51 protein-coding genes (1 of these 51 only partly in view) are annotated in these 57,219 nt (G+C 63.9%); 21 read left to right on the top strand and 30 right to left on the bottom strand.

Annotated elements, in window-relative coordinates:
* Window positions 1-150 precede the first annotated feature (150 nt).
* Window positions 151-840: a UPF0149 family protein gene (locus tag RTQ46_RS13845; protein WP_312437365.1), complete on the top strand. Its 690-nt coding sequence runs from the start codon at window positions 151-153 to the stop codon at window positions 838-840.
* Window positions 841-852: 12 nt separating this feature from the next.
* Window positions 853-2,544, top strand: coding sequence for a hypothetical protein (locus tag RTQ46_RS13850; protein WP_312437367.1), 1,692 nt, complete (start codon window positions 853-855; stop codon window positions 2,542-2,544).
* Window positions 2,545-2,620: 76 nt separating this feature from the next.
* Here RTQ46_RS13850 and RTQ46_RS13855 read toward each other — a convergent pair whose 3' ends face one another.
* A complete protein-coding gene (locus RTQ46_RS13855) occupies window positions 2,621-4,888 on the bottom strand; it encodes an OPT family oligopeptide transporter (protein ID WP_312437368.1) in 2,268 nt (755 codons plus the stop codon).
* 236 nt (window positions 4,889-5,124) lie between these two features.
* Between RTQ46_RS13855 and RTQ46_RS13860 the strand changes: the two genes are divergently transcribed.
* Window positions 5,125-7,404, top strand: a complete 2,280-nt coding sequence (locus RTQ46_RS13860) for a PBP1A family penicillin-binding protein (RefSeq protein WP_312437369.1) — start codon at window positions 5,125-5,127, stop codon at window positions 7,402-7,404.
* A gap of 124 nt (window positions 7,405-7,528) precedes the next feature.
* Here the strand turns inward: RTQ46_RS13860 and RTQ46_RS13865 are convergent, their stop codons facing one another.
* Window positions 7,529-8,242, bottom strand: a complete 714-nt coding sequence (locus tag RTQ46_RS13865) for a TetR family transcriptional regulator (RefSeq protein WP_312437371.1) — start codon at window positions 8,240-8,242, stop codon at window positions 7,529-7,531.
* A gap of 315 nt (window positions 8,243-8,557) precedes the next feature.
* On the opposite strand from RTQ46_RS13865, the gene RTQ46_RS13870 reads away from it, so the two are divergent.
* The 3 genes from RTQ46_RS13870 (at window position 8,558) to RTQ46_RS13880 (ending at window position 11,259) form a co-directional block, all read left to right on the top strand.
* The gene (locus tag RTQ46_RS13870) at window positions 8,558-9,472 is read left to right on the top strand and encodes a triacylglycerol lipase (RefSeq protein WP_312437373.1); all 915 of its coding nucleotides are present in this window, start codon (window positions 8,558-8,560) and stop codon (window positions 9,470-9,472) included.
* A gap of 10 nt (window positions 9,473-9,482) precedes the next feature.
* Complete coding sequence (locus tag RTQ46_RS13875) at window positions 9,483-10,394, top strand: lipase secretion chaperone (RefSeq protein WP_312437375.1); 912 nt, start codon at window positions 9,483-9,485, stop codon at window positions 10,392-10,394.
* 121 nt (window positions 10,395-10,515) lie between these two features.
* Window positions 10,516-11,259 carry an SDR family oxidoreductase gene (locus RTQ46_RS13880; RefSeq protein ID WP_312437488.1) on the top strand — a complete coding sequence of 248 codons (744 nt, stop codon included), beginning with the start codon at window positions 10,516-10,518 and terminating at the stop codon, window positions 11,257-11,259.
* A gap of 4 nt (window positions 11,260-11,263) precedes the next feature.
* Here RTQ46_RS13880 and RTQ46_RS13885 read toward each other — a convergent pair whose 3' ends face one another.
* Window positions 11,264-12,259, bottom strand: coding sequence for a GlxA family transcriptional regulator (locus tag RTQ46_RS13885; RefSeq protein ID WP_312437377.1), 996 nt, complete (start codon window positions 12,257-12,259; stop codon window positions 11,264-11,266).
* Window positions 12,260-12,380: 121 nt separating this feature from the next.
* A complete protein-coding gene (locus RTQ46_RS13890; RefSeq protein WP_312437379.1) occupies window positions 12,381-14,111 on the bottom strand; it encodes a methyl-accepting chemotaxis protein in 1,731 nt (576 codons plus the stop codon).
* A gap of 223 nt (window positions 14,112-14,334) precedes the next feature.
* On the opposite strand from RTQ46_RS13890, the gene RTQ46_RS13895 reads away from it, so the two are divergent.
* The 8 genes from RTQ46_RS13895 (at window position 14,335) to RTQ46_RS13930 (ending at window position 24,410) form a co-directional block, all read left to right on the top strand.
* Window positions 14,335-15,990 (top strand): hypothetical protein, encoded by a 1,656-nt coding sequence (locus RTQ46_RS13895; protein WP_312437381.1) that lies wholly within the window; start codon window positions 14,335-14,337, stop codon window positions 15,988-15,990.
* A gap of 88 nt (window positions 15,991-16,078) precedes the next feature.
* Entirely contained in the window at window positions 16,079-17,023 is a 945-nt protein-coding gene (locus RTQ46_RS13900; protein ID WP_312437383.1) for a 5'-nucleotidase, read from the top strand.
* An 87-nt stretch (window positions 17,024-17,110) separates the two neighbouring features.
* On the top strand, window positions 17,111-20,554 hold the full coding sequence (gene mfd, locus RTQ46_RS13905) for a transcription-repair coupling factor (protein ID WP_312437385.1): 3,444 nt from the start codon (window positions 17,111-17,113) through the stop codon (window positions 20,552-20,554).
* A gap of 44 nt (window positions 20,555-20,598) precedes the next feature.
* The gene (gene serB / locus RTQ46_RS13910; protein ID WP_312437489.1) at window positions 20,599-21,441 is read left to right on the top strand and encodes a phosphoserine phosphatase SerB; all 843 of its coding nucleotides are present in this window, start codon (window positions 20,599-20,601) and stop codon (window positions 21,439-21,441) included.
* Between the two features lie 225 nt (window positions 21,442-21,666).
* Window positions 21,667-22,395 (top strand): nucleotidyltransferase domain-containing protein, encoded by a 729-nt coding sequence (locus RTQ46_RS13915; protein WP_312437387.1) that lies wholly within the window; start codon window positions 21,667-21,669, stop codon window positions 22,393-22,395.
* Window positions 22,392-23,321, top strand: coding sequence for a TIGR04222 domain-containing membrane protein (locus tag RTQ46_RS13920; protein ID WP_312437388.1), 930 nt, complete (start codon window positions 22,392-22,394; stop codon window positions 23,319-23,321). The genes RTQ46_RS13915 and RTQ46_RS13920 overlap by 4 nt, the downstream gene beginning before the upstream one ends.
* Window positions 23,311-24,150: a DUF692 family multinuclear iron-containing protein gene (locus RTQ46_RS13925; RefSeq protein WP_312437390.1), complete on the top strand. Its 840-nt coding sequence runs from the start codon at window positions 23,311-23,313 to the stop codon at window positions 24,148-24,150. Before RTQ46_RS13920 ends, RTQ46_RS13925 begins: the two co-directional genes overlap by 11 nt.
* Window positions 24,147-24,410, top strand: a complete 264-nt coding sequence (locus tag RTQ46_RS13930) for a hypothetical protein (protein ID WP_312437392.1) — start codon at window positions 24,147-24,149, stop codon at window positions 24,408-24,410. The genes RTQ46_RS13925 and RTQ46_RS13930 overlap by 4 nt, the downstream gene beginning before the upstream one ends.
* Here the strand turns inward: RTQ46_RS13930 and RTQ46_RS13935 are convergent.
* On the bottom strand, window positions 24,405-26,255 hold the full coding sequence (locus RTQ46_RS13935; RefSeq protein ID WP_312437394.1) for a serine hydrolase domain-containing protein: 1,851 nt from the start codon (window positions 26,253-26,255) through the stop codon (window positions 24,405-24,407). The two genes, RTQ46_RS13930 and RTQ46_RS13935, sit on opposite strands and share 6 nt — an antisense overlap.
* 87 nt (window positions 26,256-26,342) lie before the next feature.
* Between RTQ46_RS13935 and RTQ46_RS13940 the strand changes: the two genes are divergently transcribed.
* Window positions 26,343-26,702 carry a hypothetical protein gene (locus RTQ46_RS13940; RefSeq protein WP_312437396.1) on the top strand — a complete coding sequence of 120 codons (360 nt, stop codon included), beginning with the start codon at window positions 26,343-26,345 and terminating at the stop codon, window positions 26,700-26,702.
* Between the two features lie 39 nt (window positions 26,703-26,741).
* On the opposite strand, the gene RTQ46_RS13945 is transcribed toward RTQ46_RS13940, so the two are convergent.
* From RTQ46_RS13945 to phaC, 4 genes are all read right to left on the bottom strand, one after another.
* Window positions 26,742-27,908: a cystathionine beta-lyase gene (locus RTQ46_RS13945; RefSeq protein ID WP_312437398.1), complete on the bottom strand. Its 1,167-nt coding sequence runs from the start codon at window positions 27,906-27,908 to the stop codon at window positions 26,742-26,744.
* Window positions 27,909-28,085: 177 nt separating this feature from the next.
* Window positions 28,086-29,441: a 30S ribosomal protein S12 methylthiotransferase RimO gene (gene rimO / locus RTQ46_RS13950; RefSeq protein WP_312437491.1), complete on the bottom strand. Its 1,356-nt coding sequence runs from the start codon at window positions 29,439-29,441 to the stop codon at window positions 28,086-28,088.
* 204 nt (window positions 29,442-29,645) lie between these two features.
* Window positions 29,646-30,212, bottom strand: a complete 567-nt coding sequence (gene phaR / locus RTQ46_RS13955; RefSeq protein ID WP_312437400.1) for a polyhydroxyalkanoate synthesis repressor PhaR — start codon at window positions 30,210-30,212, stop codon at window positions 29,646-29,648.
* A gap of 189 nt (window positions 30,213-30,401) precedes the next feature.
* Window positions 30,402-32,138: a class I poly(R)-hydroxyalkanoic acid synthase gene (gene phaC, locus RTQ46_RS13960; RefSeq protein ID WP_312437401.1), complete on the bottom strand. Its 1,737-nt coding sequence runs from the start codon at window positions 32,136-32,138 to the stop codon at window positions 30,402-30,404.
* Between the two features lie 91 nt (window positions 32,139-32,229).
* Between phaC and RTQ46_RS13965 the strand changes: the two genes are divergently transcribed.
* A complete protein-coding gene (locus RTQ46_RS13965; protein WP_312437403.1) occupies window positions 32,230-32,472 on the top strand; it encodes a hypothetical protein in 243 nt (80 codons plus the stop codon).
* Between the two features lie 26 nt (window positions 32,473-32,498).
* Here the strand turns inward: RTQ46_RS13965 and pgeF are convergent, their stop codons facing one another.
* Window positions 32,499-33,281 (bottom strand): peptidoglycan editing factor PgeF, encoded by a 783-nt coding sequence (gene pgeF / locus RTQ46_RS13970; RefSeq protein ID WP_312437405.1) that lies wholly within the window; start codon window positions 33,279-33,281, stop codon window positions 32,499-32,501.
* A complete protein-coding gene (locus RTQ46_RS13975) occupies window positions 33,281-34,291 on the bottom strand; it encodes an RluA family pseudouridine synthase (RefSeq protein WP_409518336.1) in 1,011 nt (336 codons plus the stop codon). Before RTQ46_RS13975 ends, pgeF begins: the two co-directional genes overlap by 1 nt.
* 104 nt (window positions 34,292-34,395) lie before the next feature.
* Here RTQ46_RS13975 and RTQ46_RS13980 point away from each other — a divergent pair, with 104 nt between their 5' ends.
* Window positions 34,396-35,199 (top strand): outer membrane protein assembly factor BamD, encoded by an 804-nt coding sequence (locus RTQ46_RS13980; RefSeq protein ID WP_312437407.1) that lies wholly within the window; start codon window positions 34,396-34,398, stop codon window positions 35,197-35,199.
* A 96-nt stretch (window positions 35,200-35,295) separates the two neighbouring features.
* On the opposite strand, the gene yaaA is transcribed toward RTQ46_RS13980, so the two are convergent.
* Entirely contained in the window at window positions 35,296-36,066 is a 771-nt protein-coding gene (gene yaaA, locus RTQ46_RS13985) for a peroxide stress protein YaaA (protein ID WP_312437408.1), read from the bottom strand.
* A 29-nt stretch (window positions 36,067-36,095) separates the two neighbouring features.
* Here yaaA and RTQ46_RS13990 point away from each other — a divergent pair, with 29 nt between their 5' ends.
* Window positions 36,096-36,554, top strand: coding sequence for a putative toxin-antitoxin system toxin component, PIN family (locus tag RTQ46_RS13990; RefSeq protein ID WP_312437410.1), 459 nt, complete (start codon window positions 36,096-36,098; stop codon window positions 36,552-36,554).
* Window positions 36,555-36,584: 30 nt separating this feature from the next.
* Window positions 36,585-37,763, top strand: a complete 1,179-nt coding sequence (locus RTQ46_RS13995; RefSeq protein ID WP_312437412.1) for a pyridoxal phosphate-dependent aminotransferase — start codon at window positions 36,585-36,587, stop codon at window positions 37,761-37,763.
* A 46-nt stretch (window positions 37,764-37,809) separates the two neighbouring features.
* Here the strand turns inward: RTQ46_RS13995 and RTQ46_RS14000 are convergent, their stop codons facing one another.
* The 18 genes from RTQ46_RS14000 to RTQ46_RS14085 all read right to left on the bottom strand — a co-directional run bounded on the left by RTQ46_RS14000 (window position 37,810) and on the right by RTQ46_RS14085 (window position 55,745).
* Window positions 37,810-38,079, bottom strand: a complete 270-nt coding sequence (locus RTQ46_RS14000) for a hypothetical protein (RefSeq protein WP_312437414.1) — start codon at window positions 38,077-38,079, stop codon at window positions 37,810-37,812.
* Between the two features lie 90 nt (window positions 38,080-38,169).
* Window positions 38,170-38,508 (bottom strand): hypothetical protein, encoded by a 339-nt coding sequence (locus tag RTQ46_RS14005; RefSeq protein ID WP_312437415.1) that lies wholly within the window; start codon window positions 38,506-38,508, stop codon window positions 38,170-38,172.
* Between the two features lie 7 nt (window positions 38,509-38,515).
* Window positions 38,516-39,610, bottom strand: coding sequence for a tetratricopeptide repeat protein (locus RTQ46_RS14010; protein ID WP_312437417.1), 1,095 nt, complete (start codon window positions 39,608-39,610; stop codon window positions 38,516-38,518).
* Between the two features lie 19 nt (window positions 39,611-39,629).
* Window positions 39,630-40,541, bottom strand: coding sequence for an AAA family ATPase (locus RTQ46_RS14015; protein WP_312437419.1), 912 nt, complete (start codon window positions 40,539-40,541; stop codon window positions 39,630-39,632).
* Window positions 40,542-42,323 (bottom strand): pilus (MSHA type) biogenesis protein MshL, encoded by a 1,782-nt coding sequence (gene mshL / locus RTQ46_RS14020; protein ID WP_312437420.1) that lies wholly within the window; start codon window positions 42,321-42,323, stop codon window positions 40,542-40,544. It lies immediately after the preceding gene.
* Window positions 42,324-42,354: 31 nt separating this feature from the next.
* Window positions 42,355-42,720 carry an MSHA biogenesis protein MshK gene (locus RTQ46_RS14025; RefSeq protein WP_312437422.1) on the bottom strand — a complete coding sequence of 122 codons (366 nt, stop codon included), beginning with the start codon at window positions 42,718-42,720 and terminating at the stop codon, window positions 42,355-42,357.
* On the bottom strand, window positions 42,705-43,439 hold the full coding sequence (locus tag RTQ46_RS14030) for an MSHA biogenesis protein MshJ (RefSeq protein WP_312437424.1): 735 nt from the start codon (window positions 43,437-43,439) through the stop codon (window positions 42,705-42,707). Before RTQ46_RS14030 ends, RTQ46_RS14025 begins: the two co-directional genes overlap by 16 nt.
* Window positions 43,436-44,125, bottom strand: a complete 690-nt coding sequence (locus RTQ46_RS14035) for an MSHA biogenesis protein MshA (RefSeq protein ID WP_312437426.1) — start codon at window positions 44,123-44,125, stop codon at window positions 43,436-43,438. Before RTQ46_RS14035 ends, RTQ46_RS14030 begins: the two co-directional genes overlap by 4 nt.
* Window positions 44,122-45,060, bottom strand: coding sequence for an agglutinin biogenesis protein MshI (gene pilM / locus RTQ46_RS14040; protein WP_312437428.1), 939 nt, complete (start codon window positions 45,058-45,060; stop codon window positions 44,122-44,124). The genes RTQ46_RS14035 and pilM overlap by 4 nt, the downstream gene beginning before the upstream one ends.
* 167 nt (window positions 45,061-45,227) lie before the next feature.
* Window positions 45,228-49,013, bottom strand: a complete 3,786-nt coding sequence (locus RTQ46_RS14045) for a LamG domain-containing protein (RefSeq protein WP_312437430.1) — start codon at window positions 49,011-49,013, stop codon at window positions 45,228-45,230.
* A gap of 30 nt (window positions 49,014-49,043) precedes the next feature.
* Entirely contained in the window at window positions 49,044-49,481 is a 438-nt protein-coding gene (locus tag RTQ46_RS14050) for an agglutinin biogenesis protein MshP (RefSeq protein ID WP_312437432.1), read from the bottom strand.
* Complete coding sequence (locus tag RTQ46_RS14055) at window positions 49,478-50,371, bottom strand: prepilin-type N-terminal cleavage/methylation domain-containing protein (RefSeq protein WP_312437434.1); 894 nt, start codon at window positions 50,369-50,371, stop codon at window positions 49,478-49,480. The genes RTQ46_RS14050 and RTQ46_RS14055 overlap by 4 nt, the downstream gene beginning before the upstream one ends.
* Window positions 50,368-50,985 carry a prepilin-type N-terminal cleavage/methylation domain-containing protein gene (locus tag RTQ46_RS14060; protein WP_312437436.1) on the bottom strand — a complete coding sequence of 206 codons (618 nt, stop codon included), beginning with the start codon at window positions 50,983-50,985 and terminating at the stop codon, window positions 50,368-50,370. Before RTQ46_RS14060 ends, RTQ46_RS14055 begins: the two co-directional genes overlap by 4 nt.
* A complete protein-coding gene (locus RTQ46_RS14065) occupies window positions 50,972-51,553 on the bottom strand; it encodes a prepilin-type N-terminal cleavage/methylation domain-containing protein (RefSeq protein ID WP_409518337.1) in 582 nt (193 codons plus the stop codon). Before RTQ46_RS14065 ends, RTQ46_RS14060 begins: the two co-directional genes overlap by 14 nt.
* 167 nt (window positions 51,554-51,720) lie before the next feature.
* Window positions 51,721-52,218, bottom strand: a complete 498-nt coding sequence (locus RTQ46_RS14070; RefSeq protein WP_312437439.1) for a type II secretion system protein — start codon at window positions 52,216-52,218, stop codon at window positions 51,721-51,723.
* Between the two features lie 50 nt (window positions 52,219-52,268).
* Window positions 52,269-52,811: a type II secretion system protein gene (locus tag RTQ46_RS14075; protein ID WP_312437441.1), complete on the bottom strand. Its 543-nt coding sequence runs from the start codon at window positions 52,809-52,811 to the stop codon at window positions 52,269-52,271.
* Window positions 52,808-54,040, bottom strand: a complete 1,233-nt coding sequence (locus tag RTQ46_RS14080; RefSeq protein WP_312437443.1) for a type II secretion system F family protein — start codon at window positions 54,038-54,040, stop codon at window positions 52,808-52,810. Before RTQ46_RS14080 ends, RTQ46_RS14075 begins: the two co-directional genes overlap by 4 nt.
* 1 nt (window position 54,041) lies before the next feature.
* Window positions 54,042-55,745 carry a GspE/PulE family protein gene (locus RTQ46_RS14085; RefSeq protein WP_312437444.1) on the bottom strand — a complete coding sequence of 568 codons (1,704 nt, stop codon included), beginning with the start codon at window positions 55,743-55,745 and terminating at the stop codon, window positions 54,042-54,044.
* A gap of 207 nt (window positions 55,746-55,952) precedes the next feature.
* On the opposite strand from RTQ46_RS14085, the gene RTQ46_RS14090 reads away from it, so the two are divergent.
* Together RTQ46_RS14090 and RTQ46_RS14095 are read left to right on the top strand one after the other, a co-directional pair.
* A complete protein-coding gene (locus RTQ46_RS14090; RefSeq protein ID WP_312437445.1) occupies window positions 55,953-56,681 on the top strand; it encodes an ABC transporter ATP-binding protein in 729 nt (242 codons plus the stop codon).
* Window positions 56,678-57,219, top strand: partial view of an AAA family ATPase gene (locus RTQ46_RS14095; RefSeq protein ID WP_312437446.1) — the 5' portion only. The gene runs 376 nt beyond the window's last position; the window shows 542 of its 918 coding nt (coding positions 1-542); it begins with the start codon at window positions 56,678-56,680; its stop codon lies beyond the right edge, outside the window. Before RTQ46_RS14090 ends, RTQ46_RS14095 begins: the two co-directional genes overlap by 4 nt.

Genomic DNA, 57,219 nt, shown 5'->3' on the forward strand with positions numbered 1-57,219 from the left:
CTTGACGCCAGGAGAATTATCTCGCCACAAAGCTTGCTCAAGGCCACCATGGGAAGCTTTCCACACCTGACGGTGACATAGCCTTTTTTTATGGGCGGTTACAATACCGGCTACGGCTCATGCCCTGTCCAACCATCCAGATTGAAACCTATGTCCAGCATCTCCACCACCTCGCCCCTCTCCGACGACGAATACGCCGAACTCGATATCCTGCTGGCCAAGCCAGAACTTGCAGGACGCGCGATGGACGTGTCGATGCTGGAAGGCCTGATCACTGCCGTGGCGCTCAGTCCGAACCAGCTGGCCAGCACCGCCTGGCTGCCGTGGGTCTGGGACAAGGCGGCCGGCAGCGCCGCCTCCACGCTCGATGCAGGCGATACCGCGCGCGCCGAGGCGCTGGCCCAGCGCCATTTCGAGTATATGGTCGAATGGCTGGCGAAAGACCCCAGCAGCTTCGAGCCGATCTACGCGTGCGGCCCGGAATGGAGCGTGCCTGGCTGGTGTGCCGGTTTCGTGCTCGGCACGTCGCTCGACAAGCCGCAGTGGGCAGCACTCGCTGTCAGCCACCCCGAATACGTGGCGCCGTTCAAGCACCTGGCAACGGCCGCCGAACTCGATGACGAGGCGGCGGAAGACGCGATGGATGCGGTGATACCGTCCGTGATCGCCGTCAACGAAGCGTGGGCGCGCCAGCGCCACCTGAAAAGCCAGGCGCAAACACAGGCCGGCAGCACGGTGCTGCGCGAACTGCCGAAGACGGGCCGCAACGACCCGTGCCACTGCGGCAGCGGCAAGAAGTACAAGAAGTGCTGCGCCGATGCCGACAGCGCGGCCAACTAGCACGCGACCGCCTTGCGCCAGTTGCTGACGACGGTTTTCCGCTTCCTGCTGCGCCATGCGCTGCAGTTCGTGCTGTTTGTCGTCATCCTGCTGGCCGGGCGCTACCTGCTGGCCGAGTGGCGCGCTTTTACTGCCACCAGCGCCTCGGTCGGCATCCTGCGCGAGGTGGCCAGCGCCGGAGATCGTCATGGCGCCACGCTGGCGCAGGCGACCAGCGCGCGGCTCGCGGCGCTGCAAGATGCGTCGCTGGCCACCGTCGATACGCGCCTGGATCGCGTGCAGGAACAACTGCGCCAGCTGCGCGCAGCATCATCCCCCTCGCTGTTTGCCCTGCCCCTGCCCGACGCCAATGCGCTGGCCGCACGCGCGCAGCAGGAAGCCGCGCGCCGCGTCGAGATCGAGGTGCTGGCGCAGGAAGCGCGCTACCTGGGCGTGCTGCAGGCGGCACTGCGCGGGGACGATGCGCGCCAGGCGCTGGCGCGGCGCCACCAGGAGCACGTGCAGGCGTATGCGGCGCTGCAGGCCAACCTGGAACAGCAGCGCCGGCTCGAACTGACGCACCCGCTGGCGTCCCACCTGCCCGGCAGTCCCGCGCACGGCCAGCTGGCGGCGCTGGAAACCCAGGAAGCGCGCCTGCGGCTGGCCAATCTGGCGGCCTACCAGCAGTATCTGCTGCAAAACGCACGCACTGTCCGTGCCGAACGCCCGGCCCCATTCGCCATCGACAATGCCGCGCTGGCCGATGCGCTGGCCCCGCTGCAGCAGGCCGTCAGAGCCAGCGAAACGCAGCTGGCGCGCAACTGGATCGCCCGCTGGCGCGCGCCCGTGCTGGACGTGATTCCCGTGGCCGCGCTGCTGGTACTGTCGGCCATCCTGACGCCGCTCGCCATCAAGGCCTTTTTCTATTTTGTACTGGCGCCGCTGGCATCGCGCCTGGAACTGCTGTCGATTGCGCGCGAACTGCGGCTCGATGGCGTGCAAGCGTCACTGCCGCTGGCGGATCGGTCGCGCATCTCGGGCGTGTCGCAAGCGCTGCTTCTGGCACCGGGCGACACCATGCTGATCCACCCGGCCTACCTGCAGTCTTCGCCGGTCGGCACGCGCAAGCGCACGCAGTGGCTGCTGGACTGGTCGTATCCGTTCACCAGCCTGGCGGCCGGCATGGCAGCCCTCACGCGCATCACCAGCACGCACAGCGCATCGGTCACGCTGTCGGCCAGCGACGACCCGCTGATGGAAGTGGCGGTGCTGTACTTGCCGCCAGGCGCAGCGATGGTGTTCCAGCCGCGCGGGCTGGTGGGATTGATCTTTCATGGTGCGCAAAAACCTGCCATCAGCAGCCACTGGCGCCTGGCCAGCCTGCATGCCTGGCTGACCCTGCAGCTGCGCTTTATCGTGTTTCGCGGCCCCGTCACCCTGATCGTGCGCGGCACGCGCGGTGTGCGCATGGAGGCCGCCAGCCAGGGACGCTCGATCAGCCAGGCCGCCACCCTGGGCTTTTCCACCGGCGTGCTGTACTCCACCACGCGCAGCGAAACCTTTGTCCCCTACCTGCGCGGCCAGCAGGCGCTGCTCAACGACCGCTTCGACGGCGACGGCGTCTACCTGTATGAAGAAACCCCGCGCCACGGCAAGCAGCCGGGCAAGGTGGGCAGCTGGTTCGAGGGCTTCACGGACGCGGTGCTGAAAGTCTTTGGCATCTAGCGCCGTTCCAGTGACGGTCGGCGCAGGGTCGGGTTAGCGCGGCGCGCGTAACCCGACACCACCACAGAACAAGACATCAATCCTGCACGCCATTCTTTTTCTTCTCGCGCGCCACCACATACAGCAGCACGATCATCACCGCATACGGCAGCAGCGACAGCGCGTCCGAGCTGGTACCGGCATAGAACGGATTGCCATGCTCGGCCCAGTCGGCCATCATCTGGTCGAAGTGCGTCAGCACGCCTGCGGTAATGGCGATAATAATGCCGGCCAGCGCGCCGCCGGCGATATAGCCGGAAGCGAGCAGCACGCCCGAGCTGCGGTCTCCCGCCAGCTGTCGCTCTTCTTCGTTCAGTTTCGCGTTGTGTTCCAGCTTGTTGTTGCGGCGGTCGGCCAGCCAGCGGATCACGCCGCCGACCATGATCGGCAGGGTCGACGACAGCGGCAGGTACACGCCCACCGAGAACGCCAGCGAAGCGATGCCGGCCATCTCCAGCACCACCGCGATCATCACGCCGAACAGCACCAGGGTCCAGGGCAGCTGCTGGTCGAGGATGCCCTTGATGATGTAGGACATCAGCACGGCTTTCGGCGCATCGTATTTCTTCACTTCCGAGCCGTCCGGGCGCTTGTTGTAGGCACCGTTGATGCCCGGGTCGACCAGGTAGGCCAGCTGGCCGTCGTCCTTGACAAAGTATTTGCCGGCCGGGCCGCCGACCGTATCGGTCTTCTGCCAGACTTTATACGTATTATGGTCGGTTTCCGCCTGCGGGCCATGCAGCTCGCCCGTCACGGTCAGTTTCGACGCATCGACCGTGAGGCCAGGCGCCACCTGCGCGGCCGGCACATACACGGTGCTGGCCTCGTTCAGTTTCAGCAGGATCGGCCCCAGGATCAGCGCCGACGACAGCGCGCCCGCGAGGATCGCATACTGCTGCAGGCGCGGAGTGGCGCCGATCAGGTAGCCGGTTTTGAGGTCCTGCGAGGTGGTGCCGGCATTGCTGGCGGCGATGCAGACGATGGCGCCCACCGACAGGGCGGTAACGTAGTAGCGTCCGCCCGTCCAGCCCATCAGCAGGAAGATCAGGCAGGTAAACAGCAAGGTCGCCACGGCCATGCCCGAGATCGGGTTCGACGACGAGCCGATCTCGCCGGTCAGGCGCGACGACACGGTGGCGAACAGAAAGCCGAACACCAGGATCAGCAGCGCACCCAATACGTTCATGTGCAGCGGCGTGGCAAACGTAATCACGGCGATAATCGCCAGGCAGCCGATGACCACCCATTTCAAAGGGATGTCCTGCTCCGTGCGCAAGGTCGAATTGGCCTTGCTGCCCTTGCCGATGCCGGCCAGGCCGGCCGACAGGCTGCGCCAGATCATCGGCATGGCGCGCACCAGCGAAATGAGGCCGCCGGCAGCCACGGCGCCCGCGCCGATATACAGCACATAGGCGCTGCGGATATCGTCGGCGCCCATGGCGCTGATCAATTTGGTACCGGGCGAGAGCACGGTAGTGAGATTGTCGCCGAAAAACTTGATCATCGGGATCAACAGCAGGTACGACAGCACGCCGCCCGCCGCCATGGTGGCGGCGATGCGCGGGCCGATGATATAGCCGACACCGAGCAGCTCGGGCGAGATCTCGGCGCCGATCGAGCCGGCTTTTAACGGTGCGCCGAATTCGACGCCCGGCGTATCCTTCCAGCCCTTGAACGAGATATTGAACACTTTATACAGGAGGCCAACGGCAAAGCCGCCGAAGATGATCTTGGCGCGGCGCTTGGCGTCTTTCGCCGCGGCCGAATCGGACTCGATGCTTTCGCCGGCGGCGATGCGCGATTCATCGGTGGCGGCCGCCTTGAGCACCTCGGCGCAGGCCGTGCCTTCCGGGAATTTGAGTTCCTTGTGCTGGTCGACGATCATGGTGCGGCGCATCGGGATCATCATCAAAATGCCCAGCAGGCCACCCAACACGCCGACCAGCATCACGCGCGAGATTTCCAGGTCGAAGCCGAGGATCAGGATGGCCGGCATCGTCACCCCCAGGCCGAAGGCCAGCGATTCGCCGGCCGAACCGGCCGTCTGCGTGATGCTGTTTTCCAGGATCGAGGAATCCTTGCCGCCCACCTTCTTGGCCAGGCCGAACAGGGTGATGGCGATCACCGCGACGGGAATCGAGGCGCTGACGGTCAGACCCACTTTCAGTACCAGGTACAGCGACGAGGCGCCAAACACCATGCCGAGGATGACGCCCATCAGCAAGGCACGGAAGGTCATCTCGGGCAGTTGCGCATCGGCCGGTATATACGGTTTCACGGTCGCCGGTATTGCATCTTTTGCCATGGACATTCCTTATCTGTATAAATCAAAACAGCCCGGATTGGCGCCCGGGCTATTTTTCTGAAGCCGTGACTATCGCACAGCCGCGTTTCCATGAAAAGGTTTTTTGCGCTGGCAGCAAGGCGCAGAGCGGCTCCTGCCATGGTCTATAATCGCTGCCACCGTGCCGTGCACGCTAACGTGAGACTGTCTTGACTGCTAACCGATCCGGCTTTCCCTGGCCATCCCGCCGCGCCGTCGTGCGCGGCCTTATCCTGGCCGGCGCTGCCGCACTGGCTTGCGCCGTCCTGCTGGCCGCCTACCTGTTCCTGTATGTGCGACCGCGCCTGCCCGCCCTCGACGTCATCACCGATTACCAGCCGAAGATCCCGCTGCGCGTCTACACGGCCGACAATGTGCTGATCGGCGAATTCGGCGAGGAACACCGCGACTTCGTGCCGATCGCGCAGGTGCCGGAAATGATGAAAAAGGCCCTGATGGCCATCGAGGACAGCCGCTTCTACGAACACAATGGCATCGACTTCGTGCGCGTCGGCGGCGCCGTGATGTCCAACCTGCGCCACGGCTTCGGCCACGGCGGCGGCTCGACGCTCACCATGCAGGTGGCGCGCAATTTCTTCCTGACGCGCGACAAGGTCGCCTCGCGCAAGCTCAATGAAATCATGCTGGCCCTGAAGATCGAGGCGGCGCTGTCGAAAGACCAGATCCTGGAGCTGTACATGAACCAGGTCTACCTGGGTCAGCGCTCGTTCGGCTTCGGCAGCGCGGCGCAGACCTATTTCGGCAAACCCCTGGGCGACCTGTCGATCGCCGAGATGGCGATGCTGGCCGGCCTGCCGCAAAACCCGTCGCGCCACAATCCGATCAGCAATCCGAAACGCGCGCACGCGCGCCAGCAGCTGGTATTGAAGCGCATGCGCGACCTCGATTACATCAGCGACGGCCAATACCAGCAGGCCTTGAAACAGCCGCTGCGCTACAACACGCGCGGCAGCCAGGGTTTCGACACGCACGCCGAATACGTGGCCGAACTGGCGCGCCAGGCCGTGTTCGCGCAGTACAAGGAAGACAGCTACACCAAGGGCATCAGCGTCTACACGACCATCCTGAAAGCCGACCAGGACGCGGCCTATGCGTCCACGCGCCGCAACGTGATCGCCTACGACCAGCGCCACGGCTACCGCGGCCCGGAAACCTTTATCGAACTGCCGCCGGAACCCGAGCTGCGCGACGACGCCATCGACGCGGCGCTGCAGAAGCGCCCGGACAGCGACGGCCTGGTGGCCGCCGTGGTCACCGATGTGGCCAGCGGCAAGGTGACGGTCGACACGGGCGACGGCGAGGAAAAAGTCATCACCGGTGCCGGCCTGCGCTTTGCGGCCCCTGCCCTGTCCGGCAAGGCCGCCGCCGGCATCAAGCTGCGTCCCGGTGCGGTGATCCGTGTCAGCAAGGATGCGAAAGACAACTGGATGATTACGCAAGTGCCGCTGGTGGCCGCCGCCTTTGTCTCGCTCGACGCCGACACGGGCGCCTACCATGCGATGGTGGGCGGCTTCGACTACAACCTGCAAAAGTTCAACCACGTGACGCAAGCCTGGCGCCAGCCCGGTTCGGCCATGAAGCCGTTCGTGTATTCGGCAGCGCTGGAAAAAGGCTTTTCGCCGGCCACCCTGATCAATGACGTGCCACTGGAACTGCCGGCTGGCGGCAAAGTCTGGTCGCCGCAGAATGACGACTTCAAGTTCGACGGTCCGATCACCATGCGCTATGCGCTGGCCCAGTCGAAGAACGTGGCCTCGGTGCGCATCCTGCGCGCGCTGGGCGTGCCGTACACGCACGACTTCATGGAAAAATTCGGTTTCGATCCCGCGCGCCAGCCGAACAACCTGACCATGGCGCTCGGTACCGGTTCCGTGACGCCGGTGCAGATGGCCGGCGCCTACGCGCTGTTTGCCAATGGCGGCCACCAGGTCGAGCCGTACCTGATCGACCGCATCGTCGACGCCAAGGGCGTGGTGCTGATGCAGACCAAGCCGCCCGCTCCCGGCGACGAGAAAACCCTGGCGCTCGACCCGCGCAATGCCTACGTGATGGACAGCATGCTGCGCGAAGTGACGCGCTCGGGCACCGGTGCGGCCGCCACGCGCAGGCTCAATCGCGCCGACATCGCCGGCAAGACCGGCACCACCAGCGACGCCGTCGACGGCTGGTTCGCCGGTTATGGCGGCGGCATCGTGGCGGTGGCCTGGATGGGCTACGACGAGCCGAAGTCGCTGGGCGGGCGCGAATTCGGCGCCACCCTGGCCATGCCGATCTGGCTTGACTACATGCAGACGGCGCTGGCCACGCGCCCGCAGCTGACGCGCGCCGTGCCGCCGGGCCTGAGCCAGATCGATGGCGAATGGCTGTATGACGAATTCATCGACATGAACAGCGTGCGCACGCTGGACATGGATACCGAGACGCCAACCGATCCGGCAGCGGTGCCGGAGACGGTGCCGGTGGAAACCACGCAGTAAAGCACGCAAATAAGAAAAATGGCCGGGATCGCTCCCGGCCATTTTTCATGCGCCGAGCCGCGTAGGTCGGGTTAGGCCTGCGGCCGTAACCCGACGCCACCAGCAGCGCCAACCATGTGTCGCATTACGCGGGACCTGTGGCCCCGCTAATCCGACCTGCCAAATAGCCCCGCACCGTCCTTACCGTGCTGTCGGCAAAATCATCGACACTGACCCTGGCCGCGCGGTACTTCCAGCGTTTCACATACCAGTCCTGGAACAGCGCCAGGCAGTGCGAGGCCAGGAGGGTCGCGTCGCCCTGCGGCTTCGGATCGATCTCGGCGATGGTATTGGCCAGCAGGGTCTGCACGAACAATTCCGACTGCTTGGCCATGCTGCGCTGCTCGACCTGCAGCACGCGCGAATCCATGTAGACGAAATAAAACCACGGCTGCAGGATTTCGGACAGATAGATCGACGAGCGTATCATCGCCTCCAACCGGTCCAGCGGCGACTCGACGTCGACGAACAGCTGCGGCAAGGCCTGCGTGGCGTGGCGCACCACGTCCTCGATCATTTCGGCCAATTGATCCTTGCCCGTGATATAGCCATACAGGCCGCCCATCGACAGCCCCGTCTCGCGGCACAGGTCGCGCAAGCTCATGGCGCGAAACCCCACGTCATTGGCCAGGCGGAAGGTCGCGCCAAAGATGCGTTCCAGGTTTTCCAGCGCGGGCTTGCGGCGCTTGACGCCGATGCGGCCCGCATGGCGGTCGAGGATATATTCCCAGATATTGACGCCGTTCAACGGCGTCATCTGCTGGAACTGTTCGAAGTTGAAATGGGTCGACAAGTGCATTCCCAAAAAACATATAAGAAAACGGCGCCATTCCGGTCAAACCACGGCCGGGGCGGAAAGCGGGACTGATTATAGCGCAGCGAATTGGCCGATTGTCTTTTCAATTCGGCCAGCCCCCGCCAGTGCAACTTCCTCGCCACAGCGCGCTGCGGCATATTGCACCGCAATATCGAATTGGCAAGCTATTTGCCAACACCAGTGCTACATTTCAAAGACCGAGCGCTCGCTATATCAGCTGTCCCACAGAGGACGGCGGATGGCGGCACCGGTACCGCTACAGCATCGACATTTCCCATTAAACATAACGGAGACAAAATGAAGACTCGCTTCTGGCAACTGCTGTCCACCCTCGTCCTGGCCCTGTGCATCCTGCCCATGACGGCCAGCGCCGCCGGCTATACGCAAACAAAATATCCGATCGTGCTGGTGCACGGCCTGTTCGGTTTCGACAAGCTCGGTCCCGTCGAATATTTTTATGGCGTGCCGGCCGCCCTGCGCGACGGCGGCGCCAAGGTCTATCTGACCACCGTGTCGGCCGCCAACAGCACCGAAGTGCGCGGCGAACAGCTGCTGTCGCAGGTGCGGCAGATCCTGGCCGCCACCGGCGCGGCCAAGGTCAACCTGATCGGCCACAGCCATGGCGGCCCGACGGCGCGCTACGTGGCCTCGGTGCGGCCCGACCTGGTGGCGTCAGTGACCAGCGTGGCCGGCGTCAACAAGGGCTCGAAAGTGGCCGACATGCTGGCCGGCGCGATTCCGAATACCAGCGGCGCGGTCGGCACCGCCCTCGCCTCGCTGATCGGCATTATCTCCGGCAACAAGGGCCTGCCGCAAAACGCGGGCGCCGCGCTGGCCTCGCTGTCGACGGCCGGTTCGCTGGCGTTCAACAACCGCCATCCGCAGGGCGTGCCCACCAGCGCCTGCGGCGAAGGCGCCTACCAGGAGCGTGGCGTGTACTACTTTTCGTGGAGCGGCGCGCAGCCCTACACCAATGCGCTCGATGCGGGCGACCCGGCCATGGCCGCCATCAGCCTGGCCTTTGGCGGCGCCAAGAACGATGGCCTGGTCAGCAGCTGTTCCAGCCACCTTGGCAAGGTGATCCGCGACGACTATGCGATGAACCACCTCGATGAAGTCAACCAGTTCATCGGCATCGTCAACCTGTTCGAGACCTCGCCCGTGACCGTGTTCCGCCAGCAGGCCAACCGCCTGCAGGGCCTGGGCCTGTAAGGGGGCAGCCATGCGCACGCACACGACATGGCTGGCGGCCGGTGCCATCGCCGCGCTGGCGCTGTACTGGACGCTGTCGCCGGGCGAACCGGCGGCGCCCCCGCGCGAGAAGGAAGAGCCCGACCTGTTCGCGTTCGTGCGCTCGATGCAAGGCACGCGGCCCGATGGCAGCCTGACGGTGGCCGCCGGCGACACGCTGGTGGTCGACGCGGAGCTGGGCCACCTGTTCGACTATTACCTGGCCGGCCTCGGCGAAAAACCGCTGGCTGCCATCCGCAGCCAGATCGAACTGGAGCTGGACCGGCGGCTGGCGCGCGCTCCCGCGCGCGAGGCGAAACGGCTGCTGGGCGCCTATCTGGGCTACAAGCAGGCATTGGTGCTGGCGGAACAGGCGCTGCCGCCCTCGGGCGACGCGCTGCAGGCGGCCAGCGCGCGCCTGCAGGCAATGCGCGCGCTGCGGCCAGGCTATTTTACGGCGCAGGAAAGCGCCGGCCTGTTCGGCGCGCTCGACGCCCGCGATGACGATGCCGTCGCGCGCATGGCGGTGCTCGGTGACAGCCTGCTGGGCGAAGCGGAGCAGCAGCGCAGGCTGGCCGTGCTCGACGCTGCGCTGACACCGGCGCAGCGCACGGAGCGCGACGCACCGCTGCAAGTGAGCGCGCTCGACGCCTCGATACGCGCCCTGCGCGCGCAGGGCGGCGACGACAATGAGGTGTACCGGCTGCGCGCCGCGAGGTTTACCCCGGAAGCGGCGGCGCGGCTGGCCGAACTCGATCGCGAGGAATCGCAGTGGCAGCAGCGCATTATCGCCTGGCAGGCGCAGAAGGCAGCGCTGGGCGCACAGGATGCGGCCGCCGCGCAGCAACTGGCAGCGACACTGTTTACGCCAGACGAACAGAAACGCCTGGGCGCCTACGAATAGCGCGCCTGGCACAAATCACGGGTTATCTGTCATTTACCGATTCTCCCTGCAGCTGCAAGATGCGGTATCGGCAGCGCGGCACCGGCCGCACCGTTTACTTGCAGGGGTAGTCATGAAAACCATGAAAATCGTCGTTATCGGCGGCAGCGGCCTGATCGGCAGCAAAGTCGTCCTCAATCTGCGCCGGCTTGGCCACGCAGTACTGGCCGCCTCGCCCGGCAGCGGCGTCAATACTGTCACCGGCGAAGGCCTCGATGCGGCGCTGGCCGGCGCCGAAGTGGTGATCGACCTGGCCAATTCACCGTCGTTTGCCGACCAGGATGTGCTCGACTTCTTTACGGCCTCCGGGCGCAACCTGCTGGCGGCCGAAGCGAAGGCCGGCGTGCGTCATCATGTGGCGCTGTCGGTAGTCGGCACCGAGCGGCTGCAGGACAGTGGTTACTTCCGCGGCAAGCTGGCGCAGGAAAAGCTGATCGAGGCCTCGCCCGTGCCGTACACCATCGTGCGCTCGACGCAGTTCTTCGAGTTTTTGGGCGGCATCGCGCAGTCGGGCACGGTGGGCAACGAGGTACATATGTCGCCGGCGCTGGTGCAGCCGATTTCGTCGCACGATATCGCCGCCGCCGTGACCGAGGCGGCGCTGGCAGCACCAATCAATGGCATGCTCGAAGTGGCCGGTCCGGAACGCGTCAGCCTGGCCTCACTGGTGCAGCGCCATCTGGACGCGACCGGCGACACGCGCACTGTCGCGATCGATGCGGACGCCGCCTACTTCGGCGTGAAACTCGACGACTGCTCACTCACGCCGGCGCAAGGCGCGCGCCTGGGCACGGCCACTTTCGAAGCATGGCTGGCCGGCAGATAAGGCGCTATGGCGCCTTGGAGAACCGCTTGCGGTAATCGTGCGGCGAAATGGCCAGGTGGCGCTGGAAGGTCGCGCGCAGCCGGTCCTCGTCGCCAAAGCCGCAGTCGCGCGCAATCTGGTCGATATTGCGCGTTGACTGCTCCAGCATGCGGCGCGCCGCTTCCAGCCGGTACAACTCCACCGCCCGGGCCGGCGAGCGGCCGGTTTTCTGCTTGTAGACGCGCGAGAAATTGCGCGGACTCATGCTGGCCTGCTGCGCCAGCGCTTCCACATTCAGGCTTGTACTGGCCAGATTGTCCGCCAGCCAGCGGTGCAATTCGTCGAACGGCGCGCCATCGCCCGCTTGCGACTGCAGCGCCACGCTGAACTGCGCCTGCCCGCCGGGGCGCTTCATGAATACCACCAGTTCGCGCGCTACCAGCATTGCCACCTCGCGGCCGCAATCGGCTTCCACCAGCGCCAGCGCCAGGTCGATGCCGGCGGTGACGCCAGCCGAGGTCCAGATGGCGCCCTGCTGCACGAAAATCGCATCGCGGTCGATTTCCAGGTCCGGATGCAGCGCCTGCAGCCGGTCGCACATGGCCCAGTGCGTGGCGGCCCGCTTGTTGTCCAGCAGGCCCGCCTGCGCCAGCAAGAATGCGCCGCTGCACACCGACGCCGTACGGCGCGCCGCTGGCGAGGCCGTGCGCAGCCACTCCACCGTCGCGGGAGACGCGCCCAATGCCTGCTCCACTTCCGGCGCGCCGGGCACGATAATGGTGTCGATGGATCGTCCCGCGAACTGGGCGAACGGCAGGCTGGACAGCGCCACGCCTTCGATGGACGCCACCAGCCCGCCATGCTTGCTGACCGTCTGCCGCTCGTATCCGGGCAAGCCGCGCGCCGCCATGTATTTCGAGGCGGCCCAGAACACGGTCTGTGGCCCGGTCAGGTCGAGCAGGCCCATGCCTTCGAAGGCGACGAACAACACCAGGCGTGGCTGGTGCAAAGACTCTGGCATGATGGCTGGGCTCCCCTGGTTCAGGCCAGTCTTTCACCGCGCTGCGCGATTGTCAAGCCGCGCCAGGCAAAACGGCCGCACATGGCGGCCGTCCGGTTCATGCCGAACCAGGGTGCAACGCTTAAAACTCTTCCCAGTCGTCGTTCGACGGCTTGCCCTGGTGGACGGCGGGCGCCGCTTTCAATGCCGCGCGAGGTGCTGCGGCACGCATGGCCGGGCGCGCTGGCACAGCCGGTTTGCGCACGGCCGCCGGCGTTGGCGCCTGCACGCCATCGAGCCTGAACACGCTGACCACCGCCGACAATTTGCCGGCCTGTTCCTGCAGCGATTCGGCCGCGGCTGCCGCTTCCTCCACCAGCGCCGCATTCTGCTGGGTGACCTGGTCCATCTGGCCGATGGCCTGGTTGATCTGGTCGATGCCCGAGCTTTGCTCCTGCGTGGCCAGGCTGATTTCGGCCATGATATCGGTCACGCGCTGCACGCTCGACACGATATCGGCCATCGTGCCGCCCGCCTCGGCCACCAGCTTGCTGCCGGCATCGACCGCCACCACCGAGTCGCCGATCAGGGTCTTGATTTCTTTTGCCGCGCCCGCGCTGCGCTGGGCCAGGTTGCGCACTTCGGTGGCCACCACGGCAAAGCCGCGCCCCTGCTCGCCCGCGCGCGCCGCTTCCACGGCGGCATTCAGTGCCAGGATATTGGTCTGGAACGCGATGCCGTCGATGACGCTGATGATGTCGACGATCTTGCGCGAGGAATCGTTGATGGCGTCCATCGTGTGCACCACCTTGTCGACCACCTCGCCACCCTTGACGGCCACGCTGGACGCGGTGCGCGCCAGCACGTTGGCCTGCTGGGCATTGTCGGCATTCTGGCGTACTGTCGAGGTCAGCTCTTCCATCGACGAGGCGGTTTCTTCGAGCGAGCTGGCCTGCTCTTCGGTACGCGAGGACAGGTCCAGGTTGCCGGCCGCGATCTGGGTCGAGGCGGTGGCGATGGTTTCCGTGCCGCCGCGCACCTGGCCGACGATGGACACCAGGCTGGCGTTCATGTCGTGCAATGCCTGCAGCAGCTGGCCCGTCTCTTCGGTGGTGCTGACGACGATGCGGCTGGTCAGGTCGCCCGAGGCCACTGTCTGCGCCACCTTGACGGCCTCGATAATGGGACGCGTGATGGCGCGCGTAATGAACGCGGCGCAGGCGACGCCGATGATGGATGCGAGCACGGCCAGGATCAGCATCAGGCGCTCCGAGTTCACCACGGCCTCGCCGCCTTCCCTGACGCTGCCGTCGGCGATCTTGCCATTCAAGGCGATGATCTGGTTCAGCGACGCTTCGGCCTTGGCAAACAGGCCGCGCGAGTCGAGATACTGCTTGTAGAAATCGACAAACAGATCCTTCTGTTTCTGCTCGTCCTGGTTCTGCGCCAGCGCGCTCAATACGCTGCCCACCTTGTCGTCGCTGCTCTTCCAGGCCGCCCACTCGCCCTGGAAGCGTTGCCACAGCACCGTTTCCTCGGGTGTTTGCGGCAGCGGCTCGTACAGCTTGCGGCCCGTGTCGATGCTGGCCCAGGCCCTGGCGCGCAGCTGTTGCGCCTCGCGGAACTTGTCCTGCGCCTGATAGTTGTTTTCGTAGATGGCGGCGCTCAGGGTACCGGCGGCAACCGCCGTCTGGCCCTCGCTCATCAGCAGCAGGCCCTGGATCGACGGCAGGCGCACCACGCCGATTTCATTGACGGAGGTGCCGACGGTGGCGATGCCCGCATAGCCGGTAATGCCGACGACGATCAGCGCCGCCATCATGACCGCCACCAGGGCGGCCAGTTTCCATTTGATCAGTAAATTTTTAAACATTTTGACACCCATAAGAAAAGCCGACATGCATCAGGCAAAGTGAGAACGGCAGGTTCGGATAGAACAGGACGCTTGCAGAACGCTTGCGGGGATGGGGCAAACACTTCGTGACAATTGGCGAGATTTACAAGTTGCCAGCATAGAGGAAAAGTCGTGCTCTGGCAGATACATACTTGATACAAAACAACTTTTACTTGCTCCCTGTGGCGTATCAGAAACAGCCTTGCATCAGCGTGGTGCAGAAATTGCTATTTTTAATAATGGCGCACACAGCCAAATATTGCTTTTGAGAATTAATTTTACTATTATCTTCGTAATTGAGCCGCTCTCTCAACATGTCCCCCTCCAACCCTTTCTTATCTTGTCTGCCGCTTCGGCAGCAACCCAGCGAAAGCGATCCGTGCCCCACATCAAATTGCCTTCCTTCCTGCCGTGCCTGTTGCTGGCCGTGCTGTTCGCATTCTCCCAGCTGGCCTGGGCAGGCGTGGTGGTGGCGGGCCAGGAGATCGGCAAGGCAACCTGGGCGGACCGTACGCTGCTTGCGACAAAAAAGTTCACGGTGGCGGAAATCACCGCATCGCCCCTCAAGGAGGGGAAGGTGCTGCGAATCGAGGGGCCACTCAGCGGCAAGATGACAGGATCGGCCGAGCTGTTCTATGACGCGCAGGGTACGCTGGCGGGCGCCCGCATCGCATCGGCACAACCGCGGGACATGCTCAAACGGCTGGCCCAGGCGAGCCGGGCACATGCGGATGGGGCCTATCATTACACCTCGGGCGACTTGCATCTGAGAATAGTCAGTGCCGATGGGGCTGATCTGGTCTACCTCACGTCAATTGCGCTGGATGCGCAGCTGGCGGCGTCGCAGGCCAGCGAACCCGCCAATTGGTGGCGCATCGCCCTGTGGCTGGTGGCCGGCGCGGTGGGCGCGGTGCTGCTGCAGGCACTGGTCAGGTTCGCCTGGCGGCGCCGGCTGAAGATCTGGAATGCCCGTGCCTTTATTGCCGACTACCTGGCAGCGTTCGCCATCGTTGGCGCCGTAGCCCATGCCTGTCCGCAGTCAAGGCTGGGACTGGAGAAGCTGGCGCTGGGCGCGTATGTGCTCGGCTACGGCCTGCTGCTGGTGTGGGCGCTGCGCACCGTGCGCCACAGCGGTTGGCTGCCGCGCAAACCGGTGCTTGAACTGCTGTGGGCAGTGCCGGCCACGCCGGTATTGCTGGCACCCGTGATCGTGCGCAATGCGTGCAAGTCGGTGCACTACGCCGGCATGACGCTGTTCTTCGCACAAATCCTGGCACTGGTTTATTTCAGTTTGCGGCCCGGCCTGGCAGGCATCCTGCTGCTGCTCGCGCTGACGGGCCTGCTCGGTGCCGGCCTCGCGCGGCTGTACTGCGCCAGCTATGAACGCTTCGCGCGGCGCCATGCTGTCCTGCGGCTCTTGCTGGCCTTGCTGCTGTGGCCCGTGTTCCTGGCTGTCTTTTGCGTATATATGCTGTTCCAGATCGTCGCTGGCGCGCTGGTTGTCGCCCTGTACATGATTATTCCTGCACTGCTGGTCTGGCTGGTCGGCGCCGTGACGCAAACGCAATGGCTGGTGACCGTCGCAGCCTGCCTGCCGTTCCTGGGGCTGGTGCCGGGCGTGTTCAACATATTCGACATGGGAATGATGCCAACCGGCTACAGCGGCATGGACTTCACCGCCGAATCGTTCAATCCATCGACCGGCCTGCCGATGATGGGCGGCTTCGATACGGCCGGCAATGGCTACGGCATGGGCGGCTTCGATATCAATCCGGCCAACGGCATGCTGATGGTGGGCGGCATCGGCGGCTTTGATACGTTTGGCAACAGCTTCGGTTTCGATGACCATCACTGGTGAGCCTTGTGGCGGACCTTTCCTCCCGGCGCCTCTGGCCCGCCAGTTGATAGTCGTATAAGATGGACGACAAGCAAACACCGGAATCGCCATGGCTTATCCTATCGAACACAAACTGGTGATCGGCGTCGCGTCCAGCGCGCTGTTCGACCTGTCCGAATCGCACCAGGTCTACCTGGACAGCGGCCCCGAGGAATACCGCAAGTACCAGGAAGCCCATATCGATACCGTGCTCGGGCGCGGCGTGGCCTTCCCGTTCATTCGCCGCTTTTTGAACATCAACAAGCACCATCCGCACGAAGCGCCGGTCGAGGTGGTGCTGTTTTCGCGCAATTCGCCGGAAACGGGCTTGCGCGTGATGCATTCGATCGCCCACTATGGCCTCGATATCTCGCGCGCCGCCTTTATGACCGGCAAGTCGCCCTACCCCTATCTGCCGGCGTTCAATGCCTCGCTGTTCCTGAGTGCCAATGAAGACGATGTGCGCGGCGCGCTGGCCTGCAATTTTCCGGCCGGCCTGGTGCTGCCATCGCGCCCCGAGGACGACGAGGCCGACGACGAGCTGCGCGTGGCCTTCGACTTCGACGGCGTGATCGCCGACGACGAGGCCGAAACCGTCTTCAAGCGCAACAACGATGTCGATGAATTCCACGCCCATGAAACGCTGAACGTGGGCACGCCCCATCGCCCCGGGCCGCTGGCCGACCTGTTTCAGAAGCTGGCCACCATGCAGCGCCTGGAAGAGGCGGCGCAGAAGCGCGACCCGGCGTATAAAAAAATCCTGCGCATCGCCATCATCACCGCCCGTAACGCGCCGTCGCACGAGCGCGTGGTGACTACCCTGAAAAGCTGGGGCGTGGCGGCCGACGAGACCTTCTTCCTGGGCGGCATGGACAAGTCGCGCGTGCTGGCCGTGTTCAAGCCGCATATCTTTTTCGATGACCAGATGAGCCACCTGAAGTCAAGCGGCGGCACGATACCGATGGTGCACGTCCCCTTCGGTGTGGCCAATGTGCGTGCGGTCGATGGTCTATAATCATGCCTGCTGGCGCCTTCGTGGAAGGTGCTGCGCGCATTACCGCTGTTCCTGTCAACTGCCTCTGTCACCAGTGTCATCGCCTGCATGTCCTTAGCCCTGAAAAAATCGCTCCCCAAGCCCGGCAACCGCTACGCGCTGCCCGCCCTGTATGGTTCATCCGACGCCTGCGCCCTGGCGCTGGCCGCATTGGAACTGAAGTCGCGCGGCCAGATGCTGGCCGTGGTGGTGGCGCAGGCCAGCGACGGCCAGCGCCTGCTCGATGAAATCCCGTGGTTCGGCGGCGCGCAGCTGCGCTGCCATCTGCTGCCGGACTGGGAAACCCTGCCTTACGATGCGTTTTCGCCGCACCAGGACCTGGTGTCCGAGCGCCTGGCCACCCTGCACGAGATCCAGAACCGCCAGTGCGATGTGCTGATCGTGCCGGCCACCACCGCGCTGGTGCGCCTGGCGCCGCCGTCGTTCCTGGCCGCCTACACCTTCTTTTTCAAGAAGGGCGAAACGCTCGATGAAGCGCGCCTGAAGTCGCAGCTGACGCTGGCCGGCTACAGCCATGTATCGCAGGTGATGTCGCCCGGCGAATACTCGGTGCGCGGCGGCCTGCTCGACCTGTTCCCGATGGGCTCGGCCCTACCCTATCGCCTGGACCTGTTCGGCGACACCATCGAGACCATCCGTACATTCGATGCCGATACCCAGCGCTCGCTGTATCCCGTGCACGAAGTGCGATTGCTGCCAGGGCGCGAATTTCCGATGGACGAAACGGCGCGCACCACCTTCCGCAGCCGCTGGCGCGAGCAATTCGAAGGCGATCCATCGCGCTCGGTGGTGTACAAGGACATCAGCAGCGGGATCGCCTCGGCCGGCATCGAATACTACCTGCCGCTGTTTTTCGAAGAAACGGCGACGCTGTTCGACTACCTGCCGCCCGACGCCTCGCTGGCCCTGGTGGGCGAGATCGATGGCGCCATTGGCCGTTTCTGGACCGATACGCAGTCGCGCTACCGCTTCCTGAAAGCGGACCGCGAGCGTCCGATCCTGCCGCCCGAATCGCTGTTCCTGAGCGACGAGCAGTTCTTCGCGCTGGCCAAGCCCTATGCGCGGCTGGCGATCGCCAAGTCGAACGATGCGCTGGCGTCGGAACTGTCGGCGCCGCTGCCGAACATCGCGGTGAACCGCCGCGCCGACGATCCGCTGGCGAACCTGCGCAGCTTTTTGCTGCAACCGGGCCGGCGCGTGATGGTCTGCGCCGAATCGAACGGCCGGCGCGAAACGCTGCAGCAGTATTTTGCCGAATACGATCTGCAGCTGACGCCGGTCGAGGGAAGCGACGGCTTCCTGCAGTCCGACGCCAAGCTGATGCTGGGCGTGGCGCCGCTGCATGCGGGCTTCGAGCTGTATACGGACGAGGGCAACCTGGCGTTCATTACCGAAACCGAGCTGTATGCCGGTTCGGGCCGCCGCGTCGGCAAGAAGAAACAGGAAGGCGTGACGCAGGTCGAGTCGATGGTGCGCGACCTGTCGGAGCTGAAAATCGGCGACCCGGTGGTGCATATCAACCATGGCATCGGGCGCTACATGGGCCTGACCAGCATGGACCTGGGCGAAGGCGAGACGGAATTCCTGCACCTTGAATATGCCAAGGACACCAAGCTGTATGTGCCGGTGTCGCAATTGCACGTGATCTCGCGCTATTCGGGCGCCTCGCCGGAAGACGCGCCGCTGCATTCGCTGGGCTCCGGCCAGTGGGAAAAGGCCAAGAAACGCGCGGCCGACCAGGTGCGCGACACGGCCGCCGAACTGCTCAACCTGTACGCGCGCCGCGCGCTGCGCCAGGGACACGCGTTCGAATACTCGTCGCACGACTACGAGCGCTTTGCCGACAGCTTCGGCTTCGAGGAAACGCCGGACCAGGCCGAGGCCATCCACAATGTGATCAAGGACATGACCTCCGGCAAACCGATGGACCGCCTGGTATGCGGCGACGTCGGTTTCGGCAAGACCGAAGTGGCGCTGCGCGCGGCCTTTATCGCCGTCATGGGCGGCAAGCAGGTGGCCATCCTGGCGCCAACCACGCTCCTGGCCGAACAGCATGCGCAGACCTTTGCCGACCGCTTTGCCGACTGGCCGGTGCGCATTGCCGAATTGTCGCGCTTCAGGAGCGGCAAGGAGATCACGCAGGCGTTCAAGGGCATGGCCGACGGCACGCTCGACATCATTATCGGCACGCACAAACTGCTGTCGGACGACGTGAAGTTCACGCGCCTGGGACTGGTGATCATCGACGAAGAACACCGGTTCGGGGTGCGCCAGAAAGAAGCGCTGAAAGCGCTGCGCGCCGAAGTCGATGTGCTGACCCTGACGGCCACGCCGATCCCGCGCACGCTGGGCATGGCGCTGGAAGGCCTGCGCGACTTTTCGATTATCGCCACGGCGCCGCAAAAGCGCCTGGCCATCAAGACTTTTGTCCGCAGCGAAGGCGAGGCGATCATCCGCGAAGCGTGCCTGCGCGAACTGAAGCGCGGCGGCCAGATCTACTTCCTGCACAACGAAGTGGAAACCATCCAGAACCGCCTGGCCATGCTGACCGAACTGCTGCCCGAGGCACGCATCGCCGTGGCGCACGGCCAGATGCACGAGCGCGACCTGGAAAAAGTCATGCGCGACTTCGTCGCCCAGCGCTTTAACATTTTGCTGTGCACCACCATTATCGAGACCGGCATCGACGTGCCGACCGCGAACACCATCATCATGCACCGCGCCGACAAGTTCGGCCTGGCGCAGCTGCACCAGCTGCGCGGCCGCGTGGGCCGTTCGCACCACCAGGCGTACGCCTACCTGCTGGTGCATGACGTGCAGGGCCTGACGAAACTGGCGCAGCGCCGCCTGGACGCCATCCAGCAGATGGAAGAACTGGGCAGCGGTTTTTATCTCGCCATGCACGACCTGGAAATCCGCGGCGCCGGCGAAGTGCTGGGCGAGAGCCAGTCGGGCGAGATGACGGAGATCGGCTTCCAGCTGTATTCGGACATGCTGAACGAAGCCGTGCGTTCGCTCAAAGCCGGCAAGGAGCCGGATCTGGCCGCGCCACTGGCCTCGACCACCGAGATCAACCTGCATGTGCCGGCGCTGCTGCCGGCCGACTTCTGCGGCGACGTGCACGAGCGCCTGTCGATTTACAAGCGCCTGGCCAACTGCGCCACGCAGGACAAGATCGACGATATCCAGGAAGAGCTGATCGACCGCTTCGGCAAGCTGCCCGACCCGGTGAAAGCGCTGATCGAAACGCACCGCCTGCGCATCGCCGCGAAAACCGTCGGCATCGTCAAGATCGACGTGCATGGCGAAGCGGCCACGCTGCAGTTCATGGCCAAGCCGCCGATCGACCCGATGCGCATCATCGAGCTGATACAAAAGAACCGCCATATCAAGCTGCATGGCCAGGACAAGCTGAAGATCAGCGCCGCCATGCCGGACCTGGCCGCGCGCGTCACGCAGATCAAGACCACCATCAAGCAATTGACCGTTTAGACTTTTACCGCAGGCTGACCATGAACAATACCTCCTCCATGACCATGAACCTGATACTGCAAGGCGTCGACGGCGACCCGGCGCGCCTCGAGCGCATCGCCGCGCTGGCCGCGCCCACCAGCATCACGCGGCTCGGCCCGCACGCCGTGCGCTGCGAAAAAATCAGCTATTCGCAGGCGCTGCTGCCGACCATGGAAGTGGCCACGCAGGCGGCGCAACTCGATGCCACCTACATGATGGGCCGGCGCGAACTGAGCGAATTCAAGCTCGTTGCGATGGACATGGATTCGACTGTGATCACCATCGAATGCATCGACGAAATCGCCGACATGCAGGGTCTCAAGCCGCAGGTGGCGGCGATCACGGAAGCGGCGATGCGCGGCGAACTCGATTTCGCGGCCAGCCTGACGCAGCGCGTGGCGCTGCTGGCAGGCCTCGACGCCTCGGCCCTGCAGCGCGTGTATGACGAGCGCCTGAAGCTGTCGCCGGGCGCCGAGAAAATGCTGGCGGCCGTCAAGGCGGCCGGCCTGAAAACCTTGCTGGTGTCGGGCGGCTTTACCTTCTTCACGGAGCGGTTGAAGGAACGCCTGGGCCTCGACTACACGCACGCGAACGAGCTGGAAATCGTCGACGGCAAGCTGACCGGCAAGGTGGTGGGCGGCATCGTCGACGCGGAAGAAAAGAAGCGCACGGTCGAGCGCGTGTGCGCCGAACTGGGCATCTCGCCGGCGCAGGCCATCGTGATGGGCGACGGCGCCAACGACCTGAAAATGATGGGCATCGCCGGCCTGTCGGTGGCCTTCCGCGCCAAGCCGGTGGTGCGCGCGCAGGCCGATGTGGCGCTCAATTTCGTGGGGCTTGATGGGCTGCTGAACGTGCTGTCTTGAACAGGTAGCGGTGTTGTCGGATTACGCCCGTTGGGCTAATCCGACCTACCCGGCTGCGCTTGTTGAAATGTCGAAACCCGCAGGTCGGCTTAGCGCAGCGTAATCCGACAACACCATCCTCATCATGTGTGCACATCTTGACAGTATGCGCGCACGGATTTTTATATTCTTGCTATATTGCAAAATATTAAAACCCGCGCCACGCTTATCATGAAAGACGCCCACATGCAGCCATCGCTCCCGCCCGATATCGAACGGCACCTGCAACTGTTTGTCACCGCCGCGCAAAATGCGTTCGGTGCCGACCTGGCCGCCGCCGTGCTGTTTGGCTCGGCCGCCGACGGCCAGCTGCGCGCCACCTCCGATGTCAACCTGCTGTTGCTGCTCAAGCGCTTCGATCCGGCAGCGGCCGATGCCCTGCGCGCGCCACTGCGCATGGCCAACGCCGCCATCGACTTGCAGGTGATGTTTTTGCTCGAGGGCGAACTGCTGGACGCTGCCGACGCGTTTGCCGTCAAGTTCGCCGATATCATTGCGCGCCACCGGGTACTGCTGGGCACGGACCCGTTCGCCAGCCTGCATGCCAGCCGCGACGCCGTGCTGCGGCGATTGCGCCAGGTGCTGCTGAACCAGCAGCTGCGCATGCGCGAGCGCTATCTGCTGGTCAGCCTGAACGAAGAACAGCTGGCCGGCGCCATCGCCGATGCGGCCGGCCCCTTGCGTTCGGCCGCCGCCTCGCTGGCGCAACTCGCTGGCCGCCCGCCCCAGCCCGGCAAGCTGGCGCTCGAAGCGTTTGTCGAGACCTTGAACGACCCTGCCCTGCAGGCGGCGCTGCAGGCCATGTCCACCGCGCGCGAAACGGCGCACCTGGCGCCGGGACTGGCGCTGCCGGCGTTCACGGGCCTGATGGCGATTACCGAGCAGCTGCGCCATCACGCGGAGCAGCTGCGGTGACAGGCGCCAATCCGTTCTACTGGACCGGGCCGTGGTTTTTGGCGGTCTATCTGGTCTTTGGCCTCGCCGTCTACCACGGCGTGCGCGAACTGCTGCTGCGCCAGGAACTGCGCAATCCGCACGCGCAGCTGACGCTGGCGGACGACCCGTACCGCATCGCTTTTTTGCGTGGCGGCGCACTCGAAGCCGTCAAGATCGCCGCCATCGTGCTGGTCGACCGCGGCCTGCTGCGCGCCGACGGCCCGCTGCTGGAAACGGCCAGCGCCGACAGCGTGCGCTTTGCCAGCCACGATATCGAGCGCGATGTGCTGCAGCTGTACCTGGGCCGCCAGGGACACAGCAAGGAGCTGGCCGTGCAGGCCGACGCCTTTCCGTCCTGCCAGGCCTATCTGCAATCGCTGACGCAGCAGGAACTGCTGGTGGGTGCGCCGCTGCTGCGCCGGCGCGAACGCTTTACCTGGCCTGCCCATTACCTGCTGCTGACGGTAGCCCTGGTCAAGGCCATCATTGCCGTCAGCACCGGGCATTACAACCTGCTGTTTTTGGCGATCATGACGGCGGTATTCCTGCTGAAACTGCGCGGCCTGCGCACCAGCGCCACCAGCCTGGCGGCGCAGCGGCTGCTGTCCGACCTGCGCATGCTGTTCAGCCGCCTGAACATGCGTTCGTCGCGCCTGCAGGCCGGCAATGGCAGCGCCGACATGGCGCTGCTGGCCGCCATTTTCGGCATTGGCGCGCTGCCGCTGGCGGTTTATCCGTATCTGCTCGACCTGTATCCGATGGCGAAGCCGACCTACAGCGGCGACTCGTCGTCGGGCGGCTCGGGCGACTCCTCGTCCGGCGGCGACGGCGGTGGCGACAGCGGCGGCTCCTCGTGCGGCAGCGGCTGCGGTGGCTGCGGTGGCGGTGGCGGCTGTGGCAGCTGACCGCGTCGGTCTTGGCTGGCGCGGCGAACTGGCAGCCGGCATCCTGTCCAACCTGGCGCAAATCGATGTGCTGGAAGTGATCGCCGACGATTATTACCGCGCCCCGCGCGCCAGCATCGACGCCCTGTGCAGCCTGGCGCGCCAGGTGCCGGTCAGCCTGCACGGCGTGGGCATGGGCCTGGCGTCGACCATCCCCGCCGAGCCGCGCCGACTGCAGGCGATGGCGCGCCTGATGAAAACCGTGCAAGCCGAGTCGTGGTCCGAACACCTGAGTTTCGTGCGCGCCGGCGGCGTCGAGATCGGCCACCTGGCGGCGCCACCGCGCACGCCGGCCAGCGCCGCCGGTGCGATCGCCAATATTGCGCTGGCCAGCCGCATCATCGGCAGCGCGCCGCTGATGGAAAATATCGCCACCCTGATCGAGCCGCCGGCCAGCAGCATGGACGAAGCGCAGTGGCTGGGCCAGATCATCGCAGGCGCACAGGTGCCGCTGCTGCTGGACCTGCACAACCTGTATGCGAACGCCGTCAATTTTGCGGTAAAGCCCGAGGAACTGCTGCTGCGATTGCCGCTGGCCAGCGTGGGCGCCGTGCACCTGAGCGGCGGTCACTGGATAGACGAACCCGGTGGCGCCGGGCAGCGCCTGCTGGACGACCATCTGCACGATGTGCCGTCCGAAGTCTTTGAATTACTGACGCTGCTGGCGCGCCATGCGCCGCAGCCGCTGACGGTGATCGTCGAACGGGACGGCAATTATCCGTCGTTCGAGCATGTGCTGGGCCAGCTGGAACTGGCGCGCTCCGCCTTGCGCAAGGGACGCTCAACGTGAGTTCGCCCGCGCTCGAAGCCTTCCTGGCCAGACTCTACACCGACGACGCGCTGCGCCAGGCATTCCTGGACGAGCCGCAGGCGCAGGCGCTGCTGCATGGCTTGACGCAGGAAGAAGCCGCTGCGATGGCGGCGATCGACCGCAACGGCCTGCAGATGGCGGCGGCCAGCTTTCACTTCAAGCGCGCCGCGCATGGCGGCAAGGTGCGGCCCGCGCAACCGTGGTGGCGCCGGCTGCTGCAGCGCTGGCAAGGTCTATAACTGCCAGATCCGTAACGGCAGCAAGCCCCACCACGCCAGCACCAGCAGCAGCTGGAATGCCGCCAGCAAGCCGATCCAGTCCAGTTTTTCCACCGTGCCGGTGCCGCGCGAGCGCCAGCAGCGGGCCAGGCCAAAGGCGGTGGCCAGCGGCAGCGCGCCCGTCACGACCGCCATCAGCACGCTGGCCAGCGTGATATCGCCCAGGCGCAGGAAGGACTGGAAATAAAAGAACGGCAGCGGCAGCAAGAGCGCCAGCATGGACAGCAGCGGCGCAAACAGATGGTCCCTGCGGCTCAGCGTGCGTTTTGCCGCGCGCCACAGCCCCACCAGCAGCACATACAGCAAGCCGAGCATACCCAGCGCCAGGCTGCCCCACAGCACCAGCATGCGCAGCATCGAGACGCGCTCGTAGCTGTGCAGTCCATCGCTGAGCACGTGATTGCCATCGGTCTGCATCAGCACATGCGACGGCGCGCTGCGGTCGCTGGCGCGAAACAGGAAGCCGCCCACCGGTTCCAGTTCCTTCGGCTCGCCCTGGAACGGGATCAGGAACAGCGAATCGCCATCCCACTTCACGCGCACGAAATTGAATACCGCGTCGACCCAGGCCATGCTGGCCATGGAACTGGGCGCCGGCACATACACGCCCTGCCAGTTTTCCACCGTCGGCGCGGGCGTGCCATGCGCGGCGGGCGGGCGCAGCGGCAGCTCCAGGTCGCGCATCAGCAGCCGGTTGAAACGCTCGTAATCGGCCGTCTCGGAATCGGTATTGAAGCCGATAAAATACGCGCTGTTCTGCTCGGGGTAGATGCACAGCATGGCGCGAAAACCGACCGTGGTGCCGGGATGGCACTCGCCCACCACGTTATGGCGGTCGCGCATGGCCAGCGCCAGCCCATGGCCGGCTTCAAGGCCCGCCTGCGCCGCCTCGGTGCCGGCCGGTTGCGACAGCAGCTGCATCAAGGCCGGCGCAATCAGCGGCGCACCATGCGCGCTGCCGTCACCGAGCAGGAATCGCGCCAGTTTCGCCATATCCTGCGCGGTGGTGGTCAGCTGCCCGGCCGGACGCAGATACAGCGGCACGGCTGCCTGCGTGACGCCATGCTCGAAGTGGCCCATGGCCAGGCGCGCGTCGGCGCGCTTGCCGGTCTGCGTGACAAACGCGAACGTGCTGTCGGTCATGCCCAATGGCGCCAGCACCTGGGAATCCAGATAGCGCTCGTATGGCTGGCCCGTGACTTTCTCGATCACCATGCCCAGCAGGCCATAGCCCATGTTGGAATATGCATAGCGGCTGCCGGGACGCACCCGCACCCGCAGCAGGTTGCCGCCGCCCGAAAAGGCATCTGCCAGCGGCGTATCGGGCTGCGGATGGGTGCTGAAGGCCTGCCACAAACGGATATTATCCAGGCCAGAGGTATGGTCGAGCAGATGGCGGATGCGTACCGGGTCGCTGGCCTGCCATGGATTCTTCAGTTTCAGTTGCGGCAAGATCTGCACCAAAGGCGTATCGAGCGCCAGCCTGTTTTCCGTCGCCAGCCGCATCACCCCCAGCGCCAGCCCGATCTTGGCCACCGAGCCGACCTGCACCCGCGTATTGGCCTGCATCGGTGCCTTGCCGGCGGCATTGGCCAGGCCAGCCGCGCCCAGGTTGACCGAGCCATCGGCGCGCACCTCGCTCCAGACGGCGCCGGTCAACCCCTCTTCCTGCAGTCCGGTGCCGATATCGCCAGCCAGCGGACCGCCAGCCGCCTGGGCCGCTTGCGCCGCTGCGCACAGCAGCACCGCGTGCAAGGTGCGGCGCAGACCCTTGCGCAAGGTTTGCAATCTGCTTGAAATATTCACTGTGGTATGCCTTTCTGTGCGTGACCTGGCGTCTCCCGGGCAATCATGCTTGCTACAATCAGCACTCGTCCACGCAAGGGAGCTTTTATGTCACAACAACTTATTCTGGATAACAATGTCCAACAGGCAAAGACCCTGGCCTGGTGGCTGTACCTGATACATGGCGCCAGCTTTGTGTTTTCGCTGGGCGCTTTTTCCTTCATTCCGCTGATTGTCAATTACCTCAAGCGGGGCGATGCGGCCGGCACGTTTGTCCATAGCCACCACAGCTGGCAGATCCGCTCGTTCTGGTGGTACGTGTTCTGGATCGTGGTGGGCGCCATCCTGTGGATCACGCTGATCGGCATTCCGGTCGCCATCGCCGTCTGGGGCCTGGCCTGGCTGTGGAAAGCCTATCGTTTGCTGCGCGGCTTTATCGACCTCAACAGCAACAATCCGATGCCGTAAATTGTGCCGCAAGCAGGCGCAAGCGCCTGCCTGCTGCCCCTACATTGCCGCGAAGGCCTGTTCGATATCGGCGATCAGGTCCTGGGGCGCTTCCAGCCCCACATTGAAGCGCACCAGCTGGCCTGGCTGCTGCCAGCCTTTGCGCATGCCGGCCATGCGGTACGGCATTACCAGGCTGTTCGCACCACCCCAGCTGTAGCCGATCCCGAACAATTTCAAGGCGTCGACAAAGCGGTCCGTCTGTGCTTCCGTATGGCTGGCGTCGAACAGCACCGAAAACAAGCCGCCCGCACCCGTGAAGTCGCGCTGCCAGATGGCGTGGCCCGGACAATCCTCGAATGCCGGATGCAGCACCGTGGCAATTTCCGGCCTGCCCTTGAGCCAGCCCGCCACCGTGCGCGCGCCCGCGTCATGCGCATCGAAACGCAGCTTCATGGTCGGCAGGCCGCGCAGCACCAAGTAGGCGTCGTCCGCGCCCACGCCCATGCCGAGCCGCATGTGCGCCAGCGCCAGCCGGTCGCGCAAGGCTGGCTCGCGCGTGATCACCGCTCCCATCAGTACGTCCGAGCCGCCCGACTGGTATTTGGTCAGCGCCTGCATCACGATATCGGCGCCCAGCTCGAAGCCGCGCAGCGCCAGGCCGGCCGACCAGGTATTGTCCAGCGCCACCAGCACGCCGCGCGCATGGGCGGCGGCGCAGATGGCGGGCAGGTCCGGCACTTCCATGGTGACGGAACCGGGCGCCTCGGCCCAGATCAGTTTGGTGTTCGGCTGGATCAGTTCGGCAATGCCGGCGCCGACCAGCGGATCGTAATAGCGCGCCGTGATGCCGAAATCCTGCGACAGCCAGCGGCCCAGTTCGCGGTTCGGGTTATACACATTTTCCGGCAGCAGCACATCGTCGCCGCTTTTCAGCAATGCAAAATCGACCATGGCGATCGCCGCCAGGCCCGACGGCGCCAGGAGGCAATATCTGCCGCCTTCGATTTCGGCCAGCCGCGCTTCCAGCGTAAACGTGGTGGGCGTGCCGTGCAGGCCGTAGGTGTAGGCGTTTTTTTCTTTCCAGTTGCCCGAGCGCATGGCCGCCACATCCTTGAACAGCACCGTCGAGGCGTGATGGATGGCGTTGGGAAAAGCGGCAAAACCGGGCGGCGCCTGGTAGTCGCTGTGGATCAGGGCGGTTTGCGTGGATTTGGGTGTACTCATGGCGTCGGCAATAAAAAAGGCGGACTGCACAGTGCGAGTCCGCCTTGATTGTAAGGGCTACTGCCCTTGCGCGCCGTATGGCTGTTACATTTGCGTACAAACGTTCAGGCCAAGGCGCGCTGCCGAAGACAGTACCTTGCTGTACGGCAAGGCAGCGCAACACCGGCATGGACGTTTTTACTCGGCAGCACCCCAGAGATCATGGGCGTCCGCTGACGTGATGGTCACGTCAACGAACTGGCCGACCGCCAGCTTGCGGTGCGGCTCGTACGGCGGCTTGACATACACGACGCCATCGATTTCCGGCGCATCGGCGCTGGAACGGCCCACGCCGCCGGTACGCGTAACTTCATCGATCAGCACGCGCACGGTCTTGCCGACCTTGGCCTGCAGGCGTTTCTTCGAGATTTCTTCCTGCAGCAGCATCACGCGGCCGCGGCGCTCTTCGCGCAGCTCTTCCGGCACCGGATTGGCGATCTCGTTGGCGGTCGCGCCCTCGACCGGCGAATAGGCGAAGCAGCCCAGGCGGTCGATCTGCGCTTCCTTGAGGAAGTCCAGCAGGTATTCGAACTCGGCTTCCGTTTCGCCCGGGAAACCGGCGATAAAGGTCGAGCGGATCGTCAGGTCCGGGTTGATGGCGCGCCAGGCCTGGATGCGGTCCAGGTTTTTCTCGCCGCTGGCCGGACGCTTCATGCGCTTCAGTACATCAGGGTGCGCATGCTGCATCGGGATGTCGAGGTAAGGCAAAATGTGGCCGCCGCTCATCATCGGAATGATCTGGTCGACGTGCGGGTACGGGTACACATAGTGCAGGCGCACCCAGGCGCCGTACGACTTGGCCAGCTCGCCCAGCGCTTCGGTCAGCTGGGTCATGTGGGTCTTGACGGGACGGCCGTTCCAGAAGCCGGAGCGGAATTTGACGTCCACGCCATAGGCCGAAGTGTCCTGCGAAATGACCAGCAGTTCCTTGACGCCGGACTTGAACAGGTTTTCCGCTTCCATCATCAGTTCGCCGATCGGGCGCGACACCAGGTCGCCGCGCATCGACGGGATGATGCAGAAGCTGCAGCGATGGTTGCAGCCTTCGGAAATTTTCAGGTAGGCATAGTGTTTCGGCGTCAGCTTGACGCCTTGCGGCGGCAGCAGGTCCAGGAATGGCGCATGCGGTTTCGGCAGGTGCAGGTGGACCGAGTCCATCACCTCGGCCAGCGCGTGCGGGCCGGTCACGGACAGCACTTTCGGGTGCACCTTCATGATGATGTCGTCGCCGGCCGCATCTTTCTTGGCGCCCAGGCAGCCGGTCACGATGACTTTGCCGTTTTCGGCCAGGGCTTCGCCGATGGCGTCGAGCGACTCCTGCACGGCAGCGTCGATAAAGCCGCAGGTATTGACGATCACCAGATCGGCGCCCGCATAGGATTTCGCCGTTTCGTAGCCTTCGGCGCGCAGTTGGGTCAGGATTTGTTCGGAATCGACCAGCGCTTTCGGGCAGCCGAGCGAGACAAAGCCCACTTTCGGCGCCGCACCTGGCATGGCCAGCATGGCCTCTGGCTTGGCGGAAGGAACGGGAATACGGTGAATTTCAGACATAGTTGGCAGCTGGAAAATGGTGAGGCGAATCGGCTATTGTACCCCGAGCCGCCCCTTGCCTGCACAACTATGCTGCGATCGAGCTGACATCATGCGGCGAATACAACTAAGGGCGGCGCAAACCGCCCTCGCATGATGTCGAACTGATTACTTCTTGTCCGTCGGTGGCACCACCGGCGGCACGAACGGGAAGCTGCCGAACAGGCTTTTGCTCTGGTTCTGCATCTGCTCCTGCATCTGCACGAACAGGCTCTTGCTCTGGTCGATGTAGTTGTTCATCATGCCCTGCATCATCGGGCCCTGGACGTTCATGAACTGGGTCCACATTTCAGGGCTGAACGGCTTGCCTTCGAAGCTGCCGGCCGAGGTGCCGGTGAACTTGTGCTGGATATCGGTAAATGCCTGGACGTTCTTTTCCAGGTAAGAACCCATCATGCCCTGCATGGCGTGGCCATAGTAGCGGATGATCTGCGACAGCACGCCGCTCGAGAACATCGGCACGCCGCTGGCCTCTTCCTCCAGGATGATCTGCAGCAGGATGCTGCGCGTCAGGTCTTCACTCGACTTGGCGTCGACCACCGTGAATTCTTCGTTGTCCAGCACCAGCTGCTTGACGTCCGTCAGCGTGATGTAGGAACTGGTTTGGGTGTCGTACAGACGGCGATTCGGGTATTTCTTGATCAGGCGGTCTATACTTTTTTTTGCACTACTCATCAGAAGTTCCACTTATTGCGCCGCAGCGCATACTGAGTTGATCCGAAAAAAAAGCGAACGTGAGGTCCGCTTTCGCACCTGCCTACTTTTTGCATTATAGAGTGGAACTCCGCGACATTGCATATTCGGCGCGAAGTTTCCACGTTTTATTGCAACGCAACTAAAAGTAGGTTCTTGACAAGATGGATGCTAATCCGCCCTGACCTTGACATAGCGCCCCGGCGCCGCTTCGATGGCCGGATAGCGCCTGTTGCCCGGCTTGGCTGGCGCCTTGACATCCGCGCCGCCATGTTCGGCCAGGAACGCCGCCCATTCCGGCCACCAGCTGCCCGCGTGTTCGGTCGCGCCGTCCATCCACTGCTCCGCGCTCAAGGCTTTTGAGCGGGCATTGCGCGGCTGGTCGTAGCTCCAGTAGCTGCGCTTTTTCTTCGAGGCCGGATTGATCACGCCGGCGATATGGCCCGATGCGCCCAGGATAAAACGGTTCGCCTTCGGCTTTTTCGGGTTCAGCAGCGCCGTGCTGGCATACGCCGCGCCCCACGGCACGATATGGTCTTCGCGCGAGCCGTAGATAAAGGCCGGCGCATCGATGCGCGACAAATCGACTTTTTCACCGGCCACCGTCAGCTTGCCCGGCACTTTCAGGCTGTTTTCCAGGTAGGTATTGCGCAGGTACCAGCAGAACATCGGACCTGGCAGGCTGGTGCCGTCGCCGTTCCAGTACAGCAAGTCGAACGCCGGCGGCTCCTTGCCCTTCAGGTAATTCGACTGCACGTAGTTCCACACCAGGTCGTTCGGACGCAGGCTGGAAAAAGTGCTGCCCAGGTCACGTCCCGACATCAGGCCGCCCTTGGCCAGCGTCTGCTCGCGCAGCGCCACTTGCGGCTCGTCGATGAACACTTCGAGCGCGCCCGTGTCGCAGAAATCGAGGAAGGTGGTCAGCAGTGTCAGGCTGGCAGCCGGATCCTGTCCGCGCGCCTTGAGCACGGCCAGCGCGGTCGAGACAATGGTGCCGCCCACGCAAAAGCCGAACATGTTCAACTTGTCCTGCCCGGAAATATCCTGCGTGACCCGGATCGCTTCGATTACGCCCTGCTCCACGTAATCGTCCCAGGTCACGTGCTGCATGCTCATGTCGGCATTGCGCCAGGACATCAGGAACACGGTATTGCCCTGTTCGACCGCGTAGCGCACCAGCGAATTTTCCGGCTGCAGGTCAAGGATATAGAATTTGTTGATGCATGGCGGCACCATCAACAGCGGGCGCTGGTGTACTGTGGCGGTCGTTGGCGTGTACTGGATCAGCTGGAACAGTTCATTTTCAAATACCACCGTGCCCGGCGTGGTGGCCACGTTGCGGCCCACTTCGAACGCTTTTTCGTCGGACTGCGAAATGCGGCCCTTCTGCATGTCGGCCAGCATATTGGTCAGGCCCTTGGCCAGGCTTTCGCCCTTGGTTTCGATCAGGGTCTGCTGGGCATCCGGGTTGGTGGCCAGGAAATTGGCGGGCGACATGGCGTCGACGATCTGCTGCACCGCGAAGCGGATCTTCTGCTTCTGGTGCGGCGTCGCTTCGACCGATTCCGCCATGGCGATCAGGAATTCGCCATTGAGCAGGTAGGCGGCGGCATTGAAGGCCGACAGCGGGCTGGCATGCCAGGCTGGCGCGGCAAAGCGGCGGTCTTTCAGCTCTGGCGTCTTGCCGGCCATAAAGTCGGCCCACAAGCCAGTCAGTTTGCTCATGTAGGCGTTTTTCAGCTGCTCGATCACTTCCGGCTTGATGCTGGCGCCCGCATCCTGCAAAATGCCGGCAATCGGATTGCTGGCCGGTTGCGGCACCATGTTGAACCAGGTTTTCCAGTGGTTCGGGTCGCTGATCTGCGCCATCCACTCCCTGGTCATCGCTTGAGGATCGGGCATATTCATAGGTTGAAGTCCATTCAAGAATTAAGTTGTAGTCTTATGCTGCGCAGTACATACCATTACTTTTTATGATTGCTGTCAAACGATGATGCTGATGACCGCCATTGCCTGGATCTACGTCGTCGGCCTGATGGCGCTGACGGAACCGTCTGTCGTCGCCGGCCTGATGACCTTTTTGCTGTACTGCGTCATCCCGCTGTCCATCCTATTCTATCTGACGGGTTCAGGGCGGCGCAAACGCAAGGCCGCGCGCATTGCCGAGATGAATGCGCGTGCCGTCGCAAACGCCCCGGCCAGCACCACAGCAGACGATAAAACAAAAACGGCAGACACATAAGTGTCTGCCGCCAGGATGAGTCAAGATTATTTGCGCCAGATCAAACTGGCCTGTCGTCCGGTGACGCCATCGCGCCGATATGAATAAAACTGCGCCGCATCGCTGACGGTGCAGTACTCGCCGCCCGCCACCTGCGTCACGCCTTCGCGCGCCAGATGCAGGCGCGCCAGCGCATAGATATCGGCCAGGTATTTGCCCGGCCTGCCGCCGATGGCGGCAAATGCCGCCTGCACGGCAGCATGCTCTGCCGCATCGACTGCGCTTTCGCTGAAGGCCTGCAGCACATCCTGCCCCACTTCGAATTGCCCGGGACCGATCGCGGGCCCCAGCCAGGCAAGAATCTCGCCGGCGCCGCTCGCGCGCATGGCTTGCACCGTACGCTGCAAGACGCCGCTGGCCAGGCCGCGCCAGCCGGCATGGGCCGCCGCCACCACGTCACCGTCGTTTGAGCTGAACAGCACCGGCAGGCAGTCGGCCGTCATTACCAGGCACACCGCGCCGGGTGTGGACGCCACACTGGCGTCGGCATCGGGCACGCTGCCGTGCACGCTGGCAGCATCGGCCACCGCCACGCCATGTACCTGGTTCAGCCAGGCAGGTTCCGACGGCAGCAGGGCCACCAGCTGCGCGCGGTTCTGCGCCACCAGTGCGGCATCGTCACCGACATGCACGCCAAGGTTCAGGCCGCCACCGCCCTGCCCGTCGCCATATACGCCCAGGCTGGCGCCGCCGGCGCGCACGGTCGACAAGGCGCCCACGTTCGCAGGCAGGCCGGGCCAGTGCGGAATGATGGCAGGCAGGGTTGCCATCAGACCTGTTCCGGCTCGGGAATGCCGGCCGTGGCCAGCAGCGCGGCGAAGTCGTCGGCCACCGGCACGATCCATTCGCAGGGTTTGCCGCTGCCCGGATGCACCAGGCCCAGGCGGCGTGCCTGCAGCGCCTGGCGCGGGAATACCGACACCAGGTGCTGCTTGCCATACACGGCGTCGCCGACCAGCGCAAAGCCCAGGTGCTGCATGTGGACGCGGATCTGGTGCGTGCGACCCGTTTCCAGGCGGCACTGCATCAGGCTGACGGGACGGCGGTCCAGTTCACCGCTGTTGAGCAGCTCGTAGTGGGTGATCGCCGGCTTGGCCGTGAAATTTTCGGACACGGCCATCTTGACGCGGTCGCGCGGGTGGCGCGCGATCGAGGCGTCGATGGTGCCGGCCGGTTTCGGCGTGCCCCACACCAGCGCAAAATATTCGCGCTTGACGGTGCGTGCCTGCAGCTGGCGCACCAGGTCGGTCTGCGAGGCCAGCGTCTTGCCCACCACCATCAGGCCGCTGGTATCCTTGTCCAGGCGGTGCACGATGCCGGCGCGCGGCACGCCGGCCAGTTGCGGGCAATGGTGCAGCAGGCCGTTGAGCAAGGTGCCCGACCAGTTGCCCGGTCCCGGATGCACCACCAGTCCGGCCGGTTTGTTGATGACGATGATATGCTCGTCTTCGTGCACGATGTTCAATTCCATCGCTTCAGGCTTAAAAGCCTCGTCTTCCGGCGCGCTTTGCGGCAGAATGACGATCTTTTCATCGCCATAGGCGGTCATATTGCGCTTGGCAACTTTTCCGTCGACGGTGACGAAACCGGCCTCGACCCACAGTTGCAGGCGGCTGCGCGAGTACTGCGGCACCAGCTTGGAGATCACTTTGTCGAGGCGTTGGCCACAGGCGTCCGGGGTCAGTTCCAGTTCGATCGGGGCCATGTCGTCGACGAGGTCGTCGGCGGAAAAATCACCGTCAAAGACGTCCTCAACGTCATGTTCAGAAAGGGAGTCCAACACGGGGTCAGCCAAATTAGGCTTCGGAGTTAATATCACAGCATTCCCATCGGCTATAATCAGCCTATTGTAAAATCTTGGTTAAAACCTTCTTGCAAAACGTCATGCAAAAAAAATTATCGTTGGTAGTCGCTTCAGTCGTTCTGCTCGGCATGTCCGCTTGCAGCTTGTTGCCGGAAAAAGTGGATGAGACCAAAAACTGGTCTGTTACGAAATTATACTCGGAGGCGCGTGAAGAAATGTCCGGGCAGCACTATGAGGCTGCAATCGGACTGTTCCAGAAGCTGGAGGCTAACTATCCTTTCGGCAACTACGCTCTGCAAGCGCAGATGGAGATCGCTTACGCGTATTATAAGTCGGGAGACCAGGCTCAGGCACTGGCCGCCGTCGAACGCTTCATCAAGTTGCATCCTAACCACGCCAATGTGGATTATATGTACTACTTGCGGGGCCTGATCAGCTTTAACGACCAGATTAGCTTCCTGAACTTCCTGTACGAACAGGATCCGACCGAACGCGATCCGAAGGCCACGCGCGAAGCGTTTGCGGCCTTCAAGCAACTGGTCGACAAGTTCCCGAACAGCCAGTACACGCCCGACTCGCTGGCGCGCATGAACTACCTGATCGATGCGATGGCCAAGTATGAAGTCCACGTGGCGCGCTACTACTACCGCCGCGGCGCCTACCTGGCCGCAGCGAACCGCGCACAGACCACCGTGAGCGACTTCGCCGCCTCGCCGGCAATCGAAGAAGCGCTGTTCATCATGTACCGCTCGTACGACAAGCTGGGCATGACCGACCTGCGCGACGACGCGCTGCGCGTGCTGAACAAGAACTACCCGACCACCGCCTTCCTCAGCCCGGAAGGGGTGAACAAGGAACGCAAGTGGTGGAAGTTCTGGCAGTAACATGAAAAAACCGGAGCTTGCTCCGGTTTTTTTTAAACCCGACGGCAAGTACGGGGTCGGACCCTGAGGGTCCGACCCCCGGCAGTTGCTTGGGGGTTATTCTGCGATTCGGCGCCGGAACACCCAGCTGCTGTCATTCGACGCCTCCGGCACATACGCGTAGCCATCCACATCGAACTGCTTGAGCTGCTGCGGATCGCGGATCTGGTTGACCGCCGCATAGCGCGCCAGCATGCCGCGCGCGCGTTTGGCGTAGAACGAGATGATCTTGTATTTGCCGCTCTTCCAGTCTTCGAACACGGGCGTGATCACCGGCACCGTCAGCTGGCGCGGCCTGACCGATTTGAAGTATTCTTCGGACGCCAGGTTGACCAGCACCTTTGCTTTATTCTCGCCTGCCGTGCGGTTCAGGGCGTCGGTAATGGTGTCGCCCCAGAACGCGTACAGGTCCTTGCCGCGCGCGGTCGACAGGCGCGTGCCCATTTCCAGCCGGTGCGGATGGATCAGGTCGAGCGGACGCAGCAGGCCATACAGGCCGGACAGGATGCGCACGCGCGATTGGGCATAGTCAAGCTGGTCGCTCTGCAAGGTGCGCGCCTCGAAGCCGGCGTAGACGTCGCCATTGAAGGCCATGATGGCCTGGCGCGCATCGGTCAGTTCTGGCGTCCACGACGCATAGCGGGCCACGTTAAGGCTGGACAAGGCATCGGAAATGCCCATCAGGCTGCCTACTTCCGCGGGCGAAAACTGGCGCATGCGCTCGATCAGCTGTGCCGAATGGTCGAGAAAATCGGGGGTGCTGTGCAACGAGGTGGTTGGCGGCGTCTCCAGGTCGAGACTCTTGGCGGGCGAAAGCACGATCAACATAATATTCACTACAAAATAGAATTGCCGACATGATACCTGCTCCACAGAAACTCGTCCTCGACACCAATGTCTGTCTCGACCTGTTCGTCTTCAACGACCCGCGCTGGGCCGCCCTGCTGGCGGCCATGGAAAGCGGCGCGGTACAGGCCATCACGCGCGAAGATTGCCGCTCCGAATACCTGGTGGTGCTGCACTACAAGCATCTGCCGCTCGACGAGGCGAGCCGAGCGGTGGCCGCCGAGCGTTTCGATGCGCTGATCACGATGGTGGCGCCGCCCGCCTCCGGCGTGCGCCTGCCCGTTTGCACCGACAAGGACGACCAGAAATTCCTGGAACTGGCGCGCGACGCCAGCGCCGACATCCTCATCACCAAGGACAAGGCCTTGCTGAAGCTGGCGCGCAAGACGGCAAAGGCAGGCATGTTCAAGATCATGGTGCCGGAAGGCTGGACGCCGGCTGCGGCCCCGGAGGCAGGCACGCTGCGCTAGAATAGGCAACGTTTCCACTTCCGCACAGCCATGAACCCATCTTCGCACCCGATCCTGACCCCTGCCCTGCAAACCCGCCTGCCTGCGGTCGGCACCACCGTGTTTACCCGCATGTCGGCGCTGGCGGCCCAGCACGGCGCCGTCAACCTGGGCCAGGGTTTTCCCGATTTCGCCTGCAAACCGGCACTGGTCGAGGCTGTTTCAGACGCAATGCGCGCCGGCCACAACCAGTACCCGCCGATGACGGGCGCGGCGCCCCTGCGCGAGGCGATTGCCGCCAAGATCGCCCGGCTGTACGGCCATCAATATGACGCGGCCACGGAAATCACCGTCACGGCCGGTGCCACCCAGGCGCTGACGACGGCCATCCTGTGCTGCGTGCATCCGGGCGACGAAGTGATCGTGATCGAACCGGCCTACGACAGCTACCTGCCCGCCATCGCGCTGGCCGGCGGCGTGCCGGTGCTGGTGGCGATGGAAGTAAGCGAACATGGCTACAGCGTGCCGTGGGACAAGCTGGTCAGCGCCGTGACGCGCCAGACACGGCTGATCATCATCAACACGCCGCACAACCCGACCGGCACCATCCTGCGCGCGGCCGATATCGAGAAACTGGCCGACATCGTGCGCGGCACGCAGATTTTGCTGCTGTCCGATGAAGTGTATGAACACATGGTGTATGACGGCGTGCCGCATGCTTCATTGAGCCGCCATGCGGAACTGGCGGCGCGCACGTTTGTCGTGTCGAGCTTCGGCAAGACGTATCACGTGACGGGCTGGAAGGTGGGCTACGTGGCGGCGCCCTCCACCATGACGATGGAGTTTCGCAAGGTGCACCAGTACAACGTGTTTACCGTCAACACGCCGATGCAGCACGGCCTGGCCAGCTACATGGCGGACCCGCAGCCATATCTGGAGCTGCCCGCGTTCTACCAGCGCAAGCGCGACCTGTTCCGCGCCGGCCTGGCCGGCAGCCGATTCGAACTGCTGCCGGCCGACGGCACTTACTTTCAATGCGTGAAATATGCGGCGATTTCGCAGGACAGCGAGGCGCAATTTGCCGAATGGCTGACGACCGAACTGAAGGTGGCGGCAATCCCCGTCTCGGCGTTCTATGCCGAAGCGAAAGAGTCAGGCATCGTGCGCTTCTGCTTTGCCAAGAAGGACGACACGCTGAACCTGGCACTGGAGCGCCTGCGCGCGATCTGAAGCAGCTTGTTTGCGCCGTCAGTGTGGCACCACCACCATGCGGCGCCTACCTTTGCTGGCGACCGCCATGGCGGTGTCCTGGCTCAGGATCAGCCTGGCGGCGCGACACCGGCACCCTGTTTTGTTTGGCCAGCAGGTAGAGACCCAGCAGCTCCAGCCCGAAACTGACGCCCAGCCACAGGCCGTGCACGAGATCGTTGTCAAACATGGCCGGATGCGGCACATGCAGCATGATCTGATAGGCGGACATGGCCAGCAGGCCGCAGACGACCAAGGCTATACCAGGCAGTTTCGCGTATTTTTTCTCGGATGTCATCACTTTTACCTTCGTTTCAATTATCAGCAGGGGCAGTGCAAAACAAGCTGAGCAACCCATCTTACGCCGTTATCGGGCAAGTCGCCAGCCTCATGAAAATGCCGATTCGTAGCTGTCGGGCTGTTTGCCATGCAGTTCAAGATAACGGCACAGCATGTCATCGCGCGGCAACGGCGTGCCTTGCGCCAGTCTTTCAATATAAGGAATCAGCCAGGCGGACTGCGTGATCTCGAAATGCGCGCGCCACGTTGCTCCAAGAGCGTCGCTGGCGGACAGCGCGCAGCCGGCCGAGCCGTGGCCGACACCTTCGCTGAAGGCGATCGGGTGGGCAACTTGCTCGAAGCAGATGTCGATATCGTAGGGCCAAGGGAAGTTGGACGCGTGCGCCAGTGGCTTGGTGCCATGCGCAAGATTGAAATAGACAGCCATGGCGCGTCTATTTTCCCGCTGCCGCCAGCTGTACCAGCTTGCGCTCGACAAACGCCTGCAATTGCGGCGACAGCGTCTGCAGGCCTTTGGCCCGCTCGAACGCCGCCTTCGCCTGCGCCGGCTGGTTGTCGGCCTGCAGCGCGATGCCCAGGCCCATCCACCAGACGCTGTTGTCGGGCGCCGACTGCAGGGCCAGCTGGTACTGCTCGGCCGCTTCATGGTAGCGCTGTTCGCGCTGCAGCACGCCGGCCAGCAGGGCGCGGTAGTCGAGATGCTCGCCGGCAAACGGCAGGCTGCGCTTGAGCGTGTCCAGCGCCGCCGCGCCGCCGCCAGGACGATCGAGCTGCAGGCGCGCCAGGGTCATGGCTTGCGCCGGCTGTTTCGGGTCCAGCGCCAGGCTTTGCTGCAGCTGGCGCATGGCTTCATCGGGACGCTGCGCTTCGAGCAGCAGGCGCACCAGCGTCTCGCGCGCGCCCTGGTGGCGCGGATCGCGCTGCAGGGTTTGCTGCAGCAAGGCCATGGCGTCGTCCAGGCGGCCGTCCTGCAGATGCGCCAGCGCGCGGCGGTAGCTGTTGTCGACGCTTTGCTGGGCCGTGACCTGCTTGCCTTCGACGATGATTTTTTCGCTGACGGCGGGCACCGGCGCTGGCCTGGCGACGCGCGCCGGCGCTGCGTCAGCGATGCGGCGCAGTTCTTCCCGGCGCACCTTTTCCGCCGGCTTTTTCTCGCGCGCGGCAGGCGTCTCTTCCAGTACCGGTGCTGGAACCGGCTCGGCCGCCGGCATCTGCGTCGTGACCGGTGCGGCAGCGGCAACCGGAATCGCCGCAGGCGCCGTGACCGGGACCGGGACCGCAACCGGTGCTGGTGCCGGGGCTGGAAGCTGCGCCACATTGACCAGCACCGGCGGCACGCCAGGACGTTTCAGGTAGATCCAGCCGAGCGCAATCGCAATCGCCGTCAGGCCGGCGGCGCCGCCGAACACCACCGCGCGCGGCAGGCCGCGTTCGCGCTCCGGCACGGCGCGGATGCCGGCCGCGTCGCCACGCCCGTCCGGCGTGCCGCGGGCATCGAGATCTTGCAACATCTTGTTAATCAGGCTCATCTGCGGGTTCGTTCCATCATCATCGGTTCAGTAAAGTCCAGCTCAGGGTGCAGGCGGCGGCCAGCACGCCGGCGCCGGCCAGCCAGGGCCAGCGCGTGCGCCACGCGCCGTTCCACGCATTGCGGCTGGCCACCGTATCGCTGGCGGCCAGCGCCACATGGCGGCGGCTGACCTGCTGGCGGCCTTCGCCATACGCCACCATCAGCGCCTTGTGCGCCATGATATTGACCAGGCGCGGAATGCCGCCGCTGGCCGCATACAGCCGCGCCACGGCGCCCCGGCTGAACAGGCGCGCGCCATCGAAGCCGGCCACGCGCAGGCGGTGCGCGACATAAAACTCGACATCGTCGCGCGACAATGGTCCCAGGTGGTAGTGAAACGTGATGCGCTGGGCCAGCTGGCGGATTTCCGGCAGCGCCAGCTTGGCGTCGAGCTCCGGCTGGCCGAACAGCACGATCTGCAGCAGCTTGCGCTTTTCCGTTTCCAGATTGGTCAGCAGGCGCAGCGCTTCGAGGCTGTCAACGGGAATTGCCTGCGCTTCATCGAGGCACAGCAGCACGCGCTTGCCCTGCGCCGCCAGGTTCAGCAGGCGCAGATTGATCGATTTGAGCAGCTGGTGCTGGTCCGCATCCTTCGGCAGCAGCACCGCCAGTTCATCGGCCAGCGCCAGGATCAGCGAGTGCGGCGCCAGGTTGGGATTGGGTATGTACGCAGTGACAAACTCCGGGCCCAGGGACTGCATGAATTTGCGGCATAAAAACGTTTTTCCAGTACCCACTTCGCCAGTAATCTTGATGAAGCCTTCGCCATTGCGCGCCGCCACCAGCAGGGTGTTGAGCGCCTTTTGCGATTGCGGGCCGTTGAAAAAGAAACTGGTATCGGGCGTGAGGCCGAATGGCGCCTCGCGCAAGCCGAAATGGGCCTGGTACATTTAGCGCCGCTCCGCCGGGCGGCGTGGGTCGAGCGCCTCGATGCGCTTGCCCGAATCGAGCAAATCCTCGTTCCAGCTGTTGGCGCCTTCGACGATGGTCGGCTTGATCAGCACCACCAGTTCGCGCTTCTGGACGGTCTGGCCCGTGTTGCGGAACAGCGCCCCCAGCAGCGGCACATTGCCGGCGCCCGGCACTTGCGAGCGGTCATTGGTGGTCGACTGGCGCATCAGGCCGCCGATCGCCACGATGCGGCCGTCCTGGCTGCGCACCATGCTGTCCATCTCGGAGGTGCTCGACGCGGCCAGCGGCAGCTTCAGCGAGCCGGCGCTGCCCAGGTCGACATCCTTGGTCACGGTGGTGACCTGGCTGACCGACGGGTGCACGTGCAAAATGATATTGCCGTTCTCGTCGATCTGCGGCGTCACGTCCAGCACCACGCCGGAAAAGAACGGCTGCAAGGTGACGTTCGGGCTGGAGGTGGTGCCGCCGGTGGTGCCGGTCGAGGTGACGGTGGTGCTCACGCCCGTAACGAAAAACTCGTCGGTGCCGATCTTCAGCACGGCCTTCTGGTTGTTCATGGTGGCGATGCGCGGGCTCGACAGCACATGCACGCTGCCTTGCGATTCCAGGAAGGAAATCATGGCGGCGAAATTGCTCGTCTGCAGGGCCAGGCCGAACATCGAGCCGGCGGCCGAGGCGGCCGAACTGAGGCCAAAACCGGTGCTGGCCGAAATGCCGCTGGCGCCGTTGGTGATCGTCGGCGGCTGGCCGCCCGCGAACGGCAGCGGCGCCAGGCTGCTGCCCGGGGCCAGGAAGCCGGTCGAGATGCGGTTGGTGTGGCCGCTCTTGATCGAGGCGAACGAAGCCCAGTTGACGCCCGTCTGGAAGTTGTCGTTCAGTTCCACCTCGATGATCTTCGCTTCCAGGATCACCTGGCGGTCCACCGACAGCTGGGTTGCCTTCAGATACGCATCGACCGCGCGCAGCTCGTCCGGCATGGCGCGCACCACCACCACGCCAGATTGCGGACTGAGCACCACCTTGCGGCCGTCGCCGGTGCCGCCAACGATGGCGCCCAGCGACTCCTTCAGTTCCAGCCAGAAATCGCTGTCGGAGGTGGTGCTGACGTTGGCGCTATCCTGCACCGCGCCCTGGCCGCCCTGGCCCGGCTGGCCTGGCTGCTGCTGGGGCTGCTGCTGGCCATTGCCGCCGCCCGAACTCTGGCCGCTGGTGCTGGTGCCGGCGCTGTTGACGGAGGTCGACGACACGCGCAGGTTCGAGCTGCCCTTGCGGTTGCCCGTCAGGTAGTTGACCTGGAACATGCGCGTCTGCATGGTCAGCGGACGGATCGAAATGCGCGTGCCGTCGACCTTGTAATCGTAGCCGTACATTTCGCGCACGGCGTCGAGCGCCTCGAACAGGGTCACGTCTTTCAGGTTGGCCGACACATTGCCCTGTACATCGGGATGGACCAGGATGTTGTAGCGCGTGCCGGTAACGATGGAATTGTAGAACTGGCGTGCCGACACATTATTGAAGGCCACATTGAAGCGTTCATCGAGCACCGCGCGCGCCTTCGGCAGCTGGCCGGCCAGCACCGCCGCCGGCGGCAACAAGGCGTTCTCGACGGCGTCCGACTGGGTGGCGGCGGTCGTGGTGGCGGCAGCGGTCGCCACTTGCGCCTTGATCGCGTCATACGTACCGCGCTGGGCCGGTGCGACACAGGCACACAGGCTCGCGCCCAGGCCCAATGCGGCGGCCATTCTGGTTAACTTGAGCATGCTCGCCTTGTTCTGATTGATGTGCATAGTGCTACTTCCCTGCATGGTTTTGCTCCGCAGCTTTCGGATACAGCCTGATCGTTTCAATAGTTTTGCCACGGCGCAGCGTGACACTGGTGTCGGCAATGCCGGCCACAATAAACTCGCCCAGCTTGTCGCCCACGCGCACGGTGCGTCCGTCAATCACCGCCACCCTGCGCCCGCTGCTCGATACCAGCACCGATTGCAGTTGCGGCGCGGCGCGCGTGACAATTGCGCCGCTGCCGCTGCCGGCCAGCGGTGCGTCCGGCGGGCGGGTCGGATCGGCCAGGCTTTGCGCGCCTGCCGTGGCGGTCAGCAGCACGGCAGCCAGCAGCGCCAGCCTTGCATGCACATGCGGCTTCACAGTGAAATCCATTTGTCGTCCAGGCTCAGTGTAAACAGGGTCAGGCGCAGGCTGGCGTTCGGATACTGCTCGACCTCCAGCTTCGCATCGCCCCAGAAAACGTGGGTCGGCATCGTTTCGAGCGCTTCCATATAGTTGACCATGTCGATGTAGCCGCCGCGCAGCACCACTTCCACGCCGTGGCGGTACAGCAGCGGCGCGCTTTTGAGGACGGGCGCGGGCGGCGTGCCGGCAGCGGGCGGCGTCGCCGACAAGGCAGTGGACGCGGCACCGGCCTTGGGCGCGGCACCGGCCACCGGCGCCGACGGCAGGGTTTTCAGCGACACCAGGCGCAGCCGGGGCTGTTGCTTGAGCAGCCGTTCGAGCAGGAACACGATGCGCTCCGGCGGCACCAGGCCACCCTGCGCCATGCGCAGCGTATTGGTCAGGCGTGTCAGCTCCTGATGCAGGCGTTCGAGCTCCTTGCGATCGCGCGCATCGGGGTCGACGCCGTTGCCGCTGATTTTCAGCAGGATCTCGGCATCGATGCCGGCGATCATCTGCTGGTCGGTGGCCATCGTCTCGTTGAGCAGTTTCTGTTTCGCAAACAGCGGATTGAGAAACAGCGAAAACAGCAGGAAAATAACGAGCGCAGCGCTGGCACCAAACGCCATCACGCGCTCGCGCAGGCTCAGCGCGTCGACTTTTGCTGCCAGCTTGCGCCAGCGCTGTTTCAGGTCGTCCTGTTTCATGGTGCCGGCGCTCCCGCTTCGACTGGCACGGCCGTCGATTGCAAATCAAATTCCACATATGGCAAGGACACCGGTCGGGCGGCGGCTACCGATACGGCAGGCACAGGGGCGGCCATGCCACTGGCCGGCGTTTTCGGCACGCTTTCGGCAATATCGAGCCGCGCGAAAGTTTTCCCGCGCAACACCGGATCCCTGCCCAGCGCGGTGATATAGGCGGGCACCAGCGCCGGCTGCAGCGCGCGCCCCTGCAAGCCGATCTGGCTGTCGGCGCCGGCAATGCTGGCGCCGGTCAGCCACAGGCCATCCACCTTGCGGTTGGCGAACGCGCGAAAGTACGCGGAGTAGCCGTGGAGATTGCCCAAGTCGCCGCCTTCCAGCGTTTTCTGCGCTGCCAGCAAGGCGCTGCGATCGGCTTCGGCCTGCGCCAGCGCCAGCGCTATCGCCGGGTCTTTCGCGCGCACCGGATAGTCGGCCAGCACCTTGGCGCGGCGCGCTTCGCGCTCGGCCAGTTGCGCCTTCGATTGCGCCGCCGCGCTCTCCAGCACTTTCACCTGGCGCGCGCCATACCAGGCCAGGCCGGCGCCCATCACGAGTATCAGCAGCAGGCCCTGGGCCATGGTGGCGGCCGCCAGTACCTGCTTCTGCTTTTCAAAAGCGGGGTTGAACAGATTGATCTGCTGGCTCATAAGGCCACCGCTTCCTGGCGCAGTGCCGCGCCCAGCGTAAGGAAAAAGCGCGCCTGGCTGCCGGCTTCCTGCAAATGCGGCACGTCGCCGAAGTCGAACACGCTCGCCAGGTCCAGCACTTCGACCGGCATGTACAGATTGTCGGCCAGGTAGCCGTGCAGGCCATCGGCGCCGGTGGGCGCAAGCACCAGCTTGATCACGTTAATGAAATGGAACTGGCGGTCGAAATGGTCGAACGAACGCTGCAGTTCCAGCGTGATCTTGTCGTAGTACTGGTGTTTCTGGTCGTCGCTGCCGTCGACCAGCTGGGCCAGCTTGACATCGATGCGGCGCGACAGGTATAGCTCCGCGTTGAAATTGACGGTCAGCAAACCGCCATCGGCATCGAACGACAGCATGGCCAGGCCGCGGCCCGCTGTTTCCAGCAAGGCGGCGATATTGCGCTGCGCCATTTCGGGAATGTCGATAATGGCCAGGCCGGTCTTCGCCGCCGCATACAGGCCCTGGCGCTGCGAGACGGCGCTGTTGCGCGCCGCCACGGCAAACACGGACTTGCCGCGCACGGGCGCGTTCTGGTCGGGTGGAATGTCGAACACATCGATGGTGGCGTCCGCCAGCGGAAAGTCGAGCATGTCCTTCAGGCGCCAGCCCACGGCCGTCTTCAGTTCTTCGGGCGGCACGTTCGGTGCTTCGAGCGACAGCAGCTGGTAGTCGGCGGCGCCCAGCAAGGTGGTGCAGCGGTAGGACGCGGCCTGCAGATCCTTGTGCAGTTTTTCCAGCCCGGCTGCCGGCTTGACGCCGGCCTGCCACAGCGCGGCCCTGACCTGCGCCTTGCCGTCGCTGCGCGCCGTCACGATCGCTGCGCACAAGCCATCGGCCGTGATCGCCGTTGCCAGCAGTCCTGCGCGTTTTTTTGCTCTTGCGAATAAACCCATGCGACCAATCCACAGATGAAATGTAAAGACAGCGATGTTGCCACCAGACTAATGCACCGAGCCAATTTTAATTCATCGCAAGCTGATGGAGGCGAAAAAATTAACAATTGACAACAATTATTCCGGAAAACACCACGCAAAGTCATCCCGCCGTGTCAAACGCAGCCTCAATAAATCTCGCGCATGTACAGCACCGGTCCGCTCTTGAAGATACCGATGGTTTCGCGGCCGTCGCCAGGCAGCCAGTTGATCAGCGAACGCAGGCGGAAACTGCCCTTCTGCGTGACCGGCAAGGCCGGCTTGGCCAGGATCAGGGAGCCCATACCCGACAGCAGCAAATTGCTGTCTAGCGGGATCGACGCCAGTGGCATCTGGGCAGCGGTCAGGTTTTTGTAATCTTCCATAATGAAATTGTTGCGCAGCAGCGCCGTGCAGTTGTCGAGCGTATTGGTGTCATAGCGGGTGCCGGTCCAGTATTGCGCCGCCACCGGCACCGGGAAGCTGCGCAGTTCCGAACCGACCATGCTGTCGATGCGCATGCGTCCATGCCGCAGGCGCGTGGTGCCGAGCAGCACGCTGGCGGCCGGCGTGACGGCGGTGCCGTTCACGCCTGAAATCAGGGCGCCGTCGCTGTCGTTGACGCCGACCAGCACGCCAAAATTGTCGTACGGCCCGTCCTGGCCACTGGCCAGCCGGTCAAAACTGTACAGGAAGGACAGGCTGCGCACGGCCGCCGGCAGCGCCTGCTGCAAGCCCGTGGCGAGCGTCATCACGCCGCCATCGCCGCCGGCAGCCGGCGCGTAGCTCTGCAATGCATACTTGGCCGGGTCGGGCGGAAACCTGACCAGGTCGCCGGCTGCGATGCCGCCGCTGCCGGTCACGTTGATCGTCGTGGCGCCCACGCCATAGGCGGCGCCGTCGGTCTGGTAAAAACGCCCGGCACTGCCCTCGTCCCAGCTCAGGGCCGGCAGGGCCGGCGTCAGGCGACCTGACAATTCGACCGCCGTGCTGCCATCGCGTCCGGCCATGCTGGTGGTGGCCAGCGTGGCGTAGCCCGCCGTATAGCGCGGCAGCGGCAGGTTGCCCAGGCTTTGCGCGGCCGCGCCCACGCCGATACCCAGTTCGCGCTGGCCCATGTAGGTAAATTCGCTGGCCGCCACCGCCGGCGGCCCGCTAGCCGCGGCCGTGCGGCATGCCGCCACCAGCGAGCCGTACAGCACGTAATGGTGCGGATAGAAGCGCCCGAACGAGGCGCTCTGCGTGCGGTTGCCGATATTGCAGCCGACTTTATTGCCGGTGACGCTATTGCTCCCGCTGCCGGCCACGCAGTCATTCGGCTGGTCGACCGTAGTCCACGAATTGTCGACCACGCCATCAGCGAGGATGGCGAAATTGCCCACGTCGTTATAGGTCACGCTGGCATTGCTGGCCAGGCCGGTGCCGATATTGGCCTGGCTGAGCGGAAACGGCGCGCTGTTGCCGGCCACCAGGCGGTCGGTGTAATCAAGTGCATTGACGTGCGTAACGATCTTCTGGCCGTTCAGCGTGTTGTCGACCAGCGGCGTGCCGTTGTACCCGGCCACCGCGGTCGCATTCAGGGTAAAGCCTGTGCCTGCGGACAGCCTGGGCGAGCCGGTCTGCGCGGCGTTGGTCATGTTCGAGCTGACGTTGAACTGCTGCGGCCGGATGGCAAAGTTGTCGGTCGAGCAGCCCACCGTGGCCGCGCCGCACACCAGCGCGGTACAAGAGACGCGTACGCGCACGTCGCGGTAGGCGCTGTACTTGGGCGACACGGCACTGATGGCATTGGCCAGCACCGTCAGGTTCAGCGTCGAATACCCCGCCGTAAAGGGAATCAGTCCCAGCGGAATCACGGCTGTCTGGCTGGTCGGGCAATTGTTGGTGCCCAGCGCGACGCCGGTCGTCGTATTGGCCAGCAGGTCGACCGTGGCTGCGCCGTTAAAGGTGTTTTCCAGCGTGGCGTCGGTCTTCAGCTTGACCAGGTCCAGCCTGAACGTGGTATCGGCCAGCTTGGTATTGAGGCGCGCATAGTTCAGCGACGAGCTGCTCGGCACACAGCGCGGTGCGGTCACCTCGCAGGCATTGAAGCGCGCCGCCACGCAGGCCTTGATGGCCAGCACCGGATCTTCGGTACTCGCTTCGGTAAACTGGCCATCGGTGACGTTGACGGTGATATTGGCGGCGGTGCCGCTACTGAGCGCAAACACGGCCTGGTATTCGCCATTGAACAGATAGGTCGCCACGCCATCGTTCGCCGTGCCATTGTCGAGCTGCCCGTAGCCGGCCACCAGCGACCAGTCGCCAATGCCGTTCGAGGTGCCCAGCTGGATCTGCGTGGTGTTATTGGGCATCACGATATTGCCGTGGTTCAGGTCGTGCGCCGTGATCGTGATGGTGCTTTGCTGGCAGGTCAGGCCGCTGCCCGAGTGCGACACGGCATAGTGGCTCAGGCAGCCGGCCTGGCTCAGGTTCATGTCGCGCACGATCAGCGCGATGCCTTCGGTGTTATAGGCGCGAAACTCGTCGAGCGCGCCGTCGGTCGAATTGCCGGTGCCGCTCTGGCCGACCGCCACGCCGCGGTTGTCACCGAGGAACACGGTGCCGATCTGCTGCGACAGCACCGCGCTGGTGGTAAATGCCGTCTCGGCCTTCTGCACGCCATCGATATAGATGCGCAGATGGTCGCTATTGGTGGCCACCAGCGCGTTGAAGCTCCAGCTCACCGCAATATGCTTCCAGGTGCCCGCGGCCACCGTATTGGCCGCCGTTTCCGCGATCCGTACGTTGCCCGCGCTGTCGGTAATGACAAAGCGCAGCGCGCCGTTGCTGCGCCGGACCAGGAAAAAATAGGCATTCGGACTCTGCGTCGCGTCGAGCAGCTGCGCATCGCGCGCGCCGCTGCCGGACCAGGCCGTATTGGACTTGTACCAGAATGTCATGGTGCCGGCATTGCCCATCACGCCGGGCACGGACAGTCCCGTGTCGATCGCCGCCACGGTGGCCGCGCTGGTGTTCAAGGGCACGCTGGCGGCGCGGCAGACGCGGCCCGCGCCGATCGTCTGCACGCCGCCCAGCACCGTGCCGTCGGCGCCATTGCCGCTGGTATCGAGCACCTGCCCTTCCGTATTGTTCCAGCTCGGCTGCTCCATGCGGTATTCGACCACCGGGCGCGGGATGAAAAACTTGATGGCCGTATTATTGGACGGAAACCCCACCTGCGGCGTGTCATAGTCGGTGCTGTCGGCCTGCCAGCCCACCTGCCCCAGCTTGGCCGACGGTCCCGGCACATCGTCGCCATACTGGTACACGAACTCGCCATTTTCCTGCAGGATCAGTTGCAGGCTGTACGAGCCGACCGGGTTCGAACCGGTGGTCCATTCGGGCACATTGTTCCAGGTGACGACAAAACTGCGGTACGGCGCGGTGCCGATGGTGGCATAGCTGACGTAGCACGACGCGCGGCTGGCGCAGGCCGTGTTGTAGCCGGACGATTCGATCTTGGAGGTGGGATCGAGATCGTTGCCGTAGATGCGCATCGTGTAATTGAGCGTGCTGTTCGGATACGGCAGCTGCTGCACCGGGCTGCCGTAGCCACAGGTGGTGTTGTTATTGAAGTGCACGCGGCCGTTGCTCATCACCCGCACGGAACTGAAGGCCACGCCGGAATACATGAAGCTGAAGCCGATCGGGATCTGGTCGCTGATGGTGTCGTCCAGCACCGGTGGCGTGGTGCCGCAGCCGGTGCTGCCGCCGCCGGTGAACTTGTAGGGCGTGGTGTTATAGCCGAGCTTGTTGTGGGTGCTGGCGTCAATCCAGTTGAAGGCCTGGCTGGTATTGGCGTAGGTAACCGCCCGGGCCGGCGCCAGGCAGGACAGCGCCAGCAAGCACAGCAGCGCGGCGCCACGCCGCCAGATTGACACCTCTTGTCGCATGTCTTCCCTTCCGATAATACTGTTGATTTGTCAGAATTCGGCCTGCAGCATGCGCTGCACATAGTCCGTGTCGTTGCTGGCGCTGGCGGCGGAACAGGCGCCGCCCACCGGCTGGTTGCAGGCCGTGGCCACCAGCTGATAGCGCTGCAGGGTGCCGGGGCCGGTGGTCAGCGTGCAGCGCACGGTGACGGTAAAACCGGCCGGCGCCACGACGAAACTGCTGCTCGGCTGGCAATTATTCAAGCGCAACTGGCGATACAGGCCCCACTCGATACCGGCGCGCGCCGCCTGGTAGGCGCGCGCGCCCTGGATATCGAGGGTGGAAGCCGTGTGCTGCGCACTGGACAGATTGACAATGGCCGCGCCCAGACCTGCCAGCACCACCAGCAGGAAAACCGCCGTGACGATGCCGAAGCCGCGCGGCGGGCGGCAGATGCGCTGGCGGTGAATGTGGCTGGTATCGGTCATGGGTTATTGTTCACCTGGGCTTGCTGCACCAGCGAAATCTGGCCGCTGCTGCTGTTGGGCGCGCCGAGCATCAGGTTGATCGCCACCAGCCCGCGTTGCACGTTTGCCAGGTTGCTGAACCCAAACGAGCAAGCGGCAACCTGGCCGGCCAGCATCGCGCTTACCGGCGCGTTGGCCAGCGGCGCGGCGCCGGCCACGACCGGCTGGCCGGGTTGGATCGCATAGCCGGAGAAACGCTGCAGGGTGCCGCTGCCATTGGCATTGGGCGCACAAAAATAGGTGACGGCCGTGGTCACTACCTGGAAGCGGCTGCCCTGCGACGGCATCGCACGCAGCACGGGATCGGCCACCAGAAAGGGATTGGCGGCCAGCGTGATGTCATTGCCACTGACAGCCGCCACCGTGCCGCGGTTGCATTTTGCGGCGCAGTTGTAGGCATCGACGGGCGGCGAGCCGCCCAGATTACTGACGACGATAAAGTCGCCAGGCACGATGGCCTGCACCCCGGCGGGCATGGCGCCAACCACGGTAAATACGTTAGGGTTGGAGGACGCGGGATCGGTATCGAAGGCCAGCACATTGCCGGGCACGTTGTCATCGATGGACAGGTAGCGCCCGCCGGTCTTGGTCAGCAGCAGCTCCAGGTAGGCGCCGTTGCCGCCGACACGCACGCTGTTGGGCAAGGCCAGGCGCACGTCGCGCGCGATGCGACGCGTGGCCGTGTCGGCGATATCGGCCAGCTCCGCGCGCGCGGCCGTGTCCAGGTAGCTGCGTACCGGCAAGCCGATAAAAACGGCCGCCATGCCCGAGACGATGCCGATGATCACGATCACTACCACCATCTCGACCAAGGTAAAGCCGCGCTGGCGGCGCAGGAAGCGTGTCGTCATATCAGATTGGGTGCGTAGCGCGCGCGGTAGCCGACCAGCGTGATGGCCTGGCCGCCGGCGTAAGTGACGACGACGGTGATGCGCAGTGCCTCCATGCTGGCAGGCGTGGCATTGACCGGCCCGCCAGCCGCCGCGACCGGCGTACCAGCCGGCCCCAGCGCGGCTTCCGGCGCCAACGCGACGGTCACGTTATATCCCGCTGGAAAGTTATTGCCCGCGGCATCCTGCGTGTAGGCCAACGGCGCATTGAAGGCGCGCACATAGTCGGTTACATTGTAATAAGGGCGCACATTATTAGACGGCGCCGCGCCGACATTTTGCGGCGTAGTGCAGCCGCCGGGGTTGCCGTTCGCATCGAACGGCAAGGCATTGGTGGCCGTCTCGGCGGCCGGGTCCAGCACCGGATCGCAATAGGTAAAGCGCGCCAGCTGCACTTCTTCTAGCATCGATTCGGCCAGCACCAGCGCCTGCTTGCGCAATTGCGGATCGGCGCTCTTGCTGGTGCTGTTGCCGATGACCTGCACGATGCCGACCACGGCAACGCTGATCACGACGAGGAATATCACCACTTCAATCAGCGTGAAACCGCATGCCTGCTTTCTAAAGATGGACATAGCCAGTCTCCGCTTCGACGATCACCGTCCGCGTGGGGCCGCCGCCTCCGATCGGGATGCCGAGACGCGCAAAAGTCGATGCCGGATCGACATCGCCGTTCAGGAATGGCCGGCCCAACGCATTGAAGAACAGCACAGTGCCTGTTGCAGCTACGCCATAGCTGACGTTACTGGGCCTGCCCTCGCAAAACCATCTGCGATCCGTGCCGCATTGCGCAACTGTCGCGGCGTTGCCCGAATTGGCGCCGGCCGGCGCCAGCACCCGGTCGGCAGTGCCGCACGTGGGGTTGAAGCACAGGGCAATGCGGTTGCTGTTGAGTACCGCGAAAACCGGACGGTTCTGCGCGATCGCCAGTTTTTGTGCGTAGCGCAGCATGTTCAGGTTCTGGTCGGCAAAGGCACGCGCATCAAACACTTCGTTTTGCAGGAAGCGCGGCGCGGCAAAGGCGCCCAGGATGCCCACCACCACGATCACGGCCACCAGTTCGACCATGGTGAAACCATGCGACAGAGGCCGGCGCGATGCCGGCTGAAGGTTGTTCGTGGCTGCTTTATACGCCATCGTCATGCATACCTGTTGTTCATGCGTCCGAAATAGCCTCGCCGCTGGCGACAATAAAAAAGCCCAACACGGATGAATCACGGCGTTGGGCTGATGGCATGTTTCCATGCGGCCAGTAAATGTTTGCTGCAAAGGCACGCCAGAGCATACACCCTGGCGTGCCGTGCGGAATATTAGCAGTTGGTTCTGGTGGCCAGTCCCGTCGCCGAAATCGTCGGTGGCGTGACTACACCCCCCGTTGCGGCCGTGGTTGCCGGCGCATAGGTGACCGCACAAGCGGCATGGTTCGAATCAGGAGCAACGCTGACAGGCGCGGTGCCGGAAACGACATAATCGGCCAGGCCGCCGGCAGCGGCAACGATGCCAGCCGCATCAGGGTAACCGGACGCCATGCTGACGGTGACACCTTCCATGGTGATCGAGGTTGGCGAATTGCCGGCGACCAGCCATTGCGCATGGGCCATGCTGGACGCGGCCTGTATCGAGGCTCTTGCACCATTCATTTTTGCAATACGTGCATCAACCGCCATGTCGGAAAACTTCGGAATTGCCGTGGCAGCCAGGATGCCCAGGATGACAATCACGACCACCAGCTCGATCAGTGTGAAACCCGCTTGGGCGCCTTGTTTGAAACTGCGAATCGACTTATTCATGCGGATCTCCAAAATCATGTAAATGTTTCACCCACAAACAGAAAAACTGCTTGCATCAACTTGCTCACCTACCTAACGGCAATTTCCTTGCGAACTTGAACCGGCATTAACTCCAGCGTCTCTGCAGCACCGGCCGCTGTTTTTTTCGAGCCCTGCGACAAGCTTACCTTGAATTTGAGCAACTCGGAACCCTCGGAGTCAAAAGTATTGCTTTGATTTAACAAATATACCAATAATCCATCACTCCTGTCAAAAAACCAATTGCCAGAAGCAAGTTTTTTTGTGTCAGGGGAATAAAATTCACCCAGATAATTGGGCGGCTTTTGCGCCAGCCAGTTCATCGGATTCTTTCCGGCCAAGCCGCCAACTTCTCCGGACTTGCCCGCGATCGCCAGCGCAAACGTGCGCAAGCGCACTTCGGCGCGCAGGGCCGTGACGGTTTGCTCGAAGGCCAGCCGCTCGGCCTCGGCGCGGTAGTAGCCCATGCGACTGAGCAGCACGGTGACAAGTATGCCGATCACCGCCACGGTCACCGCCAGCTCGAACAGGGTAAAGCCCCTGCCGGCACGCAGCCGCCTGCCGTGCCGATCCATCGTGCGGGGCGCACTCATCTGTTCATGGCCACCCGGCCCAGGTCCCAGATCGGCAGGAAGATGCCCAGCGCCAGCACCAGCACCATGGCGCCCAAAAAGGCGATCAGGATCGGCTCGATCTGCGAGGACAAGGTCTTGAGTTCGTAATCGACTTCACGCTCGTACATGGCGGCAATCTCGTCCATCAAATCGTCGAGCGAGCCCGACTCTTCTCCAATGGCGATCATCTGCAGCACCACCGGGGTGAACACGCCGGCGGCAACCGAGGTGCGCAGGATGCTCTCGCCCCGCTCCACGCCGTCGCGCATGCGCTCGACTTGCCCGCACAGATAGGCGTTGTCGACCGTCTGCGACACCACCGTCAGCGCCTGCACGATCGGCACGCCACTGCTGCTCGACAGGGCAAAGCTGCGTGCGAAACGCGCCATGGTGCCTTTCAACAGTATCTTGCCGGCGACGGGAAAACGCAACTTCATGCGGTCCCACGCGTAGCGCCCGCCCACCGTGCGCAACCAGGCCTTGAATCCGGCTACGCCGGCGATAGTCACCGCCAGCAGCGCGGGCCAATAGTTGACGGTAAACGCCGACGTGCCGATCAGGATGCGGGTCATCAACGGCAATTCGGCCTTGAAGCTGGCAAATACCTTTTCAAACTGTGGTATCACGAAAATATTGACGATCACGATGGCAATGATCATGGCGGCAACCACGAAGGTCGGATAGCGCGTGGCCGTCTTGACCCGCGCGCGCATGTCGCGGTCGAATTCCAGGTGGTCGAACAGGCGCAGGAACACTTCGTCGAGGCGGCCAGTCATCTCGCCCACCCGCACCATCGACAAATAGAATGAGGTAAACACCTTGGGATGGCGCGCCATCGCCGCCGACAGTTCGCGGCCGGCGTCGAGCGATTCGCGCACATCCTTGATGACGCGGCCGAAAGCGGGACTGATGGCCGACTCCTGCAGGCCGGCCAGGCCGCGCATGATGGGCACGCCCGCTTTCAGCAGCGTATACATCTGGCGACTGAACAGCTGCACGTCCATCGACGTGACTTTCTTTTCCGTCAGGCGCTGCCACAGGCCGATATCGTTGGTCGAGGTCACCGCCTTCTTCGTTTCCACGATATCGACCGGCGTGGCGCCGGTGGCGAACAGCTGGTTGGCCACGGCGCCGCTGTCGGCGCCTTCCAGCACGCCTTGCAGCAGTTCGCCGCTGGCGCTGCGGGCTTTGTACGCAAAGAACGGCACGTCACTCCTCGTTTTGGTTGCTGATGCGCATCGCTTCGGAAATCGTCGTGCGGCCCTGCACGACCAGCTGCACCGCGTGGCGGCGCAGGGTTTCGCCGGCCATCTCGGTGTTGGCCGCCTTCAGGAAGTGCGACGGGTCGGCATGGTTGGCCGCATCGACCACGGCGCGCGTCATTTCCAGCAGCTCATAGACGCCGGTGCGGCCGCGGTAACCCATGCCGTTGCAGTGCGAGCAGCCCTTGCCGTGATGATACTGGGTGCGGTCGACCAGCTCGCCCAGTTCCATGCGCAGCCATTCGGCTTCGATGGGCGTCGGCACATACGGCGTGGTGCAGCTTTCGCAGATCACGCGCACCAGGCGCTGCGCCAGCACGGCCTGCAGCGAACTGCCCACCATGTAGCGCGGCACGCCCATGTCCATCAGCCGCAGTGGGGTGCTGGCGGCATCGTTGGTGTGCAGCGTCGATAACACCAGGTGACCCGTCATCGCGGCGCGCAGGCCGATCTGCGCCGTTTCCTGGTCGCGCATCTCGCCCACCAGCACGATATCGGGATCCTGGCGCAGGGCCGAGCGCAGCACGCGGGCGAAGTTCAGTTCGATCTTGTCGTTGACCTGCACCTGGTTGATGCCGGCCAGCCGGTATTCGACCGGGTCTTCCACCGTGATCAGCTTTTTTTCCACCGAATTGAGTTCGGCCAGCGCGCAATACAGCGTGGTGGTCTTGCCGCTGCCGGTCGGGCCCGTCACCAGCACCAGGCCGTTCGGGCGCTGCACGATGGCGCGGAATTTCTTCACCAGCGCCGGCGGCATGCCGATCGCGTCCAGCCGCAGCGAGGTGCCGCCCTGGTTCAACAGACGCATCACGACCGATTCGCCATACTGGGTCGGCATGGTCGAGATACGCACGTCGATGCGCTGGTTTTTCACGCGGATGGCGAAGCGGCCGTCCTGCGGCAACCGCTTTTCGGAAATGTCGAGGTCCGACATCAGTTTCAGGCGCAGCGCCAGCGATGGCGCAATCTTGATGTCGGCTTCGGTCTGCAGGTGCAGCACGCCGTCGATGCGGAAGCGGATCTGCAGCCGGCCTTCCTGCGGTTCGATATGGATGTCCGAGGCGCGCACTTGCGTCGCATCATCGAACACCGATTGCAGCAGCTTGACGATCGGCGCTTCTTCCAGCCCCGGATTGGCGGCCAGCGCGCCGAAGTCGACCGAGACGTCGCCCAGGTCCTGCTCGAGTTCGCGCGTCAGCGTGGAAATGTCTTCGGTGCGGCGGTAGATGCGGTCGATGGCGGCCAGCACCTCGGTTTCGTTGACCACCGCCAGTTCGATATGGCGCTTGACCAGGCGCGCGATCTCGTCGTAGGCGAACAGGTCGGTCGGGTCGGACATGCCGACCAGCAAGCCTTCGCGGCGGTCTTCCAGCACCAGCGCGCGGAAACGGCGCGCCTGGGTTTCCGGCAGCAGGCGCACCAGCTCCGCATTGATATTGAAAAACTTCAGGTTGATGTAGGGAATGTCCAGCTGGCGCGCCAGCGCACCCGAGATCTGCTCTTCCGTGACATAGCCGTGCTCGACGAATACGCGGCCCAGCTTGCGGCCGGAACGCTTCTGCTCTCCCAGGGCCAGGCCCAACTGTTCTTCCGTCAGCAGACTCTGCTTGACCAAAATTTCACCGAGCCGGACTTTCTCTGGCCTTGCCATGCTTGCTCCTCAACAGGTTCGACAGATCACGCGCCTGACGGCGTGCATCTGCATTTTATTCCAGAACCTCTTGTTTCTTAAAGAAAATATATTGAGCCTCCTGATATGCGCGCAAACCTGCACACGACAAGTAAACACTTGCCGCGCGTGCCCGCGCATGGCAATAATGTCGTTCGATCCCCCATTCTTGCCGACCTGCCTGCCTTCATGAGCGACTGCGCCATCCGCTATCACAACGTGCACAAACAACTGGACGGTGCCGCCGTGCTGCGCGGCATCGACCTGGCGATACGGCCCGGCGAGCTGTTCGGACTGGCCGGCATCAACGGCGCCGGCAAGACCACGCTGCTGCACTGCCTGTTCGATTTCTGCACGCCCGATGCGGGCGAGATCGCCATCTTCGGCCAGGCACACGCACGCAGCGCGGCGCGCGCGCCGCTGTCGTTCCTGCCCGAGCGCTTCCAGGCGCCCTACTACCTGAGCGGCCAGGATTTCCTGCGCTATGTATTAGGCTTGCAACAGGTGCGCTGGAACGGCGATGCGGTGCGCGCCATCCTCGATGCGCTGGAGCTGGCGCCGCAAGCCCTGCAGCGCCAGGCGCGCAGCTACTCCAAGGGCATGATGCAGAAACTGGGACTGGCTGCCTGCCTGCTGTCGGGCAAGCGGCAACTGGTGCTCGATGAACCGATGAGCGGGCTGGACCCAAAGGCGCGCGCGCTGTTCAAGCTGGCGTTGCGCCAGTTGCGCGCGCAGGGCCGCGGCGCCTTCCTCACTTCGCATGCGCTGGCCGATATCGATGAGCTGTGCGACCGCATGGCGATCCTGCATGCCGGGAAAATGGTGTTTGTCGGCACGCCGGAAGAATGCCGCCAGCGCCACGGTGGCGGCCCGCAGGCCAGCCTGGAGCAGGCGTTTTTGAACTGCATCGCAGCATGAACCATCCGGCATCGCCGCACGGCATGTACCTGCGGCACTTCGGCCTGCGCACGGCGCCGTTCGGCATTACGCCCGACCCGCAGTTTTTTTATGCCGGCAACGCACGCGGCGACCTGCTCGACGCGCTGCTGTACGCGGTCACGCACGGCGAAGGCATCATCAAATTGTCCGGTGAAGTGGGCAGCGGCAAGACCATGTTGTGCCGCATGCTGGCCGAGCGCTTGCCGTCCCATGTCGACGTGCTGTACCTGCTCAACCCGCGGCTGGAGCCCGACGATGTGCTGCGCGCCATCGGCAGCGAACTGGGGCTGGAACTGGACAACTGCCGCACCGACGCGGTGCTGCGCGCATTGCATGGCGAACTGATCGCGCGCCACGCGGCCGGACGGCAGGTGGTGCTGCTGGCCGAGGAAGCGCAGGCGATGCCGGTCGACACGCTCGAAGCAGTACGCCTCCTGACCAACCTGGAAACGGCCAGCCACAAGCTGCTGCAGATCGTGCTGTTCGGCCAGCCCGAACTGGACCGCACGCTCGACCT

Origin of the sequence: Janthinobacterium sp. (assembly GCF_031995485.1) — a bacterium.
In the GTDB taxonomy this organism is placed as follows: domain Bacteria; phylum Pseudomonadota; class Gammaproteobacteria; order Burkholderiales; family Burkholderiaceae_D; genus Janthinobacterium.

What these genes read in the sequence shown, in the direction of transcription:
- RTQ46_RS14055 (WP_312437434.1), bottom strand. Translation starts at nt 50,371, where the DNA reads ATGACGACACGCTTCCTGCGCCGCCAGCGCGGCTTTACCTTGGTCGAG.
- RTQ46_RS14090 (WP_312437445.1), top strand. Translation starts at nt 55,953, where the DNA reads ATGAGCGACTGCGCCATCCGCTATCACAACGTGCACAAACAACTGGAC.
- rimO (WP_312437491.1), bottom strand. Translation starts at nt 29,441, where the DNA reads ATGCCAGGTGCGGCGCCGAAAGTGGGCTTTGTCTCGCTCGGCTGCCCG.
- RTQ46_RS13980 (WP_312437407.1), top strand. Translation starts at nt 34,396, where the DNA reads ATGCAAAAAAAATTATCGTTGGTAGTCGCTTCAGTCGTTCTGCTCGGC.
- pgeF (WP_312437405.1), bottom strand. Translation starts at nt 33,281, where the DNA reads ATGGCAACCCTGCCTGCCATCATTCCGCACTGGCCCGGCCTGCCTGCG.
- RTQ46_RS13870 (WP_312437373.1), top strand. Translation starts at nt 8,558, where the DNA reads ATGAAGACTCGCTTCTGGCAACTGCTGTCCACCCTCGTCCTGGCCCTG.
- RTQ46_RS14025 (WP_312437422.1), bottom strand. Translation starts at nt 42,720, where the DNA reads ATGGATTTCACTGTGAAGCCGCATGTGCATGCAAGGCTGGCGCTGCTG.
- RTQ46_RS14045 (WP_312437430.1), bottom strand. Translation starts at nt 49,013, where the DNA reads ATGCGACAAGAGGTGTCAATCTGGCGGCGTGGCGCCGCGCTGCTGTGC.
- RTQ46_RS13875 (WP_312437375.1), top strand. Translation starts at nt 9,483, where the DNA reads ATGCGCACGCACACGACATGGCTGGCGGCCGGTGCCATCGCCGCGCTG.
- RTQ46_RS13990 (WP_312437410.1), top strand. Translation starts at nt 36,096, where the DNA reads ATGATACCTGCTCCACAGAAACTCGTCCTCGACACCAATGTCTGTCTC.
- yaaA (WP_312437408.1), bottom strand. Translation starts at nt 36,066, where the DNA reads ATGTTGATCGTGCTTTCGCCCGCCAAGAGTCTCGACCTGGAGACGCCG.
- RTQ46_RS13845 (WP_312437365.1), top strand. Translation starts at nt 151, where the DNA reads ATGTCCAGCATCTCCACCACCTCGCCCCTCTCCGACGACGAATACGCC.
- RTQ46_RS13855 (WP_312437368.1), bottom strand. Translation starts at nt 4,888, where the DNA reads ATGGCAAAAGATGCAATACCGGCGACCGTGAAACCGTATATACCGGCC.
- RTQ46_RS14075 (WP_312437441.1), bottom strand. Translation starts at nt 52,811, where the DNA reads ATGAGTGCGCCCCGCACGATGGATCGGCACGGCAGGCGGCTGCGTGCC.
- RTQ46_RS14035 (WP_312437426.1), bottom strand. Translation starts at nt 44,125, where the DNA reads ATGAGCCAGCAGATCAATCTGTTCAACCCCGCTTTTGAAAAGCAGAAG.
- RTQ46_RS14005 (WP_312437415.1), bottom strand. Translation starts at nt 38,508, where the DNA reads ATGGCTGTCTATTTCAATCTTGCGCATGGCACCAAGCCACTGGCGCAC.
- RTQ46_RS13900 (WP_312437383.1), top strand. Translation starts at nt 16,079, where the DNA reads ATGGCTTATCCTATCGAACACAAACTGGTGATCGGCGTCGCGTCCAGC.
- RTQ46_RS14010 (WP_312437417.1), bottom strand. Translation starts at nt 39,610, where the DNA reads ATGAGCCTGATTAACAAGATGTTGCAAGATCTCGATGCCCGCGGCACG.
- RTQ46_RS14015 (WP_312437419.1), bottom strand. Translation starts at nt 40,541, where the DNA reads ATGTACCAGGCCCATTTCGGCTTGCGCGAGGCGCCATTCGGCCTCACG.
- mfd (WP_312437385.1), top strand. Translation starts at nt 17,111, where the DNA reads ATGTCCTTAGCCCTGAAAAAATCGCTCCCCAAGCCCGGCAACCGCTAC.
- RTQ46_RS13915 (WP_312437387.1), top strand. Translation starts at nt 21,667, where the DNA reads ATGCAGCCATCGCTCCCGCCCGATATCGAACGGCACCTGCAACTGTTT.
- RTQ46_RS14085 (WP_312437444.1), bottom strand. Translation starts at nt 55,745, where the DNA reads ATGGCAAGGCCAGAGAAAGTCCGGCTCGGTGAAATTTTGGTCAAGCAG.
- RTQ46_RS13965 (WP_312437403.1), top strand. Translation starts at nt 32,230, where the DNA reads ATGACCGCCATTGCCTGGATCTACGTCGTCGGCCTGATGGCGCTGACG.
- RTQ46_RS14060 (WP_312437436.1), bottom strand. Translation starts at nt 50,985, where the DNA reads ATGTCCATCTTTAGAAAGCAGGCATGCGGTTTCACGCTGATTGAAGTG.
- RTQ46_RS14065 (WP_409518337.1), bottom strand. Translation starts at nt 51,553, where the DNA reads ATGACGATGGCGTATAAAGCAGCCACGAACAACCTTCAGCCGGCATCG.
- phaR (WP_312437400.1), bottom strand. Translation starts at nt 30,212, where the DNA reads ATGAGTAGTGCAAAAAAAAGTATAGACCGCCTGATCAAGAAATACCCG.
- RTQ46_RS13885 (WP_312437377.1), bottom strand. Translation starts at nt 12,259, where the DNA reads ATGCCAGAGTCTTTGCACCAGCCACGCCTGGTGTTGTTCGTCGCCTTC.
- RTQ46_RS13945 (WP_312437398.1), bottom strand. Translation starts at nt 27,908, where the DNA reads ATGAGTACACCCAAATCCACGCAAACCGCCCTGATCCACAGCGACTAC.
- phaC (WP_312437401.1), bottom strand. Translation starts at nt 32,138, where the DNA reads ATGAATATGCCCGATCCTCAAGCGATGACCAGGGAGTGGATGGCGCAG.
- mshL (WP_312437420.1), bottom strand. Translation starts at nt 42,323, where the DNA reads ATGCTCAAGTTAACCAGAATGGCCGCCGCATTGGGCCTGGGCGCGAGC.
- RTQ46_RS14000 (WP_312437414.1), bottom strand. Translation starts at nt 38,079, where the DNA reads ATGACATCCGAGAAAAAATACGCGAAACTGCCTGGTATAGCCTTGGTC.
- pilM (WP_312437428.1), bottom strand. Translation starts at nt 45,060, where the DNA reads ATGGGTTTATTCGCAAGAGCAAAAAAACGCGCAGGACTGCTGGCAACG.
- RTQ46_RS13880 (WP_312437488.1), top strand. Translation starts at nt 10,516, where the DNA reads ATGAAAATCGTCGTTATCGGCGGCAGCGGCCTGATCGGCAGCAAAGTC.
- RTQ46_RS13940 (WP_312437396.1), top strand. Translation starts at nt 26,343, where the DNA reads ATGTCACAACAACTTATTCTGGATAACAATGTCCAACAGGCAAAGACC.
- RTQ46_RS14070 (WP_312437439.1), bottom strand. Translation starts at nt 52,218, where the DNA reads ATGATTTTGGAGATCCGCATGAATAAGTCGATTCGCAGTTTCAAACAA.
- RTQ46_RS13865 (WP_312437371.1), bottom strand. Translation starts at nt 8,242, where the DNA reads ATGCACTTGTCGACCCATTTCAACTTCGAACAGTTCCAGCAGATGACG.
- RTQ46_RS14030 (WP_312437424.1), bottom strand. Translation starts at nt 43,439, where the DNA reads ATGAAACAGGACGACCTGAAACAGCGCTGGCGCAAGCTGGCAGCAAAA.
- RTQ46_RS14050 (WP_312437432.1), bottom strand. Translation starts at nt 49,481, where the DNA reads ATGACCGATACCAGCCACATTCACCGCCAGCGCATCTGCCGCCCGCCG.
- serB (WP_312437489.1), top strand. Translation starts at nt 20,599, where the DNA reads ATGAACCTGATACTGCAAGGCGTCGACGGCGACCCGGCGCGCCTCGAG.
- RTQ46_RS13995 (WP_312437412.1), top strand. Translation starts at nt 36,585, where the DNA reads ATGAACCCATCTTCGCACCCGATCCTGACCCCTGCCCTGCAAACCCGC.
- RTQ46_RS13890 (WP_312437379.1), bottom strand. Translation starts at nt 14,111, where the DNA reads ATGTTTAAAAATTTACTGATCAAATGGAAACTGGCCGCCCTGGTGGCG.